Annotated in this window: 43 protein-coding genes (1 of these 43 cut by a window edge); 30 read left to right on the top strand and 13 right to left on the bottom strand. The window is 50.3% G+C overall.

From position 1 onward, the window contains the following. The 7 genes from BMW71_RS06020 to BMW71_RS05990 form a co-directional block, all read right to left on the bottom strand. Positions 1–300, bottom strand: partial view of a DUF294 nucleotidyltransferase-like domain-containing protein gene (locus tag BMW71_RS06020; protein WP_092170917.1) — the beginning only. It extends 1,647 nt beyond the left edge of the window; only the first 300 of its 1,947 coding nucleotides appear in the window; it begins with the start codon at positions 298–300; its stop codon lies off the left edge, out of view. An 82-nt stretch (positions 301–382) separates the two neighbouring features. After that, on the bottom strand, positions 383–2,281 hold the full coding sequence (acs, locus tag BMW71_RS06015) for an acetate--CoA ligase (protein WP_092170914.1): 1,899 nt from the start codon (positions 2,279–2,281) through the stop codon (positions 383–385). 87 nt (positions 2,282–2,368) lie between these two features. After that, positions 2,369–4,054: a sodium:solute symporter family protein gene (locus tag BMW71_RS06010; RefSeq protein ID WP_092170912.1), complete on the bottom strand. Its 1,686-nt coding sequence runs from the start codon at positions 4,052–4,054 to the stop codon at positions 2,369–2,371. A gap of 24 nt (positions 4,055–4,078) precedes the next feature. Continuing rightward, positions 4,079–4,342, bottom strand: a complete 264-nt coding sequence (locus BMW71_RS06005; RefSeq protein ID WP_092170909.1) for a DUF4212 domain-containing protein — start codon at positions 4,340–4,342, stop codon at positions 4,079–4,081. A 136-nt stretch (positions 4,343–4,478) separates the two neighbouring features. Then, positions 4,479–5,015, bottom strand: a complete 537-nt coding sequence (locus tag BMW71_RS06000; protein WP_092170906.1) for an AAA family ATPase — start codon at positions 5,013–5,015, stop codon at positions 4,479–4,481. Then, positions 5,008–5,631 (bottom strand): nicotinamide riboside transporter PnuC, encoded by a 624-nt coding sequence (gene pnuC / locus BMW71_RS05995; RefSeq protein WP_092170904.1) that lies wholly within the window; start codon positions 5,629–5,631, stop codon positions 5,008–5,010. The genes BMW71_RS06000 and pnuC overlap by 8 nt, the downstream gene beginning before the upstream one ends. Before the next feature lie 90 nt (positions 5,632–5,721). Continuing rightward, a complete protein-coding gene (locus tag BMW71_RS05990) occupies positions 5,722–7,464 on the bottom strand; it encodes a GMC family oxidoreductase (protein ID WP_092170901.1) in 1,743 nt (580 codons plus the stop codon). Positions 7,465–7,793: 329 nt separating this feature from the next. Between BMW71_RS05990 and BMW71_RS05980 the strand changes: the two genes are divergently transcribed. The 9 genes from BMW71_RS05980 (at position 7,794) to BMW71_RS05940 (ending at position 21,835) form a co-directional block, all read left to right on the top strand. Continuing rightward, entirely contained in the window at positions 7,794–9,509 is a 1,716-nt protein-coding gene (locus BMW71_RS05980) for an IlvD/Edd family dehydratase (RefSeq protein WP_092172722.1), read from the top strand. Between the two features lie 68 nt (positions 9,510–9,577). Further along, the gene (locus BMW71_RS05975; RefSeq protein WP_092170896.1) at positions 9,578–10,354 is read left to right on the top strand and encodes an SDR family NAD(P)-dependent oxidoreductase; all 777 of its coding nucleotides are present in this window, start codon (positions 9,578–9,580) and stop codon (positions 10,352–10,354) included. A gap of 242 nt (positions 10,355–10,596) precedes the next feature. Continuing rightward, on the top strand, positions 10,597–12,705 hold the full coding sequence (locus BMW71_RS05970) for a bifunctional aldolase/short-chain dehydrogenase (RefSeq protein WP_092170894.1): 2,109 nt from the start codon (positions 10,597–10,599) through the stop codon (positions 12,703–12,705). A 9-nt stretch (positions 12,706–12,714) separates the two neighbouring features. Continuing rightward, complete coding sequence (locus BMW71_RS05965) at positions 12,715–13,998, top strand: sugar isomerase (protein WP_092170891.1); 1,284 nt, start codon at positions 12,715–12,717, stop codon at positions 13,996–13,998. Positions 13,999–14,031: 33 nt separating this feature from the next. Continuing rightward, positions 14,032–15,363, top strand: a complete 1,332-nt coding sequence (locus BMW71_RS05960) for an FGGY-family carbohydrate kinase (RefSeq protein ID WP_092170888.1) — start codon at positions 14,032–14,034, stop codon at positions 15,361–15,363. A 19-nt stretch (positions 15,364–15,382) separates the two neighbouring features. Then, on the top strand, positions 15,383–16,315 hold the full coding sequence (locus BMW71_RS05955) for an alpha/beta hydrolase (RefSeq protein ID WP_092170886.1): 933 nt from the start codon (positions 15,383–15,385) through the stop codon (positions 16,313–16,315). Beyond that, positions 16,264–17,616, top strand: coding sequence for a glycoside hydrolase family 140 protein (locus tag BMW71_RS05950; protein WP_244891097.1), 1,353 nt, complete (start codon positions 16,264–16,266; stop codon positions 17,614–17,616). The genes BMW71_RS05955 and BMW71_RS05950 overlap by 52 nt, the downstream gene beginning before the upstream one ends. 205 nt (positions 17,617–17,821) lie before the next feature. After that, entirely contained in the window at positions 17,822–21,196 is a 3,375-nt protein-coding gene (ileS, locus tag BMW71_RS05945) for an isoleucine--tRNA ligase (protein WP_092170880.1), read from the top strand. A gap of 3 nt (positions 21,197–21,199) precedes the next feature. Further along, positions 21,200–21,835 (top strand): lipoprotein signal peptidase, encoded by a 636-nt coding sequence (locus BMW71_RS05940; RefSeq protein WP_092170877.1) that lies wholly within the window; start codon positions 21,200–21,202, stop codon positions 21,833–21,835. Between the two features lie 263 nt (positions 21,836–22,098). On the opposite strand, the gene BMW71_RS05930 is transcribed toward BMW71_RS05940, so the two are convergent. The 3 genes from BMW71_RS05930 to BMW71_RS05920 all read right to left on the bottom strand — a co-directional run bounded on the left by BMW71_RS05930 (position 22,099) and on the right by BMW71_RS05920 (position 27,233). Continuing rightward, entirely contained in the window at positions 22,099–25,551 is a 3,453-nt protein-coding gene (locus BMW71_RS05930; protein ID WP_092170873.1) for a PKD domain-containing protein, read from the bottom strand. 113 nt (positions 25,552–25,664) lie between these two features. Then, positions 25,665–26,759 carry a P1 family peptidase gene (locus BMW71_RS05925; protein WP_092170870.1) on the bottom strand — a complete coding sequence of 365 codons (1,095 nt, stop codon included), beginning with the start codon at positions 26,757–26,759 and terminating at the stop codon, positions 25,665–25,667. Between the two features lie 3 nt (positions 26,760–26,762). Then, positions 26,763–27,233 carry a pyrophosphohydrolase domain-containing protein gene (locus BMW71_RS05920; protein WP_092170867.1) on the bottom strand — a complete coding sequence of 157 codons (471 nt, stop codon included), beginning with the start codon at positions 27,231–27,233 and terminating at the stop codon, positions 26,763–26,765. Positions 27,234–27,660: 427 nt separating this feature from the next. On the opposite strand from BMW71_RS05920, the gene dapF reads away from it, so the two are divergent. From dapF to BMW71_RS05890, 5 genes are read left to right on the top strand one after another with little or no spacing between them, the layout of a single operon-like run. Further along, positions 27,661–28,446: a diaminopimelate epimerase gene (dapF, locus tag BMW71_RS05910; RefSeq protein ID WP_092170862.1), complete on the top strand. Its 786-nt coding sequence runs from the start codon at positions 27,661–27,663 to the stop codon at positions 28,444–28,446. 57 nt (positions 28,447–28,503) lie between these two features. Next, positions 28,504–31,884: a preprotein translocase subunit SecA gene (gene secA / locus BMW71_RS05905; protein WP_092170860.1), complete on the top strand. Its 3,381-nt coding sequence runs from the start codon at positions 28,504–28,506 to the stop codon at positions 31,882–31,884. An 11-nt stretch (positions 31,885–31,895) separates the two neighbouring features. Then, positions 31,896–32,447, top strand: a complete 552-nt coding sequence (locus tag BMW71_RS05900; protein WP_143057563.1) for a hypothetical protein — start codon at positions 31,896–31,898, stop codon at positions 32,445–32,447. After that, a complete protein-coding gene (locus tag BMW71_RS05895) occupies positions 32,434–33,627 on the top strand; it encodes a M20 metallopeptidase family protein (RefSeq protein WP_092170854.1) in 1,194 nt (397 codons plus the stop codon). Before BMW71_RS05900 ends, BMW71_RS05895 begins: the two co-directional genes overlap by 14 nt. A gap of 26 nt (positions 33,628–33,653) precedes the next feature. Continuing rightward, positions 33,654–34,427 carry a S1/P1 nuclease gene (locus BMW71_RS05890; RefSeq protein WP_177179582.1) on the top strand — a complete coding sequence of 258 codons (774 nt, stop codon included), beginning with the start codon at positions 33,654–33,656 and terminating at the stop codon, positions 34,425–34,427. Positions 34,428–34,430: 3 nt separating this feature from the next. On the opposite strand, the gene BMW71_RS05885 is transcribed toward BMW71_RS05890, so the two are convergent. Further along, positions 34,431–34,892 (bottom strand): ComF family protein, encoded by a 462-nt coding sequence (locus BMW71_RS05885; protein ID WP_244891096.1) that lies wholly within the window; start codon positions 34,890–34,892, stop codon positions 34,431–34,433. Between the two features lie 377 nt (positions 34,893–35,269). On the opposite strand from BMW71_RS05885, the gene BMW71_RS05880 reads away from it, so the two are divergent. The 15 genes from BMW71_RS05880 (at position 35,270) to BMW71_RS05810 (ending at position 53,683) form a co-directional block, all read left to right on the top strand. Beyond that, complete coding sequence (locus tag BMW71_RS05880) at positions 35,270–35,632, top strand: hypothetical protein (RefSeq protein ID WP_092172717.1); 363 nt, start codon at positions 35,270–35,272, stop codon at positions 35,630–35,632. Beyond that, positions 35,629–36,402 carry an exodeoxyribonuclease III gene (locus tag BMW71_RS05875; protein ID WP_092170849.1) on the top strand — a complete coding sequence of 258 codons (774 nt, stop codon included), beginning with the start codon at positions 35,629–35,631 and terminating at the stop codon, positions 36,400–36,402. The genes BMW71_RS05880 and BMW71_RS05875 overlap by 4 nt, the downstream gene beginning before the upstream one ends. Before the next feature lie 25 nt (positions 36,403–36,427). After that, a complete protein-coding gene (locus tag BMW71_RS05870) occupies positions 36,428–36,829 on the top strand; it encodes an ATP-binding protein (protein WP_092170846.1) in 402 nt (133 codons plus the stop codon). 1 nt (position 36,830) lies between these two features. Further along, entirely contained in the window at positions 36,831–37,295 is a 465-nt protein-coding gene (gene ybeY / locus BMW71_RS05865) for an rRNA maturation RNase YbeY (RefSeq protein WP_092170844.1), read from the top strand. A 32-nt stretch (positions 37,296–37,327) separates the two neighbouring features. Further along, positions 37,328–39,196, top strand: coding sequence for a tRNA uridine-5-carboxymethylaminomethyl(34) synthesis enzyme MnmG (mnmG, locus tag BMW71_RS05860; RefSeq protein ID WP_092170841.1), 1,869 nt, complete (start codon positions 37,328–37,330; stop codon positions 39,194–39,196). 1 nt (position 39,197) lies between these two features. Then, positions 39,198–40,085 carry a class I SAM-dependent methyltransferase gene (locus tag BMW71_RS05855; RefSeq protein WP_092170838.1) on the top strand — a complete coding sequence of 296 codons (888 nt, stop codon included), beginning with the start codon at positions 39,198–39,200 and terminating at the stop codon, positions 40,083–40,085. Next, on the top strand, positions 40,082–41,833 hold the full coding sequence (locus BMW71_RS05850) for an Ig-like domain-containing domain (RefSeq protein WP_092170836.1): 1,752 nt from the start codon (positions 40,082–40,084) through the stop codon (positions 41,831–41,833). Before BMW71_RS05855 ends, BMW71_RS05850 begins: the two co-directional genes overlap by 4 nt. Before the next feature lie 665 nt (positions 41,834–42,498). Continuing rightward, the gene (locus tag BMW71_RS05845) at positions 42,499–42,930 is read left to right on the top strand and encodes a MarR family winged helix-turn-helix transcriptional regulator (RefSeq protein ID WP_092170834.1); all 432 of its coding nucleotides are present in this window, start codon (positions 42,499–42,501) and stop codon (positions 42,928–42,930) included. Positions 42,931–43,108: 178 nt separating this feature from the next. Beyond that, positions 43,109–45,514 carry a 3-hydroxyacyl-CoA dehydrogenase/enoyl-CoA hydratase family protein gene (locus BMW71_RS05840; RefSeq protein WP_092170831.1) on the top strand — a complete coding sequence of 802 codons (2,406 nt, stop codon included), beginning with the start codon at positions 43,109–43,111 and terminating at the stop codon, positions 45,512–45,514. 124 nt (positions 45,515–45,638) lie between these two features. Then, positions 45,639–46,811: a thiolase family protein gene (locus BMW71_RS05835; RefSeq protein WP_092170829.1), complete on the top strand. Its 1,173-nt coding sequence runs from the start codon at positions 45,639–45,641 to the stop codon at positions 46,809–46,811. A gap of 55 nt (positions 46,812–46,866) precedes the next feature. Further along, positions 46,867–48,678, top strand: a complete 1,812-nt coding sequence (locus tag BMW71_RS05830; RefSeq protein ID WP_092170826.1) for an acyl-CoA dehydrogenase family protein — start codon at positions 46,867–46,869, stop codon at positions 48,676–48,678. Positions 48,679–48,717: 39 nt separating this feature from the next. Then, the gene (locus tag BMW71_RS05825; RefSeq protein ID WP_092170823.1) at positions 48,718–49,239 is read left to right on the top strand and encodes a DinB family protein; all 522 of its coding nucleotides are present in this window, start codon (positions 48,718–48,720) and stop codon (positions 49,237–49,239) included. Positions 49,240–49,503: 264 nt separating this feature from the next. After that, entirely contained in the window at positions 49,504–50,592 is a 1,089-nt protein-coding gene (locus tag BMW71_RS05820) for an alkaline phosphatase family protein (RefSeq protein WP_092170820.1), read from the top strand. Continuing rightward, the gene (locus tag BMW71_RS05815; RefSeq protein WP_092170817.1) at positions 50,589–52,271 is read left to right on the top strand and encodes a metallophosphoesterase family protein; all 1,683 of its coding nucleotides are present in this window, start codon (positions 50,589–50,591) and stop codon (positions 52,269–52,271) included. The genes BMW71_RS05820 and BMW71_RS05815 overlap by 4 nt, the downstream gene beginning before the upstream one ends. Beyond that, positions 52,268–53,683, top strand: coding sequence for an amidohydrolase family protein (locus BMW71_RS05810; protein ID WP_092170815.1), 1,416 nt, complete (start codon positions 52,268–52,270; stop codon positions 53,681–53,683). The genes BMW71_RS05815 and BMW71_RS05810 overlap by 4 nt, the downstream gene beginning before the upstream one ends. Before the next feature lie 84 nt (positions 53,684–53,767). On the opposite strand, the gene BMW71_RS05805 is transcribed toward BMW71_RS05810, so the two are convergent. Together BMW71_RS05805 and BMW71_RS05800 are read right to left on the bottom strand one after the other, a co-directional pair. Further along, on the bottom strand, positions 53,768–54,574 hold the full coding sequence (locus BMW71_RS05805) for a metallophosphoesterase family protein (protein WP_092170812.1): 807 nt from the start codon (positions 54,572–54,574) through the stop codon (positions 53,768–53,770). Between the two features lie 246 nt (positions 54,575–54,820). Further along, the gene (locus BMW71_RS05800; RefSeq protein WP_092170810.1) at positions 54,821–55,369 is read right to left on the bottom strand and encodes a fasciclin domain-containing protein; all 549 of its coding nucleotides are present in this window, start codon (positions 55,367–55,369) and stop codon (positions 54,821–54,823) included. Positions 55,370–55,692: 323 nt separating this feature from the next. Between BMW71_RS05800 and BMW71_RS05795 the strand changes: the two genes are divergently transcribed. Next, complete coding sequence (locus BMW71_RS05795; protein WP_092170807.1) at positions 55,693–57,534, top strand: Xaa-Pro dipeptidyl-peptidase; 1,842 nt, start codon at positions 55,693–55,695, stop codon at positions 57,532–57,534. The last annotated feature ends 137 nt before the right edge of the window (positions 57,535–57,671 follow it).

The raw sequence follows: 57,671 nt of genomic DNA, 5'->3' as shown, positions 1-57,671 counted from the left end.
ATTGAGAATATACGGCCGCTTTCCCAGAAGCGCCAGTACCCCAAATACATCCCCTTCGTCACAAAATTCGACGGTCTCCTCTTTTTCGGCAACTTGTTCCGTCAGCTTGATCGCCCCTTCTTTGACTACAAAAAAATAGCTTTTAGCGGGCTCGCCTTTTTGAAACAACAACTCATCCGTCTCAAAGTACAGCAAATCCACTTCCCGGGCTACCTGGCCCAGCAATTCTTCCGAAAGAAAGCTGAAGGGCGGGTAGTTCTTTAGGAAATCAATGATCCGATTGACGATGACATTGGCCATGAAACGGGTAGCTAGGAAGTAAAGGAACGCGTACGGATTCCGCCGCGCGCTTCAACGACATGGGTCGGGAATGAAAATTACCTCATTCAATTCGTCCTTCGATGATCCGATCGACCACTTCCGGATCCAACAGGGTAGAGGTGTCGCCCAAATTGTCCATGCTGCCTTCGGCTACTTTTCGAAGGATACGCCGCATGATTTTGCCGGAACGCGTTTTGGGAAGGCCCGGAACGATCTGTATTTTATCCGGTTTGGCGATGGGCCCGATAATTTTCGTTACCGTGTCCTTGATTTCGTTAACCAAATTTTGCTCGGTACGGTTTGTCATGTCGCAGATAACGTAGGCATAGATTCCCTGCCCCTTCACCTGATGGGGATACCCGACTACAGCCGACTCGACGACCAGCGGGTGTTCGTTTATTGCATTTTCCACTTCTGCGGTACCCATTCGGTGGCCCGAAACGTTGATCACGTCATCGACCCTGCCAAGGATCCGGTAATACCCGTCGTGGTCCCGTTTTACACCATCCCCTGTAAAATACATGCCTTTGTAGGCCGAGAAATAGGTCTGCTTGCAGCGGTCGTGGTCTCCATAGGTTGTGCGAATCATTCCCGGCCAGGGAAATTTCACACAAAGGTTTCCCTCCACCGAATTACCGATCAACTCTTTTCCTTCCGTATCCATGATTGCCAGCTGTATACCGGGTAGGGGCAGGGTGGCGTAAGCAGGCTTTGTGGGGGTAATCCCCGCCAGCGGGGATACCATAATCCCACCGGTTTCCGTCTGCCACCAGGTATCGACAATGGGGCATTTTGTTTTTCCAATATGGGTATGGTACCAGTGCCAGGCCTCCTCGTTGATGGGCTCTCCCACGGAACCAAGTACTTTCAAGGAATCAAGCGAGTAGGGCGCAATGGGCTCCGTGCCATAAGCCTGCAAGGCACGAATGGCGGTTGGTGCCGTGTAGAACTGATTGACCTTGTATTTATCAACAATGGCCCAAAACCGTCCCGCATCCGGGAAGGTAGGCACCCCTTCAAACATAATGGATGTCGCTCCGGACAACAAGGGACCGTATACAATATACGAATGCCCCGTAATCCATCCGATATCCGCCGTACACCAGTACACGTCTCCCGGATTGTATTGAAAAACGTTTTCGAAGGTATACTTGGCATAGACCATGTAGCCGCCGCAGGTATGCACCACACCTTTGGGCTTACCGGTAGAGCCGGAAGTATACAGAATAAATAGGGTGTCTTCGCTGTCTGTTTCTACCGCCTGATGCTCGGTAGCTACCCCGGAGATAACGTCGTGCCACCAGAAATCCCGGCCCTCCTTCATGGTAACTTCCTGCTCTGTTCGCTGGTAGACGATCACAGTTTCTACCGAAGAGGAGTTATCCAGGGCTTCGTCGACTACTCCCTTTACGGGAATTTTTTTCTTTCCACGAAAATTTCCATCCGAGGTGAGAACCACCTTTGCCTCGCAATCGTTGATGCGGTCCGCAAGGGCATTGCTGGAAAATCCTGCAAAAACCACAGAGTGAATGGCACCCACGCGGGCACAGGCGAGCATGGCTACCGCGGCCTCGGGTACCATCGGCATGTAGATGATCACTTTATCTCCTTTTTGCACGCCCTTCTCGTGAAGCACGTTGGAAAACCGGCATACTTCCGCATGCAATTGCCTGTAGGTAAGGGTACGCCCTTCCTCTGTAGGGTCGTTGGGCTCCCAAACAATGGCCGGCCGATCGCCAATGGTGAACAGGTGCCTTTCCAGAATGTTTTCGGTGATGTTTAATTTGCCGTTGACGAACCATTTCACATCCGGTCCCTCAAAATTCCAGTCCAGTACGTTATCCCAGCGTTTTTTCCAATGAAACGAATCCGCTACACGAGCCCAGAAATTTTCCGGGTCCGCTACACTTTTCTGGTATTCGTGAAAATAGCCGCTTAAGGTATGAATTCTATCACTCATCGTCTGATAGTTTAGGTTTTAATAGTTTTATAAAATTAACGTAAATATATTCGCTATGCACCCATTTCCCTGCATAATACCCGCTGTTTAGTGGTCATGGGCCTTTCCTGCGCCCCTCGGAATGCGGATATCCTGAATCATTTCCTGCACGTCTTCCGGTGGGGGCGGGGTAAATTTGGACACCAGAAAACAGGAGACAAAATTGATCAACATCCCAACCGTACCTATGCCCTCCGGAGAAATACCGAACCACCAGTTTTCGGGCGTGTTGGCTTCAGGATGAATAAATTTGAAATAAATGATGTAAGCCAGCGTAAAAACCAGTCCTGTCACCATTCCCGCAATGGCTCCTTCCTTGTTCATTCGGGTAGAAAAAATACCCATGATGATCACTGGAAAAAACGAAGCCGCCGCCAGCCCAAAAGCAAACGCCACTACCTCCGCCACAAATCCGGGGGGATTGATGCCAAAATAACCAGCGATGACCACCGCCACTGCAGCAGATACGCGGGCAATAATCAATTCCGTTTTTTCCGTCATCTGAGGAACAAACGTTCGAAACAGATCACGGGAAACGGAAGTAGAAATAACCAGAAGCAATCCTGCTGCCGTGGATAAAGCCGCAGCCATGCCTCCGGCCGCCACCAGCCCCACCACCCAATTGGGCAACTCGGCGATTTCCGGGGCCGCCAGGACCATGATATCTTTGTCCACGGTAAGTTCGTTCATTTCGGGATCGGCCAGGTATTGTACCACCCCGTCCTGATTCACGTCATCCACCACAATCAGGTTTGTCTTTTGCCAATTTCCCACCCAATCCGGTAATTGATCCACCGGTTGCCCGGCTACCGTATCGATGGCATTGTAAATCCCGAAGGCGGCCACTGCTGGGGCCGTCGTGTACAAAATGGCAATGAAAACCAACGCATAGCCCGCCGAAAGCCGCGCATCCTTTACCCGGGGCACGGTAAAAAACCGAACGATGACGTGAGGCAATCCGGCCGTACCGACCATCAGCGCGAGAGTGATCGCAAAAATATCCACTACCGACTTTCTCCCCGCCGTGTACTGGTGAAAACCCAAATCCACCAAGATACCATCCAGCTTATCCAGCAGGTAGGTACCGTCCTGCACCGTTCCTCCAAGACCAAGCTGCGGCACGGGATTTCCCGTGAGCTGAATGGAAATAAAAATGGCAGGGACCATAAAGGCAAAAATCAACACGCAGTATTGTGCCACCTGGGTATACGTGATGCCCTTCATGCCCCCCAATACCGCATAGAAAAACACGATGGTCATCCCGATGATCACGCCCTTTTCGATGTCTACTTCCAGGTACCTGGAAAATACAATTCCCACCCCGCGCATTTGTCCCGCCACATAGGTAAACGAGATAAACAAGGCACAAAACACCGCCACGACGCGGGCTTTGTTGCTGTAATACCGATCACCTACAAAGTCCGGGACCGTAAATTTCCCGAACTTGCGCAGGTAGGGAGCCAGCAAAAGGGCCAATAAAACGTAGCCCCCGGTCCAGCCCATCAGGTACACAGAGCCATCGTAGCCGGAGAAAGCAATGATCCCCGCCATCGAAATAAAAGATGCCGCCGACATCCAGTCGGCCGCTGTAGCCATTCCGTTGGCCAAGGGTGAGACACCGCCGCCTGCGGTATAAAATTCTTTCGTGGACCCTGCGCGCGTGTAAATGGCAATGCCTATGTACAGGGCAAAAGACAAGCCTACCAAAATATAGGTCCAGGTTAAAATATCCATAGCTGGGTCAGTGGGTTTACAGGGTTATTTTTCGTTGACATCAAATTCTTCATCCAGTTTGTTCATGCGGTATACATAAACAAAAATTAAAATTACAAAGGTGAATATGGAGCCTTGTTGGGCAAACCAAAAGCCCAGTTTGTACCCGCCAATCTTAATGGCATTCAGCGGCTCGGCCAGGAGGATACCAAAACCAAAAGAGACGACAAACCATACCGACAGCAGTATCAATACCGTGCGGATGTTGCGTTTCCAGTACTTTTTCATTTGTTCCTTGTGGGTAGGCATGTAGCGGTATGTTTGGTTTATTGTTGGAGAATAATCCTGAAAATATTCAAAAATTCCGTAACCAACAGCATGATTCAGGGAATCCCTGCAAATTATCCCAGATTCGGCGAAAGAGCAAGATAATTGGTTCTTACCCTCAGGATCCCGCCGGGCTTCTTCCGAGAATTCCTTCGATGGCCCGTACTGCAGACTTCAGCCGGTCCTTGTGCGTCCCGGATACTTTTACCCAGGGAGGCCCTGAGGAATCCAACTCCTGTTCGTATTGCCCGAGAAAGTAGTGTCGGAGAACCGGATCGGGATGTTCCCGCAGCGGGTCTTCCTGCCAGGGAATATCGATATCGGTCAGCAGGTACAGGTCATAGAATCGTGAGGCTATTTGCTCACGAATCCAGGGATCAGTTTTCCCGTATTTGTAATCACTCCAGATTTTTATTACCCGCAGATCGGTATCACAAAACAGCAATTCATTCGCCAGTTCCGCCTTTTCCCTTTCCGCTTGCAGTTGGCCTCGGGCGATTTGCAGCAGGTCTTCGTAGGTATACGGGCGATTCAGCTCCTGCAGGTATTCCCGGGCATACTCCGGAACCCAGGGTTCGTTGTAATACGCTGCAAGAGCGGCACTGAGCGAGCTTTTGCCGGTAGATTCCGGACCGATGATCACGACTTTATTCATCCAATGCTGCGTATTTTCGGGCGGCATGGATCCAGGCTATCAGGCCCAAAACCGCCAAAGCGGTAAAAACCAGAAATTGGAACGAGGTCAAAATAAGTCCTTTGTAAAAATACAAAGGAACAGAAACCAAATCGGTGACGATCCAGGCGATCCAATTCTCTACTTTCTTTCGAGCCATGAGCCACATGCCCACAAATGCCGCGGCAGTGGTAAACGAATCCCAATACGGCACGTCGCTGTCTGTATAGTAACGCAGCAGGAAATAAAGCAAGGCATAGGCCGCCAGGAACAAACCTAAGGCCTGCACTACTTCCCTTCCCTGCATCCAGGTGACCGGAACCGCCGCCTTTCCGGGTTTGGGGTGGGTCCAGACATACCAGCCGAAAATGGACATGGAGAAATAATAGGCATTGATTCCCATGTCTGCGTATAAGCCCACCTGCAGGCATATCCAGACATAAATAAGCGTACTGATAATACCGGTAGGAAATACACGTATATTCTCCCGCATGGAATAGTACACAGATGCCAGACCGAAGAAAACGGCAATCGCTTCCAGCCAACTCATTTCCTGCAGACCAACCGTCAGCCCATTTACGATGTATTGCCAATTCACGGCTTGAAATTGGGATAAATACCCAACATAAAAAAATCAGAAAGCCCCCAGGCGCGAAGACTTTCTGATTTTGATACCTGTTCGAAAATTTTACCCGATATTCTTCTTTTTTAACTGGTCGACAATGTACTCCGATGTGCGAATGGAGAGGGCCATGATCGTCCAGGTAGGATTTTTGTCTGCCTGGGATACAAAAGGCCCTGCGTCTACGACAAACAGGTTTTTGCATTCGTGGGCCTGGGAATAGGGATTCAAGACGGACGTCTTGGGGTCTTTCCCCATACGGGTAGTACCTACTTCATGGATGATACGTCCCGGTGCAGCCAGGCCGTATTGTGTCTCCGCCCCGGGCTTTTTACCCATCACCTGAGCACCCATGGCGTCGAAAATCTCCTCAAACGTCTCCTGCATGTGGCGGGCTTGCTTTACTTCGTAATCGGTCCATTTGTAATGGAAGCGCAACACCGGAATCCCAAATTTGTCCACGGTTTGCGGGTCTATTTCACAATAATTGTCGTACTGCGGCACGCTTTCGCCCCTTCCGGCAATACCCACCGTGGCTCCATAAACGCTGCGGATATCTTTTTTCAATCCTTCCCCGTAGCCACCATTCGGCCGGGGTTTTCCAAATTCATCTTTGAGGTAACTTCGCATGGAATCCATGCCGAAACCAAAGCCATAATTTGGCATGCGCATGCCCCCACCAAATTCCAGGTGGTATCCTCTGGGAAAATCCAGTTTTTTGTTGTCCAGCCACCAGGGAGTGTACACGTGCATGGAGCCCACACCGTCTTCGTTGTATTTGTCCCGGCCCAAAAACTCGGGCATTAATGCCGAGCGGCTGGCGCCGGTGGAATCGTGCAGGTACCGACCCAGGGTTCCGCTGCTATTAGATATTCCGTTTGGATGCTGGGGGGAACTGGAGTTCATCATAATCCGGGCAGTCTCGCAGGCGGAAGCACCCAAAACCACCACGCGCGCTTTGAGCTTGTACTCCTGCATGTCCACCTTACTTACATAAGATATCCCCGTGGCTTCTCCTTTTTCGTCGGTGGTTACCTTGCGAACCATGGCGTAGGTGTACAAATCCACCTTTCCCTTTTTGATAGCCGGTTTTACCAAAACTGTCCCGGAAGAAAAATCCCCGTATACCTGGCAGGCGCGGTTGCACTGGGCGCAAAAAAAGCAGGCGCCCCGCTCGTTGTTCACCGGACGCGTCAACACGGATATACGTGAAGGAATGACGGGCAGGTTGATCTTTTTTCCTCCTTTCATAAATGCCAACTCGTGGAGCCGAGGCTTGGGTGGGGGAAGAAAAAACCCATCGGGCTCGTTCCGAATTCCCTCTTTGGTACCGAAAACACCTACTATTTGATCCACCCGGTCGTAGTAGGGCTTTACATCCTCGTAGCCAATGGGCCAATCGTCGCCCAGGCCGTCTATGCTTTTTCTCTTGAAATCATCCGGACCGAAACGTAGGGAAATTCGGCCCCAGTGGTTGGTCCTTCCGCCCACCATCCGCGAACGGAACCAGTCAAATTGGGTGCCATCCTTGCGGGTGTAGGGTTCTCCTTCTATTTCCCATCCGCCGTATGCCGCATCGAAATCGCCAAACGCACGAACCGTATTGGCTCCCCGGCGCGGAGACTCCCAGGGCCAGCGAAGTTGGGTGCGGTATTCCTCCAGCGCTGGATCAAAGTCACTTCCCGCTTCCACCACCGCTACACTTAACCCCGACTCCGAAAGGATTTTACTGGCCATGCCACCCCCGGCACCGGATCCTACGATGATTACATCGTAGGTATCCATGGATGATTTTATTTCAAAACTCATTGGTTATTGATTTGACGTTTTTTAGTAATTGACTGCCTAAAATAGGGGATTATCCCTAAACTTTCACCATTTCATTCGAGAATCGTTTGGAGCCCCTCCGAAAACGCTTCGCTTTGCCGACCGCCCCCATATACGGGGCCCAAAACCAATGGGCTGCCAGCGTAGGGAATTTTTGTTTTAAACCTGTAACCCCCAACCTGGGCAGGGGTTTTTTGAATCGGAAAATTTTATTTTGGCCAAACATTTACTAATCTTATACTTTGAAAGAAATAAATGTACTACCTGCCTCGGGTAGAAACGAAAACCTAATTGACCATACAAACCTAACAATGAAGAAAACGGAAAGGCGAAGCCAGGGCTGGTTTGGGAAAACCGGCAAAGATGGCCTGATTTACAGGTCCTGGTTTAAAAAACAGGGGATTCCCACCCACGAACTGGGAGGAAAACCCATGATTGGCATATGCAATACCTGGTCAGAGCTAACGCCCTGCAATTCCCATTTCAGGGAATTGGCTGAGTTTGTTAAAAAAGGTGTGCTGGAAGCCGGCGGCTATCCGGTAGAGTTTCCGGTGATGTCACTTGGAGAGACGCTTATGAAACCGACCGCCATGTTGTACCGCAACCTGGCCAGCATGGATACAGAAGAGTCGATCCGAGCCAATCCTTTGGACGGCGTGGTATTACTCTGCGGCTGCGACAAGACGACGCCCTCTCTGGTAATGGGCGCCGCCAGTGTAAACCTCCCCACCATCGTGGTATCAGGCGGACCGATGCTTACGGGCAGGTACCGGGGGACAGAGGTGAGTACCAGCGATATCTGGCGATTCAGCGAAGAGGCCCGCTCTGGCAAAATGACCCAGGAAGACCTTTACGTGGCCGAATCGGGACTGTGCCGTAGCGACGGGCATTGTGGGGTCATGGGTACCGCCTCCACCATGGCCTGCATGGTGGAATCGCTCGGTCTCTCCTTACCCGGGAATGCGGCAATTCCGGCACCGGACACCGGCCGAAAAGTATTGGCTCATCTTTCCGGCATGGAAATCGTAAAGATGGTAGAAAACGACCTGAAACTATCCGACATCCTCACCCGCGAAGCTTTTGAAAATGCGATCATGGTAAATGCCGCCATCGGCGGCTCGACCAATTTTGTGATCCACCTGCTGGCCATTGCAGGTAGAATGGGTATCCCGCTTACGCTGGAGGATTTTGATACCTTTTCTTCCAATATTCCACTACTGGCCAACCTTCAGCCTTCCGGGAGCTACTTCATGGAGGATTTTTACTATGCGGGTGGCCTGCCCCCGGTAATTCGCCAACTTAAAGATCGTCTGAATAATCAAGCCATCACCGTTACAGGTCAGGAAATCGGTAAAATCAACGAACGGTTTGAAAATTACAACGACAAGGTAATTGCCTCAATCGATCGCCCGTTCAATACGCTGTCCGGAATCGTGGTTCTCAAAGGAAACCTTTGCGAAACCGGAGCCATTATCAAACCATCAGCGGCAAGCCCGGAACTGATGAAACACACCGGCAAAGCAGTGGTCTTTGAAGACATCGACGATTACAAAAACAAAATTGACGATCCGGACCTAGATATCGACGAGCATAGCATCATGGTCCTAAAGAACGTAGGGCCCAAGGGCTACCCCGGTATGCCCGAAGTGGGGAATATGGGCTTGCCTCCAAAAGTCCTGGCAAAAGGAATCAAGGACATGATCCGCATTTCGGATGGCCGCATGAGCGGCACCGGATTTGGTACCGTGGTGCTACATGCCACGCCCGAAGCCGCCGAAGGAGGAAACTTTGCCGTCGTGCAAACGGGAGATCTGATCGAATTGGATGTAGAACAGCGAAAACTGAACCTGCTGGTATCAGAAGAAGAGCTTGGCAAACGAAAAGCGGCCTGGCAAAAACCCGCTGCAATGACTGACAGGGGTTACGTAAGCCTGTATGTCAAACACGTAGAACAAGCCAACCTGGGGGCAGACCTGGATTTTCTTAAAGGAAATTCCGGAAGTGAAGTCACCAAAGATTCTCATTAACCCCGAAAATAGGTGTTTGGGTAGATCGGCCCGATCTACCCAAACACCTTTTTTATCCCAAACGCACGATGAATATGCACGACCAACCTGATCAGCTGGTAGCGCTGATCACCGGAGCCGGAACCGGCATCGGGTTTGAAATATGCCGCCTGCTAGCATCCCAGGGAGTCTACGTGATGCTCAACGACCTGGACCCTTTGCTCACCGAAAAGGCGAGCCAAACGATCAACAAAGCCTATCCAGGTTTTTGCAAAGGGTGTCCGGGAGACGCCGGGGATACCGACTTTATTGTCCAAATGGTCCGGGAAACGGTTAGGGAATTTGGCTCCCTGGACCTGGTGGTGGCCAATGCGGGGATCACCCTATTCGGAGAGTTTCTTAACTATAAGGAAGCAGATTTTCACAAGGTGATGCAGCTCAACCTGGCCGGAACCTTTTTCCTGGCTCAACAAGCTTCCCGCCAAATGATCGCACAGAACAGGGGAGGCAGCCTCTTGTTCATGTCTTCGGTAACCGGACATCAGGCACACAAAAACCTGGCGGCCTACGGCATGAGCAAAGCGGCATTGGAGATGCTGGCCAAGACCCTGGTACTGGAACTATCCCCATACAAAATCAACGTAAACACCGTCGCTCCGGGAGCTACCATTACCGAACGTACTGCTCAGGAAGCGGGCTATGCGGAAACCTGGTCCCGGATCACCCCCATGGGCAGACCAGCTCGTCCCCAGGATATCGCAGAAGCCGTTGCATTTCTGGTATCCCCCCGGGCAAGACACATTACCGGGCAAAGCCTGGTGATCGATGGAGGGTGGACGGCAACCAGTCCGTCTCCGTATACGTAATCCGTTTATTTACGAAAGGTTACCGCGTAAGCGAGATTTTTCGGTCAAATTCGATGAAATCCGGCCGAAAAAGCAAGATTTTTGATGATTTCAGGTAAGTTTGTGTCAAAAGAGAGGCTAGGATCTGGCAGATGGTCTCGGCGTTTTTTTCTCCCTAATCAGCATAGAACAGGACAGTTAAAAACTAATGATAAATTATATTCGCTAAATCAAAACGTATTCAAATCTATTCTAGTTACAATATGGCAATTACAAAAGACACGTTTAAGCACGTAGATTACCTATGGGATGAGGAAAAAGCAAAATCACTGGGAGACGATCAAGTCGCCCTGCTGCTTTACAGGTCCAATATATTGGGTGCGGACTTACGGATAACCAACTACGGGGGTGGCAATACCAGTTGCAAGACCATCGAAAAAGATCCCCTCACCAAGAAAGATACCGAAGTAATGTGGATCAAAGGATCCGGTGGAGATATCGGTACCTTGAAACGAAATGGCCTGGCTGGGTTGTACATGGACAAGTTGCTTTCGTTGAAAAACGTATACAGGGGGCTGGAATTTGAAGATGAAATGGTGGCGCTTTTCAATCACTGCATCTACGACCTGGATTCAAAGGCACCTTCGATCGATACCCCGCTTCACGCATTTTTACCATTCAAGCACATCGATCACCTGCATCCGGACGCGGCCATCGCCATCGCCGCCTCCAAAGATGGAGAAAAAATAACGGAGGAATTATTTGAGGGGCAAATCGCATGGGTCCCCTGGCAGCGACCCGGCTTCGATTTGGCACTGAAACTTGATGAAGCCTTGAAAGCGAACCCGGGAATTCGCGGCATCATGCTGGGAGGCCATGGACTCTTTACCTGGGCAGAGACTTCCTACGAGTGCTACATCAACAGCCTGGAGGTAATCGACAAAGCCTCTCAGTACCTGGAAGAAAACTACGGAAAAAATCGCCCGGTTTTTGGCGGTCAGAAGGTTCAATCCATTCCAGAGGCCGATCGAAAATTACAAGCAGCTAAACTTGCCCCCCATTTGCGCGGACTTGCTTCGAGCTTTAACCGCATGGTTGGTCATTTTTCGGACGACGAACGGGTATTGGAGTTCATCAACAGCAACGACCTTGCGAAACTGGCACCCCTGGGAACCAGCTGTCCCGACCACTTTCTACGAACCAAGATCCGCCCCCTTGTACTGGACATTCCCGCCGATAAGGACCTAACCGATATGAGCGATGTCACCGCTTATTTGGAAAAAGAATTTGAAGACTACCGGCAGTATTACACCAAGTATTACGAAGATCACAAACGGGACAACAGCCCCGGCATTCGGGATTCCAACCCGGTGGTGATTCTTTGGCCAGGCGTGGGCATGTTTTCCTATGCCAAAAACAAGCAAACGGCGCGCGTGGCCAGTGAATTCTACACCAACGCCATCAACGTGATGAAGGGTGCAGAAGCGATTTCCGAATACGTTTCGCTTCCCTTGCAGGAAGCATTTGATATAGAATATTGGTTGTTGGAAGAGGCCAAGTTACAGCGCATGCCCAAAGAACAGCCGCTTTCCCGAAAAGTGGCCTTTGTAACCGGGGGTGCGGGAGGTATCGGCAAAGCCATTGCCGATAAACTTGCCAAAGAAGGCGCCTGTGTATTTATCACCGACATCAATCAGGGAAATCTGGAAGAAGCGCTTAACAGCTACAACAGGGATACCGGTTCTGGTTCCCTGATGGACGTGACCAAGATGGAAGACATCGAAGCTGCGTTGCACGCGGCCTGTCTGAAATTTGGTGGCGTGGATATCATCGTCAACTGCGCCGGACTGGCCATATCCAAACCCATCGATCAAACCACCGAAAAAGACTGGGACATCCTGCAAAACGTTTTGGTAAAAGGTCAGTTTGCCGTTTCCAAAGCAGCTGTTGCCATCCTACGTGCGCAAAACAAAGGCGGGGATATCATCAACATTGCCAGCAAAAATGCGCTGGTATCCGGACCGAACAATGTTGGCTACGGCACCGCAAAAGCAGCGCAGGTGCACATGAGCCGGCTTCTGGCCGCCGAGCTTGGACCGGATAAAATTCGCGTCAACGTAGTCAACCCGGATGCGGTGATCGAAGGCAGCAAGATCTGGGAAGGCGAATGGGCCAAAGGCCGTGCCAAAGCCTACGGCATTACCGTGGAAGAACTTCCGGCCTTCTACGCCAAGCGAACCATTATGAACGAAATCATAGGCGTGGACGACATTGCCAATGGCGTTTTTGCCTTTGTCGGCGGACACCTCGGCAAGAGTACCGGAAACATCCTGAATGTGGACGGTGGAGTAGCTGCCGCGTTTGTACGATAAACTAGTACCATGCTATTCGATAAAAACCAAATCCATACACTCAATGACCAAGCTCTCCCGGATCACCGGGAGAGTTTTGAGTATCTAAGCCAACGGTTGTCGCGCAGAGGCGTCAAAACAAACGAGCTGATCAAAAAAATCCAGGAATTTCAGGTGGCCATCCCCAGTTGGGCCCTGGGCACCGGGGGCACGCGCTTTGGTCGATTTCCCGGAGGCGGCGAACCCCGTTCTCTGGAAGAAAAAATCTCGGATGTGGGTACCCTGCACGCCCTGAATGCCGGATCCGGGGCCATCTCCCTGCACATTCCCTGGGATATTCCAGACAACGTGGAAAAAATCCGGCACCATGCTGCAGCCAATGGATTGCTGTTTGATGCCGTGAACTCGAATACGTTTCAGGACCAACCCGATCAGGAGTTTTCGTACAAGTTTGGCTCGCTCTGTCACACGGATGCCCGTGTGCGAAAACAAGCGGTAAACCACAACCTGGAAGTGATTCAATACGGGAAAATGCTCGGATCCAAATCCCTTACGGTCTGGCTGGCGGACGGCTCCTCCTTTCCAGGGCAAATGAATTTCCGAAAAGCCCTACAGCGTACGCTGGACTCCCTGAGGGAAATCTACGATAGCATGCCCTCCGACTGGAAACTGTTCGTGGAATACAAACCCTACGAACCCTATTTTTACCACACGGTCATTCAGGATTGGGGTACCTCTCATTGGCTGGCCTCCCAACTTGGAGAGCGGGCGTACACCCTGGTAGACCTGGGGCACCACCTGCCCAATACCAATATTGAGCAGGTAGTAGCGACACTGATGATGCAAGGAAAACTGGGGGGATTTCACTTCAACGATTCCAAATTCGGAGACGACGACCTCACGGTAGGCGCCATGAAACCGTACCAGTTATTTCTGATTTTCAACGAATTGGTTGAAGGAATGGAGGATCCCATTTCGTCTAATCCGTCCCCTGCGTGGATGATCGATGCCAGCCATAACTTAAAGGATCCCATGGAGGACCTGTTGCAATCCGTGGAAGCCATTCAACTGGCGTATGCGCAAGCTTTGATCATAGACCGTTTAGCACTGGAAAACGCTCGGGACAATAACGATCCCGTATTGGCGCAGGAAATCCTACAGGAGGCCTTCCGAACAGATCTGAGGCCACTGATTGCAGAAGCCCGGGTTCAGTCCGGTGCGGCCCTGCACCCTGTTAGCGTTTTTCGCAAACTGGAAGTTCGTAAAAAACTGATTCGGGAACGAGGATCCAAAAGCTTGGCCACCGGCCTTTAATGTAACCTTTCTTTTCGTTAAACCAACCACCCAATGCCCAAACCGGTAATCGCCATCTTTGATATAGGAAAAACCAACAAAAAGTTTTTTCTTTTCGATGAAGACCTGAATGAAATAAACGAAGAATACATAAAGTTTCCGACGATCACCGACGAGGATGGGGACGAGTGCGATGATTTGGAGAAAATTACCACCTGGGCCAGAGACACCGTGGAAGCACTATGCAATAATCCAGAGTTTGAAGTCAAGGCCCTTAACTTCTCCACCTACGGAGCTTCCTTTGTGTCCATCGATGAAAATGCCAAGCCGCTTACGCCAATTTACAACTACCTGAAAGATTTTCCGGAAGACCTGCACCGGGAGTTTTACGATGCCTATCCGGAAGCGACGATTAACCTGGCCACCGCTTCTCCTACCTTGGGTATGCTCAATTCAGGTCTGCAATTGTATTGGTTGAAACGAAAAAAGCCCGAAGTTTTCAAGAAGATCGCTTATTCCCTGCACCTGCCCCAGTACATTTCTTTTTTGTTTAGCGGAGAAGCGGTGAGCGAACCCACCTCCATCGGTTGCCATACCAAACTTTGGGATTTTCCAAAAAAAGATTACCACGAGTGGGTATACAAGGAAGGGATAGACGCAAAGTTACCCCGTCAGGTACCGACCACCCATAGCTTCGAACGGGTGATTTGCGGCAAAAAAGTCCAAGTGGGCGTGGGCATCCACGACAGCTCGTCCGCACTGGCTTCCTACCTGATCAAAATCAAGGAACCGTTTATCCTGATTTCAACCGGCACCTGGAGCATCACGCTCAATCCCTTTCCCAACGAGGAACTACGCCTGGAGGAGTTGCAAAACGACTGCCTGAATTTTCTTTCCATCCATGGACAAACCGTCAAAGCCAGCCGGTTTTTTCTGGGCTACGAACTGGACCATCAATTGGAAAAAATGAATGCCGCCTTTGGCAAAGAAAGCAAGTATTACAAGGACATCCTTCCCGACGAAGCGATGGTGCAAGGCTTACTGCAGGAAAAGACCCCGGGTAAGTTTTATCCGGAAACCATCGCGAGAACTCCGTTGGTGGCATCGATTTTTCCGGAAAACCACTGGGATGTTTCGGGTTTTACCGATTTTGAAACAGCCTACCACCACCTGGTCTACGGGCTGGCAAAAATGCAGGTGGCTTCCCTCTTGCTCGCAAAGGGTGGGTCGGATACAAAAAAAGTGTATATTGACGGTGGCTTTGTACACAACAAGGTATTTATCCGATTCCTAACGGAATTATTGGAGGGCTATGAATTGGAGTTTTCTGATTTCCCCCTGGGTTCTGCCTACGGTGCTGCCTTGATGCTCAAAGCTTATTCGTAATCTTTATACCCCACAACCCATGCGTTCTCTGCTCCTCCTGACCTGCTTGCTTATGCTTACCAACCTGTCTATGGGACAAACCGGACCCCTTACGCTGACGATCTACCCGGGAGAGGTGCCGTTCCAGAAGGAAACGGACATCACAGAAGTCGTTCAACAAAACGACATACTGGTCATCAGCAAGGTTCAGCTTCCCCAAATCCAGGTGTTTCTTCCCGCCAAACGATCTGCCACCGGAAAAGCCGTGATCATTTGCCCCGGGGGTGGATACGGGGTACTGGCTTACGATTGGGAAGGACTGGACATTGCCAAATGGCTAAACAGTCATGGCATCGCTGCAATCGTTCTGAAATACCGCCTCCCCTCTGCAGCAACCCAGACACGACCACATGTGGTACCCATGTCCGATGGACAGCGGGCCATTCGCCTGGTACGGCACCATGCCGAGGAATGGGGAATTGACCCGGATCAAATTGGGATTATGGGATTCTCCGCGGGGGGGCACCTGGCTTCCACGCTGGGCACACATTTCGATTCGGGTAACCCGGGCGACGCGGATGCCGTTGAGCACCAATCCAGCCGACCGGATTTTATGGTCCTTGGCTATCCGGTGATTTCCTTTACCGAACACATTACCCATATCGGATCCCGAAACAACCTGCTTGGAAAAGAACCCGATCCACAATGGGTCAGCTATTTTAGCAACGAAACCCAGGTTCGGGCCGACAGTCCGCCCACATTTCTCTTTCATTCCCAGGACGATAAGGCCGTACCGGTGGAACACAGCTTACTCATGTACCAGGGCCTGCTGGAAAAACAAATCCCTGTGGAAATGCACCTGTACCCGACAGGCGGACATGGGTTTTCCCTTTCCATAAACAAGGAGGGTACGCAAAAAGGATGGATGGAGAGTCTCATCACCTGGATCCAGCATTTACCTACCTCCCCATGAAACCGCTGCGGATAACGGCCAACCGAAGGTACCTGGAAACTACTTCCGGAGAGCCCTTTTTATGGGTGGGAGATACCGCCTGGGAACTCATACACCGAGCGAGCCTGGACGAAACCCGGCTTTACTTTCGAAACCGCAAAGAAAAAGGCTTTTCCCTGATTCAAACCGTGATCCTGGCTGAATTGGACGGCTTGCACCACCCCAATGCCCATGGAGAAATCCCCCTACATGACGATGACCCGGCCCGACCCAACGAAGGATATTTCCGGCACGTGGATCAGGTAGTGGCCCTGGCGGAAGAGATGGGCCTATACCTGGGATTGCTACCCACCTGGGGCGATAAGTTTAATAAAAAATGGGGGGATGGCCCGGAAATCTTCACCCCCGAAAATGCCCGAAGCTTCGGGGAATTTCTTGGGAAGCGGTATGCCGGATTTCCGCACATTGTTTGGATTCTGGGTGGGGACCGGATTCCTGAAACGTCCCTGCACCGGAAAATCATTGAGCAAATGGCAGCAGGGATCCGGGATCAGCAAGGCCACAGCCTCCTAAGCTACCATCCGAATGGAGGAAACCTGGCCAGCGACCACTTCGGAGATTCCGATTGGCTGGACGTCGACCTCTTCCAAAGCCGCCATCAGAAAGGTTTCCGAGAATATCGATTTACCCGTAAAGGAAGAAAACGCAATCCGCCAAGGCCTGTAATCGATGGAGAACCGGGCTACGAAAATATTCCAAACATGCTAAACAAGTGGCACTTTCAGCGCTTGGATGCCAGCGACATCCGGAGGGCTGCCTACTGGAACCTGCTGTCCGGAGCTGCAGGACATACCTACGGGTGCAACGAAATCTGGCAAATGTACGATGGGAAAACCGATCCCCGGTTTGGGGCGCAATTTTCCTGGAAAGAAGCGCTGGACCTTCCCGGCGCCAGCCAAATGGGCGTTCTTCGGAGGATTTTCGACTGTTTGCCCTGGCAGCAAATGGAACCGGCCCCATCGCTGATTGCCAGCATCAACTGGAAAGTAACCCCCCTGAAAACCGTGCTCGCCAACCCGGACAAAAGTTGGGTGCTGGTATATAGCCCACAGGGAAAATCCATCAAGATCCGGTCCTCCCTGCTTAAAAAAAGAGAAAAGGTAGCCTTTTGGCTGAATCCCGAAACGGGAGAACAAACGGATGTTCGGGGCAAACTGACCGCCGTATTCCGCGTTCCCGATCCCCGAAGAGATTGGCTGCTACTCCTACTCGATCGGGACAGTCTGAAAAATTGGGTATATGCCCCAATTCTTGAAAGCTAACTGCTGCCTGGAGGCAGTCTTTGCCGAAAATTTCTTTTGGTTTCCGTCTTTTTCCGCGTTGATTGGGCTTGTAGCAGTTTTTACACAATTGCCATACATATCCCCTGGTTTTCTATTAACTTTACGCCTCCTTTTGAGGCAGTTGTCAGATGCCCAAAATCCGTGAACAGGGAATCACCTTAACCGAAAATAGTTTCTAGTTGCAGTGAAAAAATATCAGGAATACAAACAAGTAGCATATCCCAGCATTGGGGAAGATATATTGGCTTTTTGGAAAAGCAACGGAATTTTTGAAAAATCGGTCGCCAACAGGCAAGGGGCTCCCACGTATACCTTTTACGAAGGACCACCCTCTGCCAACGGAACTCCCGGAATTCACCACGTGATGGCCCGGGCGATCAAAGATGTTTTCTGTCGCTACAAAACCCAAAAAGGGTTTCAGGTAAAACGAAAAGGCGGCTGGGACACACACGGCCTTCCCGTAGAACTACAGGTAGAAAAAGAACTGGGCATTACCAAAGAAGATATTGGCAGCAAGATTTCTGTAGAGGCCTACAACCAAAAGTGCCGGGAAACCGTGATGCGCTTCAAGGATGAATGGGACGATTTGACAGAAAAAATAGGTTATTGGGTAGACCTCAACGATCCCTACATCACCTTTGACGCCAACTATGTAGAGAGTCTCTGGTACCTGTTGAAAAAACTCTACGAAAAAGACCTGCTGTACAAAGGCTATACCATACAGCCCTACTCTCCTGCCGCAGGAACCGGACTGAGTTCGCACGAACTTAACCAGCCCGGTTGTTACCGGGACGTAAAAGATACCTCCATCACGGCTCAGTTTAAAGTCCAGGGCGAAAAGGACCTTTACATCCTGGCCTGGACCACCACACCCTGGACCCTGCCCTCCAATTCGGCACTGGCCATTGGAGAAAAACTCGATTACATCTACGTACGAACCTTCAACCCCTATACTTTTGAGCCGGAAACGGTCATTCTGGCAAAAGAGCGGTTGTCCGCCTATTTTCATCCGGAGGGTGCCAAAAGGGAACTTGACGACTATAAACCGGGAGATAAAATTATTCCCTATCAGATACTGGAGCAAGTCAAAGGCAAGGACCTGCTGGGGCTGCAGTACGAGCAATTGTTTCCCATACCCGAATTGTCTCTTCCCGATCCCGCATTTACCGTCATTGCTGGAGATTACGTGACCACCGAAGACGGTACAGGAATCGTCCACCTGGCTAAAGCATTCGGTGCAGACGACTTTCGAACTTTGACCCAGCAGCACATTCCAGGCGTTTTTGTCAAAGACGAACGGGGTCAGGAGATCCCCATCGTAGACAAAAAAGGCAAATTCCTGCCCTTTGTCGGCAAGTACCTAAAAACCAAAATGGAGGCTCATGGGATTCAGGCACACAAAATCCTGAGCGAGAATGATTTCTACGTCAAGAACTATACGCTGGAAGACGAAGAAAACAAGGCGTACAAAAGCACCGACGTCATCATTTCCATCATCCTGAAAAATGAAAACAAGGCCTTTAAAGTAGAGAAGTACGAACACAGCTATCCCCACTGCTGGCGTACCGACATGCCCATTCTGTATTATCCCCTGGAAAGCTGGTTTATCAAAACCACCGCTTACAAGGAGCAATTGGTAGCCCATAACCGGACCATCAACTGGAAGCCAGAATCAACCGGAACAGGGCGCTTTGGCAATTGGCTGGAAAACCTGGTGGACTGGAACCTCAGCCGGTCCCGCTACTGGGGAACGCCCCTGCCAATCTGGAGAAACAAAGCCGGCACGCAGACCCGGTGTATCGGCTCCATAGCCGAACTGCAGGCAGAAATCGACCGAGCCATCGAGGCCGGCTTCATGACCGCATCCCCTTTCAAGGGGAAGACACCCGACCTGCACCGCCCCTATGTGGACGAGATCGTTTTGGTAGGGGACAACGGCGACCAACTATTCCGGGAGCCCGACCTAATCGACGTTTGGTTCGATTCCGGGGCCATGCCCTACGCGCAGTGGCACTACCCCTTCGAAAACGAGGAATTATTCAACGCCAATTACCCCGCCGATTTTATCGCGGAGGGCGTCGACCAGACCCGGGGTTGGTTTTTTACCCTACACACCTTGGCGGTAATGCTTTTTGATAGCGTGGCCTTTAAAAACGTGATTGCGAACGGCTTGGTCCTGGACAAAAATGGCAACAAGATGTCCAAACGCCTGGGAAATGCAGTGGATCCTTTTCAGACGTTGAAGGAATTTGGCCCGGATGCGCTGCGCTGGTACATGCTCAGCAACGCCAATCCCTGGGACAACCTAAAATTCAATAAGGAGGGGGTTGCGGAGGTACAACGGCGGTTTTTTGGAACCCTCCAAAACACCTATAACTTCTTCGCACTCTATGCCAATCTGGACGATTTTGTGTACCGGAAGGAAAGCAAAATTCCGGTACAAGACCGGCCGGAACTGGACCGATGGATTCTGTCCAAATTGCAATCCCTAATCCAGGAAACCGGCAAGGCTTACGAAGCCTACGACGTGACCCCCGCCACCCGGGAAATCATGAACTTTACAGTAGACCAACTCTCCAATTGGTACGTTCGCCTGGCCAGAAAGCGGTTTTGGAGGGGTGAACTGAACGCCGACAAACAGGCTGCCTACGAAACCCTTTACGAATGCCTGGAAACACTCTGTAAATTAATGGCGCCAGTGGCTCCGTTTTATGCGGATTGGTTGTTCAAAAACCTGACGGCCAGCCAAACGGGAGCCGCCCAGTCGGTACACCTAACCGACTGGCAGGATGCGGACGAAAACCTGATCCAGAAACCGCTCGAAAGCAGCATGCAACTGGCCCAGGAAATCTCCTCCCTGGTTCATTCGCTTCGAAAAAAGGAAAAGCTGAAAGTCCGGCAACCCTTGCAGAAAATCCTGATTCCGGTACTGCAACCCGAAACTCAGGCGTATATTCAACATGTGGAAGAACTGATCAAATCCGAAGTGAACGTCAAATCGATCGAATACATCGACGATACCTCCGGAATTCTGGTAAAAAGCATCAAACCCAATTTCGCGGTTTTGGGGAAACGATTTGGCCCCAAAATGAAGCTGGTCAACCAAGCCATCCAAAAATGGGGCAAAGAAGAAATCGCCGCAATCGAGAAAGCCGGGCAACTGAAAATCCTGGTCGACGAGGCCGAAGAAATCATCTCGCTGGAAGAGGTGCTGATCCAATCCCAAGACATTCCTGGTTGGTCCGTGGCCAGTGATAACGGAATTACCGTTGCTTTGGACGTCACGCTTACCACCGAACTAAAGGAAGAAGGCATCGCGCGGGATTTTGTCAACCGCATTCAGAACCTGCGAAAAGATCTGGGAATGGAAGTGCAAGACAAAATCCGCATACAAGCTGCCGCCTCGGAGCAAGTAGTAACCGATGCCCTGACCCATTTTTCGGACTATATCAAGACCGAAACCCAGGCAATGGCATTGGAATTAGCGAACGAAATTATCCATCCAACCGTACTAGACATGGACGAGTTTACACTCTCCGTCACTGTAGAGAAAGTTTAGGCTATGAAGTATTTCAAATATTTTGGCATTACCCTGGTCGTGATCCTCTTGGACCAGGCGGTTAAAATGCTGGTGCACAACGGTATGGATTTTGGTACCGCAGGACAAATAAAGGTGTTCGGAGATTGGTTTAAACTCCACTATACCACCAATCCAGGAATGGCCTTTGGCATGCAACTGGGCTCGGAATACGGAAAATTGATTTTAACCAGTTTTCGGTTGATCGCAATGTTTGGCATTGGCTACTACCTGTATGCCCTGATTCAGAAAAAAGCGCATCCCGGATACATATTTTGCATCTCCATGATTTTGGGAGGAGCCATCGGCAATCTGATTGATAGCGTATTCTACGGCGTTTGGTTGGGAAACGCTCCCTTTGATGCGCCCAGTCCCTGGTTTCACGGTCAGGTAGTCGACATGTTTTACATCGATATCTGGGAGGGCTTTGTTCCGGAGTGGGTCCCGCTTTTGGGAGGAAGCTACACGGCCCTCTGGCCCATCTTCAATATAGCCGATGCCTCAATTTTCGTTGGAGTAGCCATTATTCTTCTCTACCAAAAGCGCTTTTTTGACGAAGCAAAACACACCGAAGACGAAGACGACATACAGAAGCAGTTTATCGACGAAAAAAACAACTAGGCTACGGGTTCGATAGAAAACGATGTCCCTCGCCCTGTTTTCGGAAGCATCCAGGCCCTGACAACCAACCGCAGATGGGTCCAGAACTTATTCTCAACGGCCCGCTCCCAGGCTATCCAAAGAAAGCATGGTTTCGTCATTGGCCACCATAGATAGGGGTTCAACCTGCTCCGCACTGTTAGGAACGATACATCCCACCCGATAGGGAGATTGGATACCAACTTGCCAATCTCGCTGACGTTCATCTACTATTCTTGTTTCTACTAGCGAAGCAGTAGAAAGGAACCGGATTGCGTTTCGGTACCTCCATTGGGAGCGGTATAGTTAACCCGGTACACGTAACTACCGGCAGGAGCTGCGTCGCCCTGATAGTCGCCGTTCCATCCTGCCGACTGCGCATCGTTGGTGTAAAAAATCACTTCACCCCATTTATTAAACACCCAGAATTCCAGCCCGTCTACTTTGGTGAAAACAGGAAAATAATGGCTATTGCTGCCGTCCGCAGCGTCCGGAGTAAAGGCATCGGGCATGCGCACTTCGAAAGCCAAAATGGTGACTTCGCGGGTGTATTCCGCGGTGCAACCATTCCCATCCAGTAATTCCAGACGCACCAGGTAGGTACCTTGTTGCCGGTAGGCATGGGTTGGACTCATTTCTGTCGCCTGGTTTCCGTCTCCAAAATCCCAGCGAAAGGAGACCACATTTCCGTTAAACTGCGGTTCAAAGGATACCGTTTCTCCAATAAACACATCGGTTGATACCCCCGGCCCGGAATAGGTAAATGTAGCATCCAATGCATAGGGAAGCACGGCTACTTCTTCAGTAGACGCACAGCCTTTCTCGTCCGTCAAGGTAACGGTGTAGGTTCCAGGCTGCGAACTGCTCATCGTAAATCCATTGTCTGTGATTTCTCCACCGCTCCATGTAATCGTTAGACCTGTTTCATTTTGCTCCGAAATCACCAGAAAGGTGGTTTTCAAGCCGGGTTCGCCACAGAGCACTTCGGTAGAAGAAGCGATGGTAAATACGGGAGGTTCCGGGGCTTCAATTGCAAATACTTCCTCCTGACTGCAACCGGATTCGTTGGAAATGATCACCGAATAGCTTCCCGGACCGATATCGGATAAGCGGGCAGTGGTGGCTCCGGTAGACCATTCGTAGCTCAAAGCATCCGGATCACCCTCTGGTAAAATCTCTATGGAAGCCGATTCAAGATCTTCGCAGCGCTGAACGGGGGTGATCACATGGGTATACACGATCGGCTCGGCCCCGGTGACCTGAAACGCGGTCTCTTGTTGACAGGCATTTGTATCCGATACCCGGATCAAGTAATCCCCCGAAAGCAGCCCGTCAAAGCTCCGATTCCGGTTCATGCCAAAATCCAGGGTCTGGACGGTTTCTTCGGTGCCGTCATCATTGAGGCGGATCAAATCGGCGCTCACAGGCAAACTGCCACCGGAAACTTCAAAGGCTACCGATGCGGCATCTCCGGGATCACAACCGGGATTCAGGTTGGACAATTGCTCATCGAGTGTTATTTCGAGGGCTGCCGGGTTCTCCAGCGTGACGCTGCCGGTTGCCCTGCAGTCCTGGCTGTCGGTGACAATCACCGTATACGTGCCTGCGGGGAGGTTTTCCACACTGCGCGTGGTCGAATTTCCAGGATCGTCCCACTGGTACGTATACGGAGGAACACCACCTTCGACCAAGGCAACCACTGCCCCATCGGCCGCACCAAAGCAGGACAATTGTGCCCCGTTGTAGGAGGAAGTCACGGTAGAAAGTGCCTCCATGGTTTGGTGACTAAGTGTGAAAGGACGAAAACAATCGCCTTCACCGTCAAGCACTGCCACATACGGCTGCGCTTCCTCTAGTTTGGGAAAGGGATTTTCGGCGCTGTATTCCACCGATCCGGCTTCCACCGGATAGCTGTCGTAAAACCGGGTAGCTGCCGGGAAATAGCCGACTACTTCGGAAACAGGTATTTCGTCTCCGCTCACATTGCAAAGCTGAATGGCCAGGGGATCCTCCGAATCCTCGCAAGAACCGGATTCCCCTGTTGCTTCAAACCGAAGTGGTTCGGTCAATGGGGTGAAAACACAGGTCTGATCGCTGCCGTACCCCTGGATAACGGGATTCGCAAAGGGAACCTCCGTAGTCGCATTTTTTCCGGTTACCTCTCCGCTCAGGTTAAAGGACGCGGCGCATTGAAACCCTGCGGGACCGGAGCAATTGTCCGGAGCCAACAGGCGGTATTCCAGGTAACCAAGCAAGGCATCCGGGTCTTCCGGAACGGCGACCTCACCCATCTCCCAAACCAGCGTTCCGCCGGGACCCAGGGAGGCGTCGTAAACCGGCTCGGCAGGATTTCCACTTGCGGCCAGCCAGGTAGCCGCTACTTCGTCAAAAACTACATTTTGGGGAATTGGGATTTCCAGCTTTCCTTCTGTGACGGATTCCTGCCCTTTATTTCTGATTTCCACACGAAAATCCAGGGGTTCACTGCTTTCTACCTGGTACACCTCATCCAATTGGGGATTGCTACCGGAAAACTGCTGAATTGCCTCCAATTGGGTCCTTCGTGCCGAAATGGAGAAGGTGATGTTAAAAATCGCGTAGGTATCGATAACGGAGGCATAATTAAAACGGGTGCGGGTTTGGCCGTTGCCAATGATGCCATTTCCCTCATTTGGAAGTTCGAAGACGGCCAGGTCCATGCCTGTGTTATTAATTAATTCCGGGTTTCGCGGATTCCCCCCCGTGTAAATACTGGAATTGAAAAAGTTAAAGGTATCGTTCAGTTCGTGTTCCAGGCGTATAAACTCCCCGGAGTTGACGCCCCGCTCAATTTCAAAAAAATCCCCGGTTCCTCCCCGTTCACCCTCGGCAGCCATAACGCCCAGTTTGACGGATACCGGACCTGAGGCAACCGCGGAAAAACCCTGCAAGTCAAGGATGTTATTTTGGTTGAGGTAGGATTCCACATAGGCAAACCCATCAAAAACCACCACATCCCGGGCCTGCATCGCAGCATTTTCGTAAACGACCACCATACCCCAGCCGCCATAAAACCCGATGGAACCACCCGTTCCCTCGAGCAGCGCCACATCGGCAAGCCAATACTCACCGGCGCCGGCTGCCTGTACCAGATCGGTGACGTCCGCATAGCCTACATACAATCCATCTTGCTCCCGGTAAGATTCCGGAAACCATATTTGGTCGTTTTGGGCGCGGATCCGGGTGTAGTCCGCCTGTCCCGGCGCTTTGATTTTCACTTCTCGTTTGTCGAGGGTTTGGGTAATCCCGGATTTGGTTACCTGAAACTCCATTTCCTCTGAGGAACGCCCTGTCCAGTAAAGGCCGGCAAATAATACCCGGGAGCAGCTGGGATCCGCTCCGTTTTCATTGGAAAAGACCAGGGTTGATGCCGAGGAATTAAACGTTTGCGGGTCGTTGTCTTCGTCGATGTACACCATCGGATAGTTGTTCTGAAAATTCAGGCTGTAGTCCTCGAGCGTGAGGTTGGTGTTTCCGATGATGGTAAAATCCCCGTTGATATTGTAAATGGAGGTGCTTGGCCCGTTGGGCGCAACCCGGGGCAAAAAAGGCTGCAGCACCTGCGCAGGACCCGGCAGTACCTGAAGTGTCAGGCAAGCAAGCACCAGGAGGACCACTTTTCGCCAACCGTTGATATGATTTTTTTGCGTACGAAGCACCCGAAAAGGAAATTACGTTCTCGTATTCAAGTATACAAAGAAATATTGATTGGAAGCCGATTTACCTAATAAAATAAAACTTCTCCAAAACAGAAACGTACCCGGCTTGCGGCTTATTCGAGAAACAACTGACGGACTCTTTCCTTGGGTAAGGCCTTAACCTGCCTGCCATTTTTTCCCTTCATGTCTTCTGCGGCAAACAGGGAATTGATAATTGCTTCTTCGGTGGCCTCGATAGCGGCTAAAAATAAGGGGGTAACGGCACCATTGTCCAAGGGAGTTACCGTGGCCGGGGAAGCGAGCAGCTGCCTGGCGGTGCTGAAGGCAATCACGTAATCACCGCTTCCGTTAGAGGCGATTCCTCCCGTCCGTGCCAGTCCCATCATCGCTCTTTTGGCAATGCGTTCCAGGTTACGCGAGTCCACGGGGGCATCGGTTGCGACGACGATCATGCAGGACCCATCGGCAGACTCCAATTGGTTTCTGAAACTATATTGGCCGAGAATCTTTCCGACTGGCTGCCCAGCGATCTGCAAAACGCCACCAAAATTGCTTTGCACCAATACCCCTACGGTGTAACCTCCCAAATTGGCAGGCAACTTTCGTGACGAGGTGCCAATTCCTCCCTTAAAGCCAAAGCAAACGGTGCCGGTGCCGGCACCCACATTTCCTTCCCGTACCGGGCCATTTTTTGCTTTCTTGATAGCTTCTACCACGTGCTCCGGCCGGACATGCCTCCCTCTGATATCGTTCAGGTAGCCGTCGTTGGTTTCGCCTACCACGGCATTGAGCGAGCCGACTTCTTCGTTTCCCTCCAGAAACAACATGTAATCCAGAATGCCCTCCATCCCTGCGGCAACGCTCAGCGTATTCGTCAGGACGATGGGCGATTCCAGGTTTCCCAATTCCTGGATTTGGGTACTACCGGCTAATTTGCCAAACCCATTGCCCACGTACACCGCAGCAGGAACTTTCATCTGAAATAAATTTTCCTGATGGGGCAAAATGGCCGTCACTCCGGTACGTACCTGAGTTCCTTCGAGCAAGGTTGCATGTCCCACGGCCACCCCCGGAACATCGGTAATGGCGTTCCACTCCCCCGGACTCAACACACCCAGGGAAATTCCATAATTTCTGGCACTATTTTGCGCCGAAACCAACGTATGTGAGCATACGTACAATACGATCAATGCAAGGGACAGGCGCATGGTTTAGGATTTAACTAGGATGGAGGCCAAATCAGCCGGTGAATAATGAATGGACTTTAAGGTCTTGTTATCTTCCGATCGGTATACCAGGTACACACCGTCCGATTCTACAAAATAGCAATCCGTTCCCAGCCGCTTGTAGTGGTTTACGGTTTCTTCGGCTTCTTGCTTGTTTTTGCAGGCTTTGCTCATATTCGAGCGCTGCACCTCCTCAAAGAGCTGCTGAAATTTTTCTGCCAGGCCAAACTCCAGGATGGCACCGGAAAGAACGTATTGAATGTCGCACAACGCGTCTGCAACTTCCACCAGATTTTGATTGGCTATGGCTGTTTCCAATTCCTGCAACTCCTCGCTGATAAGTGAAAGGCGGAGTTGGCAGCGTTCCGCAGAAGGAATTGCCGGATCAGGTAAAACCGGGTGCTTGAACGTCTGGTGAAAACGGGCTACGGCCGAGAGGCTTTGGGGATCTTTCATGGGGACATACGGTATAGGCTACCAAATAAAAAAAACCCTGACTAGGAAGCAAGCCCTTTGGGGTTAATTTGGTCAAAGGGAAGAAATTCCTCGGGAATCGCCACAGCAAAATACCAACGAAGACCCCCGCCTTTTGTCCTCCGTTCGACAGCGGCGTTCTTGTCAATAGGACCTTTTTTTATTCCCATCAACGACAGCCATCCGGGGCAGCCGCGGGCAAGGTTGATCATGCCAGGGGCCTTTCCTGCGGGTTTCCCCGGTATTTGCCACAGTTAATTCGATATAAACCCATAATTTCGAACAAGATGATTATTTTTGTATTCCATTCGCGTATTGGTTGGGTTTTTGCGGTGTCAATGATCCGATTTGAGAAGTTATTTTAGGGATTACTTCCGGGCAAATGGAAACGTAAGCGCTTTAAATTCAAATGGATATAACCTTTTATAAATACCAGGGTACCGGCAATGATTTCATTATGGTGGATGGGCGTGCATTTTCCCTGGGTGCGGATCCCGTTTCCCGTATCCACGCACTTTGCCACCGAAGATTCGGAATTGGCGCGGATGGTCTGATTCTGTTGCAGGACAAAACCGGCTACGATTTTGAAATGTTCTACTACAATGCTGACGGCACACAGAGTATGTGTGGAAATGGGGCGCGTTGTGCGGTGGCCTTCGCTAAATTTCTGGGAATAATTTCGGAGAATACCCATTTTCTGGCAATTGATGGGCCTCATCGTGCAAAGATTTCGGGTGATTGGGTGGCACTGGAAATGGGAAATGTCGAAGCGATTCAACCAGCGGGACAGGACTTTTTCGTGGACACTGGATCTCCACACCACGTGCGGCAGGTAGACGACCTGGATCAATACGATGTCCTGGGGGAAGGAAGAGCGATTCGAAACGACCTGGCTACCTATCCCCAAGGCACCAATGTAAATTTCATGAAACCCCTGTCCGATACCGAGATACAGGTGCGAACATTCGAGCGGGGGGTAGAAGATGAAACCTTGTCTTGCGGTACGGGGGTCACTGCCTGTGCCCTTGTCTACGGCGCACAACGCAACCAACAATCCATAACAATTACCACCTTTGGTGGAAACCTGGAAGTAGGGTTTGTGAAAAACCCCGCGGGTGGATTCGAACAAATTGTTTTGTCAGGTCCGGCCAAGCAGGTGTTTTCCGGCAAGATTTCCCTGCCGGAGGCAACTTAATCCCAATTACAGGAGTACAGTAGTTATAAGAACGAGCGCGATAAAGCAGTTATACACATGATAGAAGCAATAGCAAAAGGGTTAGCAAAAGTTTTTGGCACCAAATCTGACCGGGACATCAAGACACTCAGTCCGGTGGTAGGCCTTGTTAACGCCGCTTACGAGAAATTAGGAAGTCTTTCCGACGACGAACTACGGAAAGAAACCCAGCTTATCCGGGGTATAGTCGAAGAAGATTTGAAAACCTTCGACGAGCGTATTGCCCAGTTGAAAGTGGATATTGAGGCCTTGAATCCCGATCAGGTTCAGGCCAAGGACGCGTTGTTTAATGAAATCGACCGGGTAGAAAAAGAACGGGACGAGGCACTGGAGGTGAGCCTGGAAAAGGTGTTGCCCAGGGCCTTTGCGGTGGTAAAGGAAACAGCAAGGCGCCTGAAAGAAAATAAAAAACTTACGGTCAACGCCACGGATACCGACCAGGAAATGGCGGCCACCAAATCCTATGTGGAAATTGCCGGTGAGCAGGCCATCTGGCACAACCGCTGGATGGCCGCTGGCGTGGAAGTTACCTGGGATATGCTCCACTACGACGTACAGCTACTGGGCGGCGTAGCGCTTCACCGGGGAAACATCGCAGAAATGGCGACCGGTGAAGGTAAAACGCTGGTATCCACCCTACCTGCCTACCTCAATGCCCTCTCCGGGAGAGGGGTACACATCGTCACCGTCAACGACTACCTGGCAAAACGAGATTCCGAATGGAATGCTCCCTTGTTTGAATTTCATGGCTTAACGGTAGACTGCATTGACAAATACCCGCCCAATTCCGAAGGCCGCAGAAAGGCCTACGCATCCGATATTGTCTACGGAACCAACAATGAATTTGGCTTTGACTACCTGAGAGACAACATGGCTCGGGATGCCAGAGACCTGGTACAGGGAAAACACCACTTCGCCATGATTGATGAGGTTGATTCCGTCTTGATCGATGATGCACGAACGCCGCTGATCATCTCCGGCCCCATACCCCGGGGAGATCAACATGAGTTTTACGAGATGAAGCCCCGGGTGTCTACGCTGGTGGACGAACAGCGAAAGTTGGTGCAAAATTACCTGACCGACGCAAAAAGATTGATCAAAGAAGGTAAGGAGAAAGAGGGGGGCCTGGCACTATTCCGCGCCTTCCGCGGCCTGCCAAAATACAAGCCCTTGATTAAATACCTGTCCGAACCGGGAATTCGGGTCATTCTGCAGAAAACAGAAAATTTTTACCTGCAGGATAACAAACGAAACATGCCGGAAGCGGACGAGCCCCTGTTGTTCACCATTGACGAGAAATCCAATAGTGTGGACCTGACGGACAATGGCATCGAAACCATTACCCGAAAAAACGAAAACGCCAGCTTCTTTATTTTACCCGATATTGGTAGTGAAATCGCCGATCTGGAAAAGGACGAGTCCATTGATGACCGGGAAAAACTGGTACGAAAAGAGGAACTGATCAAGGACTACGGGGTTAAGGCACAGCGGATACACACCGTCAACCAGCTCCTCAAGGCCTATTGCATGTTTGAAAAGGACACCGAATACATCTTGGTGGATGGAAAGGTGAAAATCGTCGACGAGCAAACCGGCCGGGTGATGGAAGGCCGAAGGTATTCCGATGGCCTGCACCAGGCCATCGAGGCAAAGGAAAATGTGAAGGTAGAAGATGCCACCCAAACCTATGCCACTGTGACGCTGCAAAACTATTTCCGCATGTACCACAAACTTTCCGGGATGACAGGAACTGCGGAAACGGAGGCAGGTGAGTTCTGGGAGATTTACAAACTGGATGTCATTGTGGTTCCGACCAACAAACCCATTCAGCGGAAAGATCGGGAGGACAAGGTGTACAAGACCGTCCGCGAGAAATTCAACGCTGTGGCCGATGAGATCAACGAGTTGACCGAAGCAAACCGCCCGGTACTCGTAGGTACCACTTCCGTGGAAATTTCCGAACTACTAAGTCGGATGTTGACCATCCGAAAAATCAAACACCAGGTACTAAATGCGAAGCAACACGCCCGCGAAGCCGACGTGGTAGCAGAGGCGGGAAAACCGAAGACCGTCACCATTGCCACCAACATGGCGGGTAGGGGTACCGACATCAAGCTGACCCCCGAATCCAAGCAGGCAGGCGGTCTGGCCATTATTGGTACCGAACGGCACGAATCTAGGCGGGTAGACCGGCAGCTTCGGGGTCGATCCGGAAGGCAGGGAGACCCGGGCTCCTCGCAGTTTTTCGTCTCCCTGGAAGACAACCTCATGCGCCTTTTTGGTTCGGAGCGAATCGCCAAGCTGATGGACCGGATGGGGCTGGAAGAAGGTGAGGTCATCCAGCATTCCATGATTACCAAGTCCATCGAAAGGGCCCAGCGGAAGGTTGAGGAAAACAACTTTGGTGTACGAAAGCGCTTGTTGGAATACGACGACGTGATGAACAGCCAGCGGGAAGTGGTGTACAGACGAAGGAAAAATGCCCTGATCGGTGACCGCCTCGAATTGGACATCCTAAACATCATGTACGACGTTTCGGAAGACCTGATAGAAATGGCCAAATCGACCGAGGACCTCGACAACTTTCGCATGAACGTATTCAGCTCCCTGGGAATCGATTTTCAATTTTCGGAAAGCGACCTGAAGGAGAAAGACCTGCCTTCGTTGACCAAGGAGCTGTTTAATGCCGCCTACGAAAATTACCGGAAGAAAAACCAATCCATTCTGGAAAGGGCCATGCCTATCCTTCGGGACGTCCATAAAAACAGGGGTGCTACGGTGAAGGAAATCATGGTGCCTATTTCGGACGGCATCAAACAAATCGGCGTAGTGGTCAACCTGGAATCTACCCTGAAAAACGAGGGGCGGGAACTGATCCGGGCCATCGAAAAAACGGTAACCCTGGCTATAATCGACCAAAATTGGAAAGAACACCTACGGGATATGGACGATCTGAAGCAGTCTGTTCAGAATGCCGTGTACGAACAAAAAGACCCCTTACTGATTTACAAGTTTGAGGCTTTTGAAATGTTTAAACGCTTTCTGGGCAAACTGAACGATGATATCGTCTCGTATATTTCCAAGTCCGATCTACCAAAGCAAAACCCGGAACAGGTGGCTGCCGCGCAAAGCCAACAGAAGGCGGAACCAAGGGTGACCGCTTCCAAGGAAGAAGTAGCAAGCAGCCTTGGAAATCCCTCCGGTCAGCGAGCCGCTATTGCAAGTAGCCGGGCAACCCAATCCCGGGAACCGGTAAAACCCCGGAAATCGGATAAAACCTACGGACGAAACGACAAAGTGACCGTCAAATACGTGGATGGAAAGGTGAAAAAGGACGTGAAATATAAAAGCATCGAACAAGATCTTTCGGATGCAAAGTGCATCATCATCGAAAATTAACAAGCAGACCCATGGCAGGAAAAACCAGTCTTTCAATTCTCGTGTGTGCCGTTCTTCTCAGTAGCTGTGGGATTATCAATATCCGCACTAGCGGGGGAAGTGCCGAAATGTATGCGAACTATTCCGAAGATCTCGAAAGCTCCCGAATTCAATTTGATCCGCTGCCAGATCCGGAAGATTCGGAACTGGCATTCAGTGAAGAGGCCGCGCCCATAGATCAGGAACTAGGCAGAAGGATCAACGAAATCATTGCTGAAAACGATAAGGAGATGTTTCTGACCGGATACACCATACTGATTTACAGTGGGGTAGACAGGGAGGCTGCATTTGAAATACGTAACGAGGCCTATACCGAAATTCCGGATATCCAGACGTATATGGAATACGAACAACCCCGGTACCTGGTAAAAGTAGGGCGATACATCAATAAAATAGAGGCGTTGGCCACCTATGAAAAAATGAAGGGCGTTTTTCCCGGTTCCCGAATCATTTCCGATCGGTACCTGAAGGACCGGGAGCTCCAGAAAAAAGAAGAAGAAAAAATTGAAAATGCTGAAAGATAAAATCCAGAAACTCGCAGCGGCATACAAAGCAGACACCATTCGCATCAGAAGGCATTTACACGCCCATCCGGAGCTATCCTTTCAGGAGGAAAATACCGTTGCTTTCGTAGCAGACACGCTCCGATCCATTGGGGTCGACACCATCGAACCGAAAGCAAAAACTGGTTTGGTGGCCTTGATTGAAGGTAAAAATCCCGCTAAAAAAGTTGTCGCCTTACGGGCAGACATGGATGCACTACCCATAACCGAAGCCAATGACGTACCCTACAAATCCACCCGGACGGGAGTGATGCATGCCTGTGGACACGACGTACACACTTCCTCGTTATTGGGGACCGCGCGGATTTTAAACGACTTGAAAGATAGTTTTGAAGGAACCGTCAAACTGCTCTTCCAACCGGGAGAAGAAAAGGTTCCCGGGGGTGCTTCCATGATGATTGCGGACAACGCGCTGGCCAATCCCCGTCCTGCCGCGATCATGGGACAGCACGTCATGCCGCTCATACCCGTAGGAAAAGTTGGGTTTCGAAAGGGAATGTACATGGCAAGTGCCGATGAACTGTACCTGACGGTAAAGGGAAAAGGAGGGCACGGGGCCATGCCGGAAACACTGGTCGATCCGGTGCTAATCAGCGCACATATTTTGGTTGCTTTGCAACAAGTGGTCAGCCGGAAAGCCGATCCCAAAACCCCATCCGTTCTTTCTTTTGGAAGGGTGATGGCCGAAGGAGCCACCAACGTGATACCAAATGAAGTGAAAATTGAGGGTACTTTCCGGACGTTGAACGAAGATTGGCGGAAAAAGGCGCACGAGCAAATGATTCGGATTGCTACCGGCATTGCGGAAGGGATGGGTGGATCGGTAGATTTTGAGGTGCGTAGGGGCTACCCTTTCCTGAAAAACGAACCCGAACTTACCGAACGCTCCATACAGGCAGCGAAAGCCTACCTTGGTGAGGAAAACGTGGTAGATCTGGATATTTGGATGGCTGCTGAGGATTTTTCCTACTATACGCAGGAGATGGACGGGTGTTTTTACCGGCTGGGTACTCGAAACGAGGCCAGGGGCATTGTTTCCGGAGTACACACGCCTACCTTTGATATAGACGAAGATGCCCTGGGTCTCAGCACCGGTTTAATGGCCTGGTTGGCACTTGAGGAGTTGAATCACCTTCCCTGATAATCTTCGCTAGTACACGCACAGTCATGAAAAAAATCACACTTACCGTCCTGTTGGGTACCAGCCTGGTCGTTAGTAGTTTTGGATGGGGCCAGACCGGACACCGCGTCGTGGGGCAAATAGCTACCTGGCACCTGAATAAAAAAGCAGAACGTACGCTACGGCAACTCCTCGGCCCCGAATCCTTGGCCATGGTAGCCAATTGGATGGACGAGATCAAGTCTGATCCAGATTACCGCTTTATGGATCCCTGGCATTACCTGACCGTCAAGACAGGAGCAGACGGTTACGATCCCTCCCTGCAGGAGGCGGGAGGCGATGCCTTTAGCCAAACCAAAAAGATCATCTCCGCCCTTCGCGAAGGGAAGTTGGATCCAACATCCAACGTTGAATACGTCAAAATGCTCGTTCATCTGGTGGGAGACCTTCACCAACCGCTTCATGTGGGTACGGGAGAAGACCGGGGAGGAAACGAGGTAAAACTGAGCTATTTCAATCAGCCTACCAACCTACATGTCGTCTGGGATACCCGAATCATCGATGGCAAAAATCTGAGCTACACGGAACTTGCCGAACACCTGAATCGGAGAGCGAACAGCGACCTCATACGGTCCTACCAAAGCGATCCCCTGGAAAAATGGCTTCAGGAGGCCGTGGATTTACGCCCACTGATTTACGATTTACCGGAAGATAAACGAATTTTTTACGAGTACGGGTACCGATGCTATCCAGTAATCGAAGAACGTTTATTGGCAGCAGGGATCCGATTGGCAGGAATTTTAAACGAGTTGTTTGGCTAGCAATCATTTTCCGGCAGCCAATACGGCAAAATCAATGCTTTCAGGCTCATATTGCTGTATAGCGAGTGCGCAGGCGGCAAGCGTAGCGCCCGTGGTCATAACGTCGTCCACTATCAACAAACGCTGATCCAAAACCTGTTTAGGAAGGGAGACGGTAAATACGTCACTAACATTCTCCCATCGTTCCTTTCGATTCTTGTTCGTTTGGCTCTGGGTAGGTATTTCGCGAATCAAGAGACTCCTGCAAGGCAGGGCCAGGGATTCCGCCATTCCCAGGGCCAATTCCTCGCTTTGGTTGTAACCCCTTGCTTTCCGCTTTTTCGCATGCAATGGCACCGGTACCAGTGCGTCCCAGCAGTTGTCGTACCCATGCTCGTTCAGTAAATCCCCATACATGTATCCCAAGCGCCGGGCCAGAAAAGGCTTGTTTTTGTATTTAATGTGATGCAGAATTTTCTGACTCATTCCGTTTTTGGAAAACCGAAGGTACGAAATGACTTTGCTTACCGGAGCAAGACCCAATACCTTGTTTTTAAGGTCATTATCTTCGGGGAGCAGGTGATAATCCGTGCGGGGAAGACGAGCAATACAGAACCTGCAAAGCTGATTTTCAAAGGGGAAGAGGCTGCGTTTGCAGATACAACAGGTTTCGGGAAAAACCAAAGACATAAAATCCTGCCAATAATTGAAACGCATACCTAAAATGGGTTGTTTATACGTATTGAGCCGTTTAACCTGTTATCTTTGTATTGCATTCGTACAAATGAAGGTAGCAAAAATACCCAACAGATAAAAGAGGCATTTCGGCGATAAACCAACGGGAGAAATTTACACGTATGGCATTGATAAAAAAAGATTTGGACCTTGAAAAGCGGTGGGGTAAACTGCTGGAGGGTTTACAGCAATTGCTTGGAAAAAAACCCAGCGACTTAAATGCCGTATTGTTTATCATCGGCGTACAGGAGTTGGGAAGCGGACCCAAAAATTTTTCCAAAGAAGAAAAACAGGATTTGATGCATATCGCTGTATGCCGGGTGCTTAGTCAATCGGGGTTTTACTCCCTGGATTTTATTGATCAGGACGGGTGGCCGCATTGGAAATTAGAAAAAACCTTGCCACATTTGGATGCAGCACAACAGGAAAAAATGCTCAAAATCCACGTGTTGGAATATTTTGAAGAGGAATTTGAAATAGACATCAAATGAAGATCGTATCCTACAATGTCAATGGAATTCGGGCGGCCATGAAAAAAGGCTTTCTTGACTGGCTTAAGGCGAGCGATCCAGACATCCTTGGTTTGCAGGAAATCAAATCGCTCGAGAACCAAATTGACGTATCGGTGTTTGAAGACCTGGGATATCACGTATACTGGTACCCGGCGGTGAAGAAAGGGTACAGTGGCGTAGCTATTTTAACGAAACAAAAACCTTCACAGATTACCTATGGAATGGGCATCGCTGACTACGATGACGAGGGGAGGATGATTCGGGCGGATTATTCTGATTTCTCATTTATCAGTGCCTATTTTCCTTCGGGCACCACCGGAGACGTACGGCAAGATTTCAAGTACCGCTTCCTTGATGATATTTACGGATACAGCCAGGATTTGATCGGCGAGCATCCAAATTTGATTCTTAGTGGGGATTATAATATTTGCCACAAGCCGATTGACATACACAATCCCATTGCGAATAAAAATACCTCTGGGTTTTTACCTGAGGAACGCGCATGGATGGATAAGTTTACCAATTCCGGTTTTACGGACAGTTTCCGACTTCTTAACCAATCGGCCGATCAGTACACTTGGTGGAGCTACCGGGCCAATTCCCGGGCGAATAACAAAGGATGGCGCATTGATTACCACATGACTACTCCACCGATAAGCGAGCGTGTGACAGGAGTGGACATTTTAACAGCTGCCCACCATTCCGATCATTGCCCCATACAGCTAACGTTAGGAGATATTACTAAATAAATCATGATTAAAGCCTAAACCATCAATGAAATCAATAAAAATATCAATCCCATCTTTGATTGAAAATATTACAATCATTGAGAGTTTCATTGATAATGCCAAAGAAAAATTTCATATCAACGATGATATTTATGGCAATATCATGATTTCCGTAACGGAGTGTGTGAGCAATGCCATCATTCACGGCAACAAAGAAAACAAAAAGAAGAACGTTCGTTTGGAATTAAAATTTCTGGAGGATCAATTAAAATTCATTATCGAGGATGAGGGAGATGGGTACGACTACCATCACTTAAACGACCCGACCGCTCCGGAGAACCTGGAAAAATCCGGGGGAAGGGGAGTATTTATCATGAAGCATCTCTGCGACGAAATTCAATTTGAGAAGGAGGGAAGCCGGATCATTCTCACTTTCTACATGAATTAAAATGGCTATCAACTTCTTCGAAGAAGGGATAAACGCAAAGCTCAAGCAGCGAAGGCAAATAAAACAGTGGGTAAAGGAAATCGCTGCAGAGAAAGGATTTCGGATACACTCGTTAAATTATGTGTTTTGTTCCGACGACTATTTGTACGATATCAATCGAGCCTACCTAAAGCACGATACGTATACCGATATTATTACCTTTGACCAATCCGAACAAGAAGGAACACTTGAAGGCGATGTATTTATTAGTGTGGACCGTGTAAGCGACAACGCAAACAAACAGGCTGAGCCTTACGGTACCGAGCTTCTTCGCGTGATCGTCCACGGCCTATTGCACCTGTGCGGATACAAAGACAAAACCGCTGCCGACAAACAACGCATGCGGACCGAGGAAGACAAAGCGTTGGCACGGTACTCAAATCTAACTGTTCCACGTGGAACACCAAAGAACCAAAACCAGACCTAGACTGTTCCACGTGGAACACCAACAAGAAATCTATGTTTCCAATATACGATGTAATAGTAGTAGGAGCGGGACACGCGGGATGTGAAGCTGCCCATGCGGCAGCCAAGATGGGTTCCCGCGTTTTGCTCTGTACCATGAACATGAACACCATCGCTCAAATGTCCTGTAACCCCGCTATGGGAGGTGTGGCTAAAGGGCAAATCGTACGGGAGATCGACGCACTTGGTGGAAAATCGGGTATTATTTCAGATAAATCCACGATTCAATTCCGCATGCTGAATCGATCCAAGGGTCCGGCCATGTGGTCTCCGCGAACCCAAAATGACCGCATGCGCTTTGCGGAGGAGTGGCGGCTCAGCCTGGAGGCGACGGAAGGTGTTGACTTCTGGCAGGAAATGATCACGGATTTACTCGTGAAGGACCATCGGGTACTTGGTGTTAAAACCAGCCTGGGATTGGAGATACGGGGAAAGTCGGTTGTGCTGACCAACGGTACCTTTTTAAACGGTATCATCCATATTGGTGAAAAACAAATGGGAGGGGGACGAACCGGTGAACGGGCCGCTAAAGGTATCACCGAAACACTCGTGTCCCTTGGTTTTGAATCGGGGCGCATGAAAACCGGAACACCGCCACGTGTCGATGGCCGCAGCCTAAATTACAAACGCATGGAAGTACAGGAAGGGGATACTCGCCCCGAAAAATTCTCCTACTCGTCCGAAACCTCCCCGGTTACCCAACAACGAAACTGCTGGATCACCTATACCAACAAAGATGTACACGAACAGCTGGAAACCGGTTTCGACCGATCACCCATGTTCAATGGGCGGATTCAAGGCATCGGCCCCCGGTATTGTCCATCCATTGAAGATAAAATCAATCGTTTTGCCGAGCGGGAACGCCACCAGATCTTTGTAGAACCGGAGGGATGGAACACGGTGGAAATTTATGTAAACGGCTTTTCTACGTCCCTACCCGAAGACGTACAGTACAAAGCCCTGCGGAAAATTCAGGGATTCGAAAACGCAAAAATGTTCCGGCCAGGGTATGCCATCGAATACGACTACTTCCCGCCAACACAACTCAAACTAACCCTAGAGACCCAACTGGTCGAAAACCTCTTTTTTGCCGGACAAATAAACGGTACCACTGGATACGAAGAGGCAGCATGCCAGGGACTCATCGCTGGCATGAACGCGCACAATAAGGTAACCGAAAATGATCCGTTTATCATCAAACGATCCGAAGCTTACATCGGCGTACTTATCGATGACCTGATCAATAAAGGTACCGAAGAACCCTACCGCATGTTTACTTCCCGCGCCGAATTCCGACTCCTTCTCCGCCAGGACAACGCTGATCTACGCCTTACGGCATTGGGATACGCGCAAGGACTGGCCAAAGAAGAACACTACCAGCAAATGAAGGAAAAAGAACAAGAAACCGAAGCACTCGTAAGCAAACTACAACAAATTCGCTACAGCCCTGACGACATCAATAGCCAATTGGAAAAACTGGGAACGGCCACTATCAAAGAAAAAACTACTGCCGATAAGCTCCTTAAACGCCCACACATCGGCCTGAAGGAGCTGATCGAAAATAGTCCTTCTACTATTCAAGGTGAACTTTCTAGCTATTCGCAACCGGCACGCGAACAGGCAGAGATCCAAATCAAATACGCATCCTATATCGAAAAGGAACGACAAATGGTCGATAAAATGAGCCACCTGGAAAACCTGAATATCCCCTCAGGCTTGGACTACGCAGCCATAAAGGCCCTTTCCGCCGAAGGCCGACAAAAATTAGGACGGATCCGCCCCGAGACCTTGGGTCAAGCCTCCAGAATTAGCGGAGTATCACCCGCCGATATGTCTATTTTGACCATTTATTTAGGAAGGTAACATGTACGAACGATTAACCAAATGCCCATTGTGCAAAAGCGGGCTTTTTATTAATCACATCATCGTAGAAGATAAAGCCATAAGTAAGGAATCGTTTATCATCTGTGCCTGTAAGAATTGCGAGCTGTGGTTTACCAACCCCCGCCCAGACCCCGAAAACAGTATCCACTACTATTCCTCTGATCGATACATTTCCCATCAAAAACAAAGCAAAGGAATAACCGATCTGGTCTATAAGCTTGTTCGAAGGTATACCATGCGCCAGAAGATGCGGTGGATTACCGACCGCTATCCAAGGAAAGGAAGACTACTCGACTTTGGCTGCGGCGTAGGTCACTTTGTCAAAGCCTGCCAGACCAACGGGTGGAATGCCTACGGACTCGAACCCAACCCAACCGCTGCAGCGATTGCAACAAATACCCTGGGAATACCATTAATTGCCAATTTACCCGCGCTCGCACAGCAAAAGAAATTTGATGTCATTACTTTATTTCATGTACTCGAACACATTCATTCACTGAACAAAACACTGAAACTACTCCTGGATCGCTTGAAAAAAAGAGGCCTCCTTTTCATCGCCGTTCCTAATAGGGATTCAGCTGACGCCACTGTATTCAAGGAAAACTGGGCGGCATGGGATGTACCCCGACACCTCTACCATTTCAATATCCGTTCCATGCAGCACCTGGCCGAACGACATGGCTGTAGGATCGTCGAAATCCTACCAATGAAACTCGATGCCTATTACGTTTCCTTACTCAGCCATCAATACATCGGATCACCAAACCGTTTTTACAAGGCAATCAGGGAGGGATATCGTTCCAACCGGGAAGCCAAAAAAAACGCAACTAATTATTCCAGTTTACTTTTTGTCCTAAAAAAGAAATGACAATCGCACTAAGATACCTGCTGGCTTATACCTTCCTACTCCTACTGGGCGCTTGCGCCAAGCAAAGCTCCCCGATGGGCGGACCTAAAGACGAAGACCCTCCTATTTTGCTCGGGTCTACTCCAGCGGATCAAAGCACGAACGTGAAACCTAAAGAGATCACCCTCGATTTTGACGAATACGTTAACCTGGAGAATCCCAGCCAGTCCATTATTATTACTCCAAAAATCGATACCGATAAGGTCGAATTCCTCGCTAACAAAAATCGCGTGACGATTACATTAAATCAGGAACTGGAAGACACCACCACCTACCTGTTTAACTTCCAAAAAAGTGTCCAGGACATAACCGAAAAGAACCCCGCAGAACGCCTTAGACTGGTTTTTTCTACAGGTCCCACTATTGATAGCCTTACACTATCAGGTACCGTCGATTTCATACAACCCTATGACCGACCGAACGTCGAGGATGTACTCGTTGGGCTTTACCGCGCCTCGGACACAACGGACCTGTTTACCGCAGCTCCTTACTATATCACCCAACCGGACTCAGCGGGAAACTTTACCATCACCAACATCAAGTCAGGTAAATTTCGAGCATATGCCTGGTACGACGATAATAACTCATCAAAGGCCGAATACCGGAACGAAGCATATGGGTTCGTCAATGACACACTCACCATTAACACCAACTTAGAAAACCTGCACATCAACCTTTCGAAAGCCAATCTCTCCGAACTAAAAATCAATCGATCTTCCAGCAGCGGGACAAACTACGACATCCTACTCAGTAAACCGATCGTAGATTTATCCATTGACCATCCCGAGAAAAACCAGAGCCTTTTCTACCGAATCAAAGAAAATACCCTGCGCCTTTACCATAGGAACCTTCGTCAAGACAGCACACAGGTTCGCATTCAGCTCACCGATTCCATTGGCACCCAACTAGACACCCTCGTGTACGCAACTTTTCTGGAAAGTGACCGAAATAAGGAAGCTTTACAAATAACCACCAATACTGGAACCGACTACCTGAATGAAATAAAGGCTGTTCTCACATTCAATAAACCTTTGTATCGAATAACGTATGACTCCCTTTACTTCTCTTACGACACCGCTGGAAGAATCCCGATAACGCCTAAAATGACCAGCCTTACCGACAGCAGTGAAACCCGCACCGAACTGATAATTACCCACCCATTAGCAGATACACTTATCATAAATACCCTTACATTACACGCAAGCGATTCCACCTTCCAGGACATTGACGACCAATGGAACTCAGAACCGGTAAAGGCGACCTATTCCAAATTAAAAACAGATAACCTCGCTGACGGCATATCGGGCACGGTGGCCACGAACGAGAGACCGCTTATTGTTCAACTCCTCGATCGAAACGGCAACCTGGTCGCTGAACACTACCTAATTGATACAAATACTTTTTCTTTCACCGGCATCGAAGCCACCACCTACAAGATCCAGGTTATTGTTGATCTCAACCGCAATAAACGATGGGACCCCGGCAACTATCGTCGATCTGTTCAGCCTGAGCCAATTTATTATTTCTACGATCCAAAAACAGAGAGCGAGGAATTAATTGTACGTGGTCGCTGGACATTAGAAGACCTGCTTATTAGCCCACGACCGAAAACCGGATTCCCGCGACCGGAACCTATACTCCACAAGCACCAACCGATTAAAATCCCTCTAGATGTACTAGATATTACCGAAGAGGATTTAAACAATTGACTATCAATAGTATACGGTATATAGTTACCCATTTCCAGAAGTGTTGACAACCACCATACCAACGGGGATAACTTTACAAACTCATGCTGCCGTACACATCACAACTACCAAGGAACAACACAAAGAAAGACACGAAAAATTTGCTGGGGATAATCCTCCATTTATAAACAGGTTTCCACCAAGCTACCCACAAAAGGTTATCCAGATAAGCCCTTACCCTTTTTTTCCACATTCCACCCAGCAATAAAATAACGTACTCATTTCAAGAAATTTACCCAAAAAACTACGGTGGATAATATGTGCGTACACACTCCCTAACAGCAACTAACTGTCAACAACCGCTATCTCCCTTAAGTTACCCACTTATCCACTCCTTAATAGTACCAACGATTTTCTTTAAGATTAAAAATCAAATTACAATAGAGATGTGCATAAGCACAGCGCGCCGCTCATTTTTGATCATTGGCTTTTTAACAAATTAGCTGGTACAAAAGCTACAGCATCCGTTCAGTCTTTTGCAAAAGGTAAACGATTTTTGTTTGAACCAGCTGTTTTTCGAGGGGCACAGTCACAGCTCTGATGCAAACGAATTCATCTGCAGAAAAAGAGCCTATTTATTATGCATGCCTAATTATTTTCTGTAAATTGATGGAATCAATGTCACGATGAAAAAAGAAGAAACCATCGATTACCATATTAAAACCTGTTGGCACTCCATTTCTAGAATTTACAACCAGCAAGCGCAAAAGGAAGGAATTACCGCATCCATGGGGTTTGTATTGATAAATATCCACTCTACGGAAGGAACAGCAGCGACGAAAATAGCTCCCATGATGGGATTGGAAAGCAGAAGTCTGACACGGATCCTAAAGTCAATGGAGGAGCGAAAATTGATACTCAAACAACCCGATGAGCTGGATAGGCGCTCGGTTCGTATTTTCTTAACCGATCTGGGAAAGCAAAAAAAGGTAGTAGCGGTAAAAACGATAAAAGAGTTTAACGAAAAAGTGCGGAATGCGTTAACAGAAAAGGAGATGACGAACTTCTTTTCATTGTTTGATAAAATTCATCGAGTAATAGGCTTGATTCAAAAATAACCGCAGGTATTGGACGTGATTTGCCGAAAATACCCAAACTATACATGAAATAGAGCCAGCTTACCACACAGGCATGGCATGACGCAAACGTCATACAGATGAACGATCACTAACCATGCGAAGATTCCCCCGATGTGATCGGGACAGGTATCTGACCATTAAAGACAATTATAAACACATGAAACAAACGATTAAAAAAGTAGCTGTTTTAGGTTCCGGAATAATGGGATCGAGAATCGCCTGTCATTTTGCAAATATCGGGGTGGAAGTCTTGCTGTTAGACATGGTACCCAAGGCCCCCTCCGAAAAAGAGCAGGAAAAGGGCTTGACTCTGGAGGACAAAGCCGTACGGAATCGCATAGTCAACGAGGCGTTGCAGCAAGCCCTTGCGTCAAAGCCCTCGCCCATTTATTTGTCCGACGACGCTAAGCGGATAAAAACCGGAAATTTTGACGATGACCTATCGGGCATCACCGCCTGTGATTGGATCATTGAAGTGATCATCGAGAATTTAGAAATAAAACAGGGTCTCTTTGAAAAGGTCGAGAAACATCGTAAACCGGGAACATTAATTACCTCCAACACTTCGGGTATACCCATTCATTTAATGGCTGACTCCCGTTCCCGGGATTTTCAGGAGTGTTTTGCCGGAACGCACTTTTTTAATCCACCACGGTATTTGCAGTTGTTGGAAATTATTCCAGGTCCGGCTACCCTGCCCGAACATGTGTCTTTTTTGATGGATTATGGAAGTCGGTATTTGGGAAAGGAAACAGTGCTTTGCAAAGACACACCCGCTTTTATCGCCAACCGGATAGGGGTATATGCGATCATGGCAGCTATCCACCAGATAGAAAAAATGGCACTAGGTGTATCCGAAGTGGACAAAATGACGGGAACGGTGATAGGACGAGCAAAATCGGCCACTTTTAGAACGCTGGATGTCGTCGGATTAGATACCACAGTACATGTGGCGACGAATCTTTACAAGGTACTTGAGCACGACGAATCACGTGATGCCTTCAAACTCCCCAAAAGTGTGCAGGTGCTGAGTGAAAACAACTGGTACGGCGACAAAAGTGGAAAGGGTTTCTTTCACATGATTCGGCATGAAAACGGACAAAAAGAATTAAAAGAAATTGATTTTCAGACGTATGAATACAAACCGGCTGAAAAACCAAAAATAGAAGCCCTGGAAAAGGCTAAAGGGATCGATCAGTTAAAAGAGCGGATACGGTTTTTGGTAAATTACCAGGACAAGGCCGGAGAATTTTATCGGGCCACATTTTACGATCTATTTCGCTATTGTTCTTTCCGCATTCCTGAAATAGCCGATGAGTTGTACCGCATAGATCAGGCCGTATCTGCAGGTTTTGGTTGGGAATACGGACCTTTCGAAAACTGGGATATTTTGGGTGTGAAAGAAACGCTTTCTAAAATGGAAGCAGCTGGGCAAAAGCCGGCGCCCTGGGTTTACGAAATGATTGAAGCGGGGATTGGGTCGTTTTACAAAGTGGAAGACGGCAAGCGCCATTACTACGACCAGAGCTCCAAGGCTTATAAGGAAATTCCCGGACTGGAGGAATTTATACTGCTGGATACGTTGAAAGCGGCTGGTAAGAAAGTCTGGGAAAATGAGGGTGCAACGTTATTTGATTTGGGTGACGATGTACTCGGTCTGGAATTTCATACGAAAATGAATTCCATCGGTCAAGAAGTGGTGGCCGGGATTAACACGGCCATTAGCAGGGCAGAGAAATCCTACAAAGGACTGGTAATCGGCAATGAGGGCGCCAACTTCTCTGCGGGGGCCAATCTGGCCATGCTCTACATGTTTGCAGGAGATAGGGATTTCGATGAGATCAATCTGATGATCGCCCAGTTTCAAAATACGATGATGCGTGCCCGGTACTCTTCTGTCCCGGTAGTGGTCGCACCTCATAATATGGCGCTTGGCGGAGGATGCGAACTTTCCTTACATGCCGACAAAATTCAAGCCCATGCCGAATTGTACATGGGCCTGGTAGAAGTAGGTGTTGGCTTGATTCCAGCTGGAGGAGGTACCAAAGAAATGGTAGCCAGGGTGTCAAAAAACTTGGTCGCCGGAGATGTGGAATTGAACCGGCTGCAGGAAGTCTTTATGAATATCGCAACGGCAAAGGTATCCACTTCTGCGGCGGAGGCAAGATCCCTCGGTTACCTGGAACAAAAAGATGCCGTGTCAATAAATAGAAAGCGGCAGCTTGCGGCAGCGAAAGAACAGGTATTGTTGCTTGCTGACGCAGGCTATACACAGCCGGTAGAAAATACCGCGATCCGTGTTCTGGGAAAATCGTCCCTGGCCTTGATCGAAGCCGGCATTACGGGCATGCGTTACGGCAAGTACATTTCCGAACACGATGCGAAGATTGCGCAAAAATTGGCTTGGGTCATGAGCGGTGGGGACTTGTCCGCACCGACAACCGTAAGCGAACGTTACCTATTGGATTTGGAGCGGGAAGCTTTTCTGAGTTTGACAGGGGAGCAGAAAACACTCGAACGGATTCACAGCATTTTGTTTAAAGGCAAACCCTTAAGAAACTGATTCACCGAAAAAACGGTCAACTGAAACCGGTGTTAGCTCTTCCCTGGTTTTTTGCTTTGGAAGCAAGGGGTCGGCAGCACCTTCAGTTTACCGACAAACTAGTGCCACACGAAACGAAGAAAAAATGGATGCATACATCATAAACGGTTACAGATCCGCAGTAGGAAAAGCAAAGAAAGGTAGTTTTCGATTCTACCGTCCGGACGACCTGGCGGCGGATGTTATCAAATACCTACTCGCCCATACACCCGGTTTGGAAAGTAAACGGGTGGACGACCTGATCGTAGGAAATGCCATTCCCGAGGCGGAACAAGGGATGCAGATGGGGCGAATGATCTCCCTGCTTGCCCTTGGAGAAGAAACTCCCGGTTTTATAGTCAATCGCTATTGTGGTTCCGGCTTGGAGGCGATCGCATTGGCAACCGCAAAGATCAACATGGGCATGGCAGATTGTATCATTGCTGGCGGGACGGAATCCATGTCCCTGTTGCCAATGATGGGACACAAGACAGCCTTAAATTATTCCATAGCCCGGCAAAATCCGGATTATTACCTGAGTATGGGATTGACAGCCGAAGAATTGGCCAAAGATTACCAGGTGAGTAGGGAAGATTCCGATCAATTTTCTGTCCAATCCCATGAAAAGGCCTTAAAAGCCATCGGGGAAGGACGTTTCAAAGACGAGATTGTGCCCGTGAAAGTGGAAGAAACCTACCTGGACGCCAACGAAAAGAGACAGACGCGGACGTTTACCGTGGACACAGACGAAGGACCCCGACCGGGGACCAGTAGGGAAGTATTGGCAAAATTGAAACCGGTGTTTAAACAAGGAGGACAGGTTACCGCCGGCAACTCTTCCCAGACATCTGATGGCGCCGCTTTTGTGGTGGTGATGTCGGAACGAATGATGAAAGGACTGAGCCTGGAACCCATGGCTCGCTTACTTTCCTATTCGGTAGCAGGCGTTGAGCCCCGAATCATGGGAATCGGACCCAAGTATGCCGTCCCCAAAGCCCTGAAGCAAGCAGGGCTATCGTTGCAGGACATCGATTTGATCGAATTGAATGAAGCGTTCGCAGCTCAGGCATTGACCGTAATCCGGGCATTGGATTTTGATCCGGACATCGTCAACGTAAACGGGGGAGCCGTTGCATTGGGGCATCCATTGGGTTGTACCGGTGCCAAGCTATCGGTTCAGATACTGAATGAATTGAAAAAACGCCAGAAAAAATACGGACTGGTAACCGCCTGTGTTGGAGGTGGGCAAGGGGTAGCTGGCGTCTTCGAGCGCTATTGAAATACCGAACACCACTGCAGTTTGAAGCCAATGTAGGTTACTAAATGAACAAACCATGGAAGAATTACGCAAGAAAAACAGTTTGAATGGCGGCGAATTCCTTATCAAGGAAACCGCGGCCACCGATATTTTTATTCCAGAATCATTTAGTGAAGAACAAATGATGATGGCGGAAGCCTGCCAGGATTTTATGGATCGGGAAATCCTGGCCCGAATGGACGAAATTGATAGCATGGAGCATCCGGATTTGGTGCCTTCCATTTTGAAAAAGGCGGGGGAATTGGGCCTACTGGCCATTTCCGTTCCCGAAACCTATGGGGGATTGGGGATGAGCTTCAACACCTCCATGCTAATAGCCGATATCATTGGAGCCGCCGGTTCGTTTTCCACTACGTATGGCGCGCACACTGGGATCGGCATACTTCCTGTATTGTACTACGGAAATGATGCCCAAAAAGAAAAATACCTTCCCAAGCTTTCCAATGCCGAATGGGCTGCCTGCTATTGCCTTACCGAGCCGGATGCAGGTTCGGATGCGAATAGCGGGAAAACAAAGGCTACCCTAAATCCGGAAGGGACCCATTACCTGATCAACGGACAGAAAATGTGGATTTCCAATGCAGGATTTGCAGATTTTTTCATCGTTTTTGCAAAGGTGGAAGACGATGCCAACCTGTCCGCGTTCTTGGTAGAAAAAGGGTTTGGCGGAATTTCCATGAACGAAGAAGAACACAAAATGGGCATTAAGGGCAGTTCTACCCGCCAGGTATTTTTTAATGATTGCCCGGTACCGGTGGAAAATATGCTTTCCGAACGGGGCAATGGGTTTAAAATCGCAGTAAACATTCTGAATATTGGCCGCATCAAATTGGGTGCCGGGGTTTTGGGTGGTTGCCGTCGGGTATTGGGTCTCGCCATCCGTTATGCTTCCCAACGAAAACAGTTTGGTGTTACCATTGATTCATTTGGTGCCATACAAGCCAAGCTGGCTGAAATGGCAATTCGCACCTACGCTTGCGAATCCCTCTGTTACCGGGCGGGCCAGGATATCGAAGACCGCATTGACGCGCTGGAAGCGGAAGGCATGGATCCGGCAAAGGCCCGCTTAAAAGGCGTGGAGCAATTTGCCATTGAGTGTGCCATTGCAAAAGTACATGGCTCCGAGGTGCTGGATTACGTCGTGGATCAGGGTGTACAGATTTACGGAGGCATGGGCTATTCTGCGGAAGCTCCCATGGAACGGGCCTACCGGGATGCGCGTATTTCCCGAATTTACGAAGGGACCAACGAGATTAACCGGATGCTAATGGTAAGCATGTTGCTCAAACGGGCTTTGAAAGGGGAACTGGCCATTATGGGAGCTGCCAAAGAGGTGGCGGAAGAACTGAAAGGTGTACCGGACTTTTCCCAACCCGATTTTTCCCAACCGTTTTCAGCGGAAAAAGAGTTGCTGAAAAACCTGAAAAAAGTATTTTTGATGATCGGCGGACAGGCCACCAATAGCCTGGGTGAAAAACTGGAGCGGGAGCAAGAGTTATTGATGCACCTGGCCGATATCCTGATCGAAATCTACGCGGCCGAATCTACCCTGCTGCGTACGGAAAAACTTCTCGCCGAAAAAGGCCAAGAAGCGGTGAACTACCAGCGTGCCGTAAGTACCGTGTACTTGTACGAAGCCGTTGAACGAATTCAGGCAGCCGGTAAGGAAGCTATTCTATCGTTCGCTACCGGAGACGAACAAAAATTTCTTCTGCTGGGATTGAAGCGATTTACCCGCTACGGAGAGCATATCAATCCTACCAAGCTCAGAAGAGATATTGCTCAGGCACTGATAGCCGAAGGTAAGTATTTCTTCTTCCACGCTTGATGGATACACACCTGCACAAACCAGTCAAACCAGAAACTCATGCGTAAGCCCGAAGTTTGGTTGCGCGGACCCATTCCCGATATCCCGTTTCTTTTGCAGCCGGCAGCCCATGCTTTGCTACAAACCCTGGAAGAGGTACCTGCCTGCTTGCAGGATTTTCCTGAAGAACGTTTGTGGGAAGGTACCGCAGGAAGGGCTTCGGTAGGATTCCATCTGCTGCACCTAACTGGCGTACTGGACCGCTTGCTTACCTATGCAGATGGAAAGCAGTTGAATGAGGCCCAACTGGAATACCTCCAGAGCGAGTCGAAACCCCATCCGGATCTCAGCAGCGAATCCCTTGTTTATCGCTTTGAGCAAAAGGTATCAGAGACGCTGGAAATTTTTAAACGTAGCAGCGAGGCCACACTTCGGCAGTCCCGTCTGGTGGGCCGAAAAAAACTCCCAAGCACGGTCCTCGGCCTCTATTTTCATGCTGCCGAACACAGCCAGCGGCATTTGGGGCAGCTATTGGTAACCGCAACGGTTTTGAAAACCCGACAGGCTCCATCTGGTGAGTAGTAGCTGAATTCACCGCTACTTTTGATGCAGCAAATGGTTGCTACTGAAAAGGATCGTCGAATCTTTTTTCGCTATCCCAGCGATGAAATAGGCAGAAAAAATCCCCTTTACGGGAATTTCAACCGCCTAAATTCCTATATTTAAACGGATAAACCAGCACCTGCCGGCAGCCCCACACAGTGGGATGAACGCCAACCCTGTGAGAAGCTACCCGCGTATACGGTTTGGGCTAAGTTACTATCGCTAAAAACCACGTATAAACCGATGAAAAAAATATTCCTGCTCCTGATTGGCTTTACGCTACCGCTTTGTATCGTCCACGCACAAAAAACGACTCAGACAGAAAACATTTTCCTTATCACCGTAGATGGTCTGCGTTGGCAAGAGCTCTTTCGTGGCGCCGATTCGCTTTTCGTCGACGATACCGGGATGATCGAAAAGCAAGGCGCACTTCTTGAGGAATACTGGGATACAGATCCTGCGCGGCGCCGGGAACTGCTGATGCCGTTTACCTGGTCCACGCTGGCCAAAGAGGGACAAATCCACGGTAATCGTTACCGGGGTAATCGGGTAGATTTGCGAAATACCATGCTTTTTTCCTATCCGGGTTACAACGAGATATTGACGGGTAGGGCAGATGATGCGCGTATCAATTCGAACGATAAAAACAACAATCCGAACGTAACCTTACTCGAATACCTGCAGCGGATGCCGGCCTACCAGGGGAAGGTGTTGGCTTTCGGCAGCTGGGATGTATTTCCCTATATTGTCAATACCGACCGGAGCGGAATTCCCGTCAACGCCGGATTTGACATGGCGCAGGGACCTGACCTGAGCGAGGCAGAACGCGTAATCAACCGCCTCCAGAAGGAAATCCGAGGTCCCTGGGCAGGCGTCCGCTTGGATCCCTTTACCCACCACTACGCCATGGAAGCAATCAAAAAGCAGCAACCCAGGGCAGTGTTGATCGCCTATGGAGAGCCCGACGACTGGGCGCACGACAACCGCTACGACGAATACCTGCATTCCATTCGCCAATTTGACGCGTACCTGAAAGACCTATGGGAATACATTCAGTCGACTCCGGGCTACAAAGACAAAACCACGATGATCGTCACCACGGATCATGGGAGAGGAGTCGACAAAGCTACCTGGACGGGCCATGGAACGGCCATTCCCCGCTCCCGTGAAATCTGGATAGCAGCGATCGGGCCCGACAGCCCGGCCCTGGGTGCGTTAGAAAACGATGCGCAACTGTATGCGGCAATGATTCCGAGGACCATCTTCCAGCTGCTGGGATTGTCCTATCCAGGAGAAGGTGCAGACTCCGCGATTGACGCCCTGTTGCCATGAGCTTTCGGATCGCCTTTGCATGCCTGCTTTTTGTTTTTTCGGCCTGCCATTCCGGACCCGAAACCCCGACCTTCAAAGAGGTCTTTTTGCACGATGATCGCAAGGCCGAAGGTTTTTTTCACCCCCGATTGCCAGCAGATGCGCTGCAGGCCCTGGATTCCGGCTGGATGTATCTGGCCAGCGATTCCTTACCCGGGATAGATCGGGAATGGCCCGATCGTTTCTTAGAACCCCAGCCCGTATCCTTGCCCCACCGCCTTCCCCTACCCAATCATTCCCTTTGGTACCGCTGGGAAGGGATGCTGAAACCTGGAGTTCTGCTGATTGATGCAGACGATGGCGTTCAATGCTGGCTCAACGGAACGCGTATTCGCCGAGCCGAGGAGGGGGATTATTTTGTAATACCTGCCAGCGGGAAAACCGAGCTGGGTCTTCGGGTGGTCAACAATGCCATGTCTGGAGGCTTGCGGCAGGTGCAATTTCTTTCTCAGGCAGACTACCTGGCCTGGCAGGAAAAGAGGGACCAAATCCGGGAAGGCTTTCTGTTGGACCGGAAAATGGAGTTGCTGAAAGACCCGGAACACCTGAATAAATGCGAAGAACTGCCTTTCCCCGAACTGAAAGAACGTTTGGCCGATTACCCCATTTTATTTACTGAACCCGTTCTGATCTGGGGAACGGCTGGGATCCCCTTTATCCGCTGGGTGAGTGAATCTGCCGGGACAGCCTTGCTTCGAACCGAAGGCGGAGAGGTACTCCGGGTGGGGTCCAGCGACGGTGTGTTTACCCAGCAAGTAAATCCGGGGCAAACGTTTTCGTTTGACCTTCACCAAAACAAATCGTATCAGGGGAATTTTAGCCTGAGCGCTCCGGATCCATCCGAGGCCAATATCCGCATGGCGTTATGGGGCGATTCGCAGGGGGGATGGAAAACCTTTCGAAAAATTGCCGATTCCATTCGTGCAAAGCAGGTCGATCTCAGTATTGGTGCGGGAGATTTGGTAAACAATGGTTCGGAAGGGTGGGCCTACCCGCGATTTTTGCAGCTGCTTTCCCGCATGCAATCCCCCCAATTACTCGTGCCCGGTAATCACGACTACGACGGGTATTACGACGACTTGCAGGCCAGACAGCTCCATCACTACCTGTTTTTGCCGGAAACGCCCACCTTTGCCATGCAGGTTTTTGGCCCACTGGCCATTCTCAGCCTGGATCCGAACGTGAATTTTCCCGTATCCATTCCGGAAGGTACCCGGCAGCGGGAATGGCTGGAGAAACAGATGCAGTCCGAATCCTGGCAAAATGCCCGGTGGAAAATGCTGCTCCTGCACCAGCCTCCCTATTCTCAGGGATGGCCTGGCTACGCCGGGGAATGGACGATTCGACAGCTATTGGAGCCCTTTTTTCATCAAGGCCTCGTGGATCTCGTCGTAGCGGGCCATACACACGATTACGAGCGATTGTCTCTGGAATTTTCCGGTAATCCGGTACATTTTCTCGTAGTAGGCGGGGCCGGTGGAGGCCTGGAGCCGCAGGGCGAACAATCGCAGGCACCCCAAATGGACCGGCTAATCAAAAAACACCATTACGGCATACTTCACGTTGATTCCACCCGGATGCAATTCAACGCCTACGACTTGGATGGAAATACCCTGGACGAATTCACCGCAAAAAAATGAACCCCATTACCGGACTTTACCTACTCGCACACCTATTGCTAAGCCTGGTTTCCAACCATCCCCCGGCAGTAGACAAGACGGATCGGCATTACCTCAAAACAGCCGCGGAGTCCATTGCGCTGGTCCATGCCAAAATCTTCGACGGTACGGGCAGTCCCTCCCGTTTGAATCAAACGGTCTTGATCAAAAACGGCCGCATTCTGGCAGTAGGCGCTAGCGCAGAATTGACTGTACCGGCAGGTTACGAAACCTGGGATGCGTCGGGCATGACACTGGTGCCCGGCCTGATCGGTACCCATAACCACCTCCGCTTGCCCCAGGGAGCCATGCTCTACACCGGCCCTAAGCTATACTTGGCCTGTGGCGTCACCACCATCCAAACCTGCGGGACGGGTCATCCGGCCGAAGAATTGGCATTGGCCCGCGCCATCGGGGAAGGACGGTACCCGGGACCGGACATTATTCCCTCCTCTCCCTATTTTACAGGGCCGGAGGGGAGGGATAATTTCGTGCGTTTCACCAATGAAAAACAAGTTCGGGACAGCATTCGCTACTGGGCCCGACAGGGTGTGGCTTGGTTTAAAGTGTACCGGAATACCCGACCGGAAGATCTTCGGATCATCGTAGACGAGGCACACCGGCAGGGCGCCAAAGTCACCGGACACCTCTGTGCAACGACCTACGCCGAGGCAGCACAAATCGGGATCGATGCCATCGAGCACGGCTTTATTCATGCGTTCGACTTCGCAGCGGGAAGGGTGCCGGGAACCTGCTCGGGAAGCACGGATTTCCGATCGAATCTGGATGCGAACGACCCGGCCGTTCAGGAATTGATTCAGCTGCTGATCGATCGGGAGGTGGCCATTTCCAGCACCCCTGCCATTATGGAAGCCCAGGCCAGGGGCTACGCCGACCAACCAAGCCTGGAAGTCATGGACCCCTTTCATGTCCGGGCTTATCAGCGCAGGCGGGAGGAAAGGGAGGCGCGCGGAAGCGAAGGGTATTTTAAAGAAGCCTGGCTGCTTCGATCGCTGCAGTTCGATCGGGCGTTTTTCCGGGCCGGCGGGCTTTTGACGGCGGGACCTGACCCCGGTCTGCACGTATTGCCCGGATACGGCGACCAGCTGAATTACGAGCTATTTATTGAAGCAGGATTTGAGCCGGAAGCAGCCGTACAGGTCCTGACCGCCAACGGGGCCCGGCTATTGGGAAGGACGGATATCGGAAAAGTTCAGTCGGGGATGCGTGCCAACCTACTTCTGCTTGACGGAGACTTGGAGCAAGATCCCCGGGTTATCCGAAAACCGTTCTTGGTTTTCAAAGACGGAAAGGGCTACGATCCCCAAAAACTACTTGACGCGGTCAAAGGCAAAGTGGGCGGTGCCATGGACGATGCCTGGCGGGTCGATTGAAAATCAATTCGACGCATCCCATGTGTCAGTTTTGGGGCGGTGTTGCTCATTTTCCCATCAACAATTCAATGACACCAACAGCGTTTACAGGCTGTGTGCATTCAGGATCGTTCCATCCTTCACTGTTTTGAGGTAAGTGCTTGCCTTGCCGTCTTCGCCTACTTCGCAAACACGATAGGAAGGGAAGGGATTGCCCCAGGACCCACCGAAGTGTCCGGACCAGAGAAAGGGCTTGTCGCGGTAAATCATCTGCCCGTCTACATCGTGGTCGTGGCCGTGAAAGGTAGCGCGCACGGCCGGATAGGAGGCCAGCAGTTCCAATAGGGGCTTGCAGTCGATTCCGTGCCGGGTCCAATCGTTTTGAGAGATGTGCACGAAGACGAATACATGCGAAAGGCTGGCGTAGTTGTCGAGCAGGTTTTTCGCCAATTCCAGGTCTACGCAGCGGTATTCCCCTTTTTCGTTGGAACAATCCAGGATAATCCCACCCACATCGTCATTGGCTAGAAACGCATGGTTGGTCGGTTGGCCCATGATGCGCAAAAAATCCGCCGCGGGAACCCGGTCGTGGTTGCCTCGTGCCAGGTAGTAGGGAACCTGTAGCTGATCGTAAACGCTTTTTACCTCGGGAAGCAACTTCGGATCGTCGTGGATCAAATCTCCGTTGAACAGCACGAAATCCACTCCGTTTTCCCGGTGGATGGCCTCGATCAGTTCCCGGTGAGAAGTTTCGTAGTCCGTGCCCGGTTGCCCCCAATGCCCGTCGGAAGCGGTAATGAATTTCAATCGGCCGACCTTCGGAGCTACCCGATTTCCATACGAAAGCAAAGGCAACGCCAGCAGCGGTGCGCCGGCCAGACTGAGTTTGTGAAGAAAGAATCTGCGGTTCATGCGGGAAAGGATTTACAGCTACCAACATACGAAATTAATGCATCTTTTGGGATGCAGAACAGGATTTTTTCGCCAAGATTCGTATCCGCTATTTGGCGGGTACCGGTGATTTCTACGGCGAACCGGGAGCATCTCGGTCCGGTATTGCAGGTGGAAAAAAAAGGCCGTCTCATCGAAATGGACAGCCTTGCGCAGGTTAGGTATAGTGGTCACGGATGCGTTTAACGCATCCGTTTTTCATTAAACTTATTCCGGTATTAGTACGCCGTCGGTCACGTGGATCACGCCATTGCTTCCGGACAAGTCTGCGGCCGTCACCTTGGCCCCATTGATTTTGACGGTTCCGTCCGCGATCGAAACCAATAGGGTTTTGCCATTTAGTGTTTCCACCACCTGTCCGTCGGACAGATCGGCAGCCAAAACATTTCCAGCGACCACGTGGTAGGTCAAAATCCCGGTTAGTTGTTCCTTGTTTTCTGGCTCCAGCAAGGAGGCCACTGTTCCTTCCGGCAGGGCAGCAAAGGCCGCATCGGTTGGTGCAAACACGGTGAATGGACCGTCACCGCTTAGGGTCTCTACCAGTTCGGCGGTAGTTAATGCCGTGACCAGCGTTCCGTGGTCCGGCGAACCGACCGCTATATCGACAATGGATGGTGCCGCTTCTTCAGGTGCCGCTTCTTCCACCTCCATCACTGTTTCTTCTTCCGTTGTTTCTTTTTGGGGACTCCCGCAAGCCGTCACCCATAGCAAGATGGCAAGTGCTGGTAATGCGGATACATACATCATTCGTTTCATAGTTGATTGTTGGTTTTGGTATGGCAAGTAAACAACTGATAATCAGAATAGTTTAAAAATTTTTTAAAAAACGCATTTAGCGTCGCCTATGAACCAGTAATGGGAGGAACAAAATTCTTCAGCCGGTAGTATGGGTTCCGAGAAGTAAGATAGCAAATCCATCTTGAAGCTTCGCCCGGCAATCAATCGGTCGCAAAAAGCTGTCTCCGATACAACTGTTTGGCTGATTCAGGGGCTTTACGCAGGACATCTTTTCCACAAACGGCAGGAAGCGCGTTGGCCATGCATTTCGGCACCTTTCAAAAAATCGCTATTTTTAAGCCATGAAGAAGCAAACAACCCATCTATTGATCCTTTGCCTCTGGCTGGCAACCGGAATTTTTGTACCACCCCTTGCCGCCCAATCGGAGGCCCAACCCCATTTTCTGGATGGGGAAGCCCAGGAAGTAGCGGCCTTCAAGGACCCCGCCCGTTGGGTACGGCATGATCTCTGGGTAGAAACCGAATTCGATTCCGACGCAGACGGGCAGCCCGATCGCATGCACGTTTCCGTTACGCGTCCTTATCAGACCGAATACCAGGGCTTGAAACTTCCCGTGATTTACGTCAGCAGTCCCTATTTCGCCGGGGTCGCACCCGATGTGGACGGCTTGTTTTGGGACGTGCGCCATGAATTGGGATCTCCGCCAGCGAGCCGGGTTTCACCGGAAGTGACTCCGCGTAATAACCGCCCCTTTATCTCCGATTCCCACATCCACACCTGGGTACCGCGGGGTTATATTGTGGTGCATTCTTCTTCCCCCGGTACGGGCCTTTCTCAGGGTGCTCCCACCGTAGGTGGCAAAAACGAATCCCTGGCGCCCAAAGCCGTTATCGACTGGCTTTGCGGGAGGGCCAAAGGCTATACCCAACCACAGGGCGGGGAATTGGTGAAGGCCTACTGGTCCACGGGCAAGGTAGGCATGACCGGAACTTCCTATAACGGCACCCTGCCCTTGGCTGCGGCTACCACCGGGGTGGAGGGATTGGAGGCCATTATCCCCATCGCCCCCAATACCTCCTATTACCATTATTACCGTTCCTATGGATTGGTGCGCTCGCCGGGTGGCTACCTGGGCGAAGACATTGACGTGCTCTACGATTTTATCCATAGCGGGGATCCTGCCAAACGGGCCGGAAACAACTCCCGCATCCGGGATACCGAAATGAAAGCCGGGATGGACCGGGTCACCGGGGACTACAACGATTTCTGGGCGGGCAGGGACTACCTGAACCAAATGGAGCCCATGAAAGCCGCCCTGCTGATGGCCCATGGGTTCAATGACTGGAACGTGATGCCCGAACACAGCTACCGGATCTACAAAAAAGCCCGGGACATGGGACTTCCGGCACAGTTGTATTACCATCAGGACGGGCACGGAGGTCCACCGCCCATGCGAATGATGAATCGCTGGTTTACCCGCTACCTGCACGGTCAGCAAAACGGCGTGGAAGACGATCCCCGGGTGTGGATCGTGCGAGAGGGCGATGGTCAGGACAACCCCACGCCCTACGAAGCCTATCCCCATCCCCAATCCGAGCCCGTTGAGCTCTTTCTGGAAGGAGCAGCCCCGGCCATTGGTAGCCTGCAGCTGGAGAAACCCGCCCGGCAAGGCAAGGAGACCCTGATCGATAATTTTTCGTTTGATGGGTCTTCGCTGGCGCGGGCCGAGTTGACCGATCACCGGCTAGTGTTTGTGAGTCCCGAACTGAAGGAAGACCTGCACCTGTCCGGTCTGCCGGAGGTAACCATTCGCCTGGCGTCCAGCAAGCCCGCCGCCAACCTTTCGGTTTGGTTGGTATCCCTTCCCTGGAACGAGCGGAAAAATGCAAAGATCACGGACAATATCATCACCCGAGGATGGGCAGACCCGCAGAATCACCGCTCCCTGACAGAAAGTGAGCCCTTGAAGCCGGGCCGGTTTTATACGGTTAGCTTTGCCTTGCAGCCCGACGATCAGCTCATTCCGAAGGGCCAGCAGATCGGTTTATTGATTTTTTCCAGCGACAAGGAATTTACACTTTGGCCCGAGCCCGGCACGGAGTTGACGGTGGGTCTGGATGCCAGTTCGCTGAGGCTGCCGGTAGTGGGCGGTACCGAGGCGTATCGAGGAGCTACCGAATAATTTTATGCACCACGGATAACACAGATAAATAGGGATAAGATGGTTTTCCTGAATAAACTTAAGAAAATCTGTGCGAATCCGCGCGAATCTGTGGTGAGAAAGGTGTTGCACCACAGATAACACAGATTAGCACAGAT

This window comes from Cyclobacterium xiamenense (genome assembly GCF_900109255.1).
GTDB lineage: Bacteria > Bacteroidota > Bacteroidia > Cytophagales > Cyclobacteriaceae > Cyclobacterium > Cyclobacterium xiamenense.
The sequence above is the reverse complement of the archived record's forward strand: the minus strand, read 5'-3'. Positions and strand labels throughout refer to the sequence as shown.

Bases quoted from the DNA above. Each gene is read 5' to 3' on its own strand.
- acs (WP_092170914.1), bottom strand. From the start codon at position 2,281: ATGAGTGATAGAATTCATACCTTAAGCGGCTATTTTCACGAATACCAG.
- BMW71_RS06010 (WP_092170912.1), bottom strand. From the start codon at position 4,054: ATGGATATTTTAACCTGGACCTATATTTTGGTAGGCTTGTCTTTTGCC.
- BMW71_RS06005 (WP_092170909.1), bottom strand. From the start codon at position 4,342: ATGCCTACCCACAAGGAACAAATGAAAAAGTACTGGAAACGCAACATC.
- BMW71_RS06000 (WP_092170906.1), bottom strand. From the start codon at position 5,015: ATGAATAAAGTCGTGATCATCGGTCCGGAATCTACCGGCAAAAGCTCG.
- BMW71_RS05990 (WP_092170901.1), bottom strand. From the start codon at position 7,464: ATGAGTTTTGAAATAAAATCATCCATGGATACCTACGATGTAATCATC.
- BMW71_RS05980 (WP_092172722.1), top strand. From the start codon at position 7,794: ATGAAGAAAACGGAAAGGCGAAGCCAGGGCTGGTTTGGGAAAACCGGC.
- BMW71_RS05975 (WP_092170896.1), top strand. From the start codon at position 9,578: ATGAATATGCACGACCAACCTGATCAGCTGGTAGCGCTGATCACCGGA.
- BMW71_RS05970 (WP_092170894.1), top strand. From the start codon at position 10,597: ATGGCAATTACAAAAGACACGTTTAAGCACGTAGATTACCTATGGGAT.
- BMW71_RS05965 (WP_092170891.1), top strand. From the start codon at position 12,715: ATGCTATTCGATAAAAACCAAATCCATACACTCAATGACCAAGCTCTC.
- BMW71_RS05960 (WP_092170888.1), top strand. From the start codon at position 14,032: ATGCCCAAACCGGTAATCGCCATCTTTGATATAGGAAAAACCAACAAA.
- BMW71_RS05955 (WP_092170886.1), top strand. From the start codon at position 15,383: ATGCGTTCTCTGCTCCTCCTGACCTGCTTGCTTATGCTTACCAACCTG.
- BMW71_RS05950 (WP_244891097.1), top strand. From the start codon at position 16,264: ATGGATGGAGAGTCTCATCACCTGGATCCAGCATTTACCTACCTCCCC.
- BMW71_RS05940 (WP_092170877.1), top strand. From the start codon at position 21,200: ATGAAGTATTTCAAATATTTTGGCATTACCCTGGTCGTGATCCTCTTG.
- BMW71_RS05925 (WP_092170870.1), bottom strand. From the start codon at position 26,759: ATGCGCCTGTCCCTTGCATTGATCGTATTGTACGTATGCTCACATACG.
- BMW71_RS05920 (WP_092170867.1), bottom strand. From the start codon at position 27,233: ATGAAAGATCCCCAAAGCCTCTCGGCCGTAGCCCGTTTTCACCAGACG.
- dapF (WP_092170862.1), top strand. From the start codon at position 27,661: ATGGATATAACCTTTTATAAATACCAGGGTACCGGCAATGATTTCATT.
- secA (WP_092170860.1), top strand. From the start codon at position 28,504: ATGATAGAAGCAATAGCAAAAGGGTTAGCAAAAGTTTTTGGCACCAAA.
- BMW71_RS05900 (WP_143057563.1), top strand. From the start codon at position 31,896: ATGGCAGGAAAAACCAGTCTTTCAATTCTCGTGTGTGCCGTTCTTCTC.
- BMW71_RS05895 (WP_092170854.1), top strand. From the start codon at position 32,434: ATGCTGAAAGATAAAATCCAGAAACTCGCAGCGGCATACAAAGCAGAC.
- BMW71_RS05890 (WP_177179582.1), top strand. From the start codon at position 33,654: ATGAAAAAAATCACACTTACCGTCCTGTTGGGTACCAGCCTGGTCGTT.
- BMW71_RS05885 (WP_244891096.1), bottom strand. From the start codon at position 34,892: ATGAGTCAGAAAATTCTGCATCACATTAAATACAAAAACAAGCCTTTT.
- BMW71_RS05875 (WP_092170849.1), top strand. From the start codon at position 35,629: ATGAAGATCGTATCCTACAATGTCAATGGAATTCGGGCGGCCATGAAA.
- BMW71_RS05870 (WP_092170846.1), top strand. From the start codon at position 36,428: ATGAAATCAATAAAAATATCAATCCCATCTTTGATTGAAAATATTACA.
- ybeY (WP_092170844.1), top strand. From the start codon at position 36,831: ATGGCTATCAACTTCTTCGAAGAAGGGATAAACGCAAAGCTCAAGCAG.
- mnmG (WP_092170841.1), top strand. From the start codon at position 37,328: ATGTTTCCAATATACGATGTAATAGTAGTAGGAGCGGGACACGCGGGA.
- BMW71_RS05855 (WP_092170838.1), top strand. From the start codon at position 39,198: ATGTACGAACGATTAACCAAATGCCCATTGTGCAAAAGCGGGCTTTTT.
- BMW71_RS05850 (WP_092170836.1), top strand. From the start codon at position 40,082: ATGACAATCGCACTAAGATACCTGCTGGCTTATACCTTCCTACTCCTA.
- BMW71_RS05845 (WP_092170834.1), top strand. From the start codon at position 42,499: ATGAAAAAAGAAGAAACCATCGATTACCATATTAAAACCTGTTGGCAC.
- BMW71_RS05840 (WP_092170831.1), top strand. From the start codon at position 43,109: ATGAAACAAACGATTAAAAAAGTAGCTGTTTTAGGTTCCGGAATAATG.
- BMW71_RS05835 (WP_092170829.1), top strand. From the start codon at position 45,639: ATGGATGCATACATCATAAACGGTTACAGATCCGCAGTAGGAAAAGCA.
- BMW71_RS05830 (WP_092170826.1), top strand. From the start codon at position 46,867: ATGGAAGAATTACGCAAGAAAAACAGTTTGAATGGCGGCGAATTCCTT.
- BMW71_RS05825 (WP_092170823.1), top strand. From the start codon at position 48,718: ATGCGTAAGCCCGAAGTTTGGTTGCGCGGACCCATTCCCGATATCCCG.
- BMW71_RS05820 (WP_092170820.1), top strand. From the start codon at position 49,504: ATGAAAAAAATATTCCTGCTCCTGATTGGCTTTACGCTACCGCTTTGT.
- BMW71_RS05815 (WP_092170817.1), top strand. From the start codon at position 50,589: ATGAGCTTTCGGATCGCCTTTGCATGCCTGCTTTTTGTTTTTTCGGCC.
- BMW71_RS05810 (WP_092170815.1), top strand. From the start codon at position 52,268: ATGAACCCCATTACCGGACTTTACCTACTCGCACACCTATTGCTAAGC.
- BMW71_RS05805 (WP_092170812.1), bottom strand. From the start codon at position 54,574: ATGAACCGCAGATTCTTTCTTCACAAACTCAGTCTGGCCGGCGCACCG.
- BMW71_RS05800 (WP_092170810.1), bottom strand. From the start codon at position 55,369: ATGAAACGAATGATGTATGTATCCGCATTACCAGCACTTGCCATCTTG.
- BMW71_RS05795 (WP_092170807.1), top strand. From the start codon at position 55,693: ATGAAGAAGCAAACAACCCATCTATTGATCCTTTGCCTCTGGCTGGCA.